Source organism: Streptosporangium sp. NPDC048047, from assembly GCF_040653115.1.
GTDB lineage: Bacteria > Actinomycetota > Actinomycetes > Streptosporangiales > Streptosporangiaceae > Streptosporangium.
In genome coordinates this window covers 1-53,284 of the sequence record NZ_JBEZNH010000008.1, presented here as the reverse complement: position 1 = coordinate 53,284, position 53,284 = coordinate 1, and the positions used below count along the sequence as shown (strand labels likewise).

Below are 53,284 nucleotides of genomic sequence, written 5' to 3'. Positions count from 1 at the left end.
CCAAGGACCTGCGACACCTCCAGGGACGGGGTTTCCGAAAAGCACGGGCACGCGTGGGCCCGCCGTTCGGCGGGCTTCCGCCCTCCTCGTTCATCGACTATCGTCGATTGACGATGAACGAGGAGAAGGGGCCGCTGCCCCGCGCGGAGGCCGAGGAGTACGCGAGCTGGTTCAAGGCCCTGGCCGACGCCACCCGCATCCAGATCGTGTCGCTGCTGGCGCGGCGGCGCGCGCCGATGAGCGTGGGCGAGATCGTGGCCGTGTCCGGGGTGGGTCAGTCCACCGTCTCGCACCACCTGAAGATCCTGGCCGAGGTGCGGTTCGTGCTGGTGGAACGGCAGGGCACCTCCGGCCTGTACCGGATCAACGAGAACTGCGTGAGCTGTTTCCCCACCGCTGCCGACGTGGTCATGGGCAACCCCGCGCCGGCCGCGCCCGTCTGCGAGTGAAGGAGTACCGGTAATGGCGCACGATGAGATCCCCGGCCGGACGGTCGCCGGCCGCGGGCAGGACGCCTTCGGGCGGGGCCGCTCCGGCGCGGCCGGTCACGAGGAACCCGGCGCGCGCCCGGCGACCGCCCAGGCCGCCGGGCCCGACGCTCCGCCGGGGGTGGAGATCCGGCCGATGCGCCGATGCGACGCCGAACAGGTGCTGGCCATCTATCAGGCCGGGCTGGACACCGGCCAGGCCAGCTTCGAGACCCTCGCCCCGAGCTGGGAGGGCTTCACCGCGGCCAGGTTGCCGCACCTGCGCCACGTGGCCTGCGACACCGGCACCGGCCAGGTGCTCGGCTGGGTGGCCGCCTCGGCGGTCTCGGCCCGCCCCGTCTACGCCGGGGTGGTCGAGCACGGCGTCTACGTCCACCCGGGCTGCCAGGCCCAGGGCATCGGCCGGGCTCTGCTGGCGGCGTTCGTCTCCGCCAGCCAGGACGCCGGCGTCTGGACGATCCAGTCCGGCGTCTTCCCCGAGAACGCCGCCAGCCTGGCCCTGCACCGGGCGCTCGGTTTCCGGGTGGTCGGCATCCGCGAGCGGATCGGCCGCCACCACGGCGTCTGGCGAGACGTGGTGATGATCGAGCGCCGCAGCACCTCGACCGGAACCTGAATCGCCGCCCGGGAACATCGGCTGCCGGGCGATGGTCGCACAACCCGCGGCCGGTGTGCCCGGTGTCCCCGGGCCTCACCTTTCGCCTTCGTGGAACACCGTTCGTCTGGAGCCGCGTTGCGCTTTTCGCCGAGAGGTGACACCCGCACCGGTACGCACACGTGATGGCTGAGGGCCCTCGCCGTTGCGAACTCCTCCGGCTGCCCCTGGATTTGATGTATGTCAATATAGATACGTATCGATTTCGATGACTGTCTATATGGAGGGCATGTGGAACCTCTGGAGCTCCTGGAGTGCAGCCCGCCGCTGACGCGCGAGCCGCTGGACGCCGAGCAGGCGGCCGGGGTGGCGCGGGTGTTCAAGGCGCTCGGTGACCCCGTACGGCTGCGCATCCTGTCGATCGTGGCCAGCCGCGCGGGCGGGGAGGTGTGCGTGTGTGACATCACCGGCGCGTTCGAGCTGTCCCAGCCGACCATCAGCCATCACCTGAAGACGCTCAAGGAGGTGGGGCTGCTGACCGCGGAGCGGCGCGCCTCGTGGGTGTACTACCGGCTGGTGCCCGAGACTCTGGGCGAGCTGTCGGCCCTGCTCGACGTGCCCGCCACCATCTGAGGAGCGACGCGATGTCCTCCTCTTCCATGTCGTCGGCGCCGTCGCCTGCTGTGCCCGCGCGGGGCGTCATCGCCGGCCTGTCCACCCTCGACCGGTTCCTGCCGGTGTGGATCATCGCCGCCATGGCCTCCGGGCTACTCCTCGGCCGGCTCGTACCCGGTCTGAACACCGCGCTGGAGGCGGTGAAGATCGGAGAGATCTCGCTGCCGATCGCGCTCGGGCTGCTGCTGATGATGTATCCGGTGCTGGCCAAGGTCCGCTATGACCGGCTGGGCGCCGTCACCGGCGATCGCCGCCTGCTCGTCTCCTCCCTGGTGCTGAACTGGGTGCTCGGTCCGGCCGTCATGTTCGCGCTGGCGTGGATCCTCCTGCCGGACCTGCCCGAGTACCGCACCGGGCTGATCATCGTGGGGCTGGCCCGGTGCATCGCCATGGTGCTCATCTGGAACGACCTGGCCTGCGGCGACCGCGAGGCCGCCGCCGTCCTGGTCGCCCTCAACTCGATCTTCCAGGTGGTCGCGTTCGGCGCGCTCGGCTGGTTCTACCTGCGGGTACTGCCCGGATGGCTCGGCCTGGCCCAGGCCGCGCTGGAGGTCTCGGCCTGGGACATCGCCCAGTACGTGCTCATCTTCCTCGGCATCCCCCTGACCGCCGGATACCTGTCCCGCAAGCTCGGCGAACGCGCTCACGGCCGTGACTGGTACGAGAACGCCTTCCTGCCGCGCATCGGACCGCTGGCGCTGTACGGGCTGCTGTTCACCATCGTCATCCTGTTCGCCCTGCAAGGGCACACCATCACCTCCCGCCCCGGCGATGTCGCGCGCATCGCGCTGCCGCTGCTGGCCTACTTCGCGCTCATGTGGGGCGGCTCGTTCCTGGCCGGCAAGGTGATCGGTCTGGGCTACGAGCGCTCCACCACGCTGGCCTTCACCGCCGCCGGCAACAACTTCGAGCTGGCCATCGCCGTGGCGGTCGGCGTCTTCGGCGTCACCTCCGGCCAGGCCCTGGCGGGCGTGGTCGGCCCGCTGATCGAGGTCCCCGTCCTGGTCGCGCTGGTCTATGTCAGCCTGGCCGGCCGCCACCTGTTCACCGCCAAGGAGTCCACCCGTGCCTGATCACGTCCCAGGCAAGCCCAGCGTCCTGTTCGTGTGCGTGCACAACGCGGGACGTTCCCAGATGGCCGCCGGGTGGTTGACCCACCTGGCCGCCGGCCGGATCGAGGTCCGCTCGGCCGGATCGGCGCCCGCCGAGCAGGTCAACCCGGTCGCCGTGCAGGTCATGGCCGAGGCCGGTGTCGACATCACCGCCGCGCAGCCGAAGGTCCTGACGGGCGAGGCGGTCCAGGCGAGCGATGTGGTCGTCACCATGGGCTGCGGGGATGCCTGCCCGATCTTCCCCGGCAAACGGTACGAGGACTGGAAACTCGACGACCCGGCCGGGCAGGGCATCGATGCCGTCCGCCTCATCCGTGACGAGATCCGCCTCCGAGTGGAGAGGCTGCTCCGGGAGTTGCCGCCCGGCTGACTCGCCTGTACGGAACGACGGCGTCCGGGCACGGCGGCCCCTGCCCGGACGGTGTCATCGTGAGGAGATCAGGCCGGCATCCGGGCGGCCAGCAGCCCGACCGTGGCGACCAGCAGCCGCGCCGCCGCCATGAGCGTGTCCGGCTCGACGCGGTCGGGGGTTTCCGCAGGGGTCTGGTAGCCGGGGATGCCCATGCCGATGCCGACCGCGGCCAATCCGGCGGCGGCGTAGCGGCGGTTGTCGGAGGCCATGGCACCGGCCCGAAGTGGGACGCCGGTGAGGCGGGCGGCTTGGTCCAGAGTGGCCAGCAGGGCGTGGGCGGGCCCGCCGGCCTCGACGGAGGCGGCCTGGTGCAGCTGCGCGGCCCCGTCCAGGTTGATCACCAGCGTGCCGGACGGCAGGGCGGCCACGTGGTGGGCCGAGCCCCACGCGCCGGCCTCCTCCGCGTCCAGGAAGGCCACCGACAGCCCGGCCCGGTGAGCCGGGCCGTCCGACAGGACGCGGGCGGCCTCCAGCACGGCGGCCACACCGGAGGCATTGTCGGCGGCTGCGGGCAGCCGTACGCCGGGGTCGTCGCCCACGCCGTCGTAGTGCGCGGTCAGCAGTATCCGCGGCCCGCCCTGCACGCCCCCGGCGTGGGAGGCGTGTGGGAAGCGGGCACAGACGTTACGGCCGTCCGTGGCGACCTGCCACAGCGGCATCGACCCGGTCACCTGTACCTGACCTGCGGCGAGGGCGCCGGCCAGGTGGGCGTGCCGGTCGGTGCGCAGGGCGATGATCGGGACGGCGCGGACGGCCGGTCCGGCGATCATCTTGGGCATCCACCCCTCGGCGTCGGCGCCTCGGGCGGTCAGCACCCCGGCCGCCCCCTGGGCCTCGGCTCGTTCGCACGCCCGCGCCCAGTCCCCGGCCTCCGCCAGAACCCACCGGTCGCTCAGATCGGTCCCGGACGCCGCGGCCAGCGGCGCGGTGCGCGGGTGCGGCGATTCGGCGGAGGCGAGATGCTCGACGAAGTCCCGGCGGTGTTCCAGGCGCAGCGTCCGGCCGCCCGCGCTCCATTCGAGCACCGGGGCGGCGTAAAGCTCCCGTACGTCAGCGACGGGGAAGGAGCCGAACTCGACCTCGCCGCCGAGTTCGCGCAGCCGCTCGGCGAGCCATGCGGCGGCGGCGCGGCCTCCGGGGGTGCCCACGCGCCGCCCGGCGTAGTGGTCGCGGGCCAGCTCGTGCACCGTGGCCAGCATCCGCGCCGCCGACACCCGCTCCACGACGGCGGCCAGGTCAGGCGCCGTAGTGGTGTCCGGCGTGCCGGAGGTCATCCGCAGCATCCGGTGGAGACGGCCTCCGTGGCCGGGGTGCCGACCGGTGCCGTGGCCTGGCCGCAGCAGCCGGCCTGGGCGGCCTGCGGCGCGGGGGTCGTGCTGCCGGCCTGGGAGCCGGACGCCGCGGCGGGGGCTCCGCAGCAGCCTCCGGCGGCGGCCGGGGTGAACGCCTCAGCCGGGTCGCCGATGAAGCCACCGGTCTGGTTCGTGGTCATGGTGGTTCTCCCTTCCGCAGGTGTGAGACCGAGGCCGCCAACACTTAGACGGACGTCGAATCAGAAGTCACCATCTCATGTTGATTAGACGATCGTCAAGATAGATAGAAATCTAAGCAGAGGAATCCGGCCTGGTGATGCCACTCGGGCGCGGTGCGCTACAACCGGGCGGTGATCTCGGCGACCAGCTGCCGGGCTGTACGGCCCGCGCCGATGAGGGTGGCCGAGGCCGGGCCGGTCCAATCGCCGTATCCGAGCAGGTGCAGGCGGGGTTCGCCGACCGCCCGGGTGCCGCGGGTGGGGATGAGCCCGTCCGGGCCGCGCAGGCGCAGCGGGGCCAGGTGGCCCAGGGCGGGCCGGAACCCGGTGCACCACAGGATCACGTCGCAGGCCAGTGTGCTGCCGTCGGCCCAGGCGACGCCGCGGGAGGTGACGCGGGTGAACATGGGCTCGGCCTTGAGCGCACCGCGGTCGCGGGCCTCGCGCACGGGCGGGACGGCGACGATGTCACCCAGGTCGGCGATGTCCTCGCCCTGCTCGCCCGCCTGGACGGCGCGGTGGCGGCGGGTGGCCAGGTCGAACAGGGCGCGGCCGTCGATGTCGTCCGGCAACAGGCGCGGCGGCCGCCGGGTCACCCAGGTGACCTCGGCGAGCGTGGACAGTTCGGCCAGGAGCTGAGCTGCGGAGTTGCCGCCGCCGACGATGACCACGCGCTTGCCGCGCAACGGTTCCGGGCCGCGGTAGCCGGCGGTGTGCAGGTGCTCTCCGCCGAAGTCGCGCAGGCCGGGACAGTGCGGGATGTAGGGACGCCACCAGGTGCCGGTCGCGCTGATCACACTCTTGGCCTGCCAGGCGCCCTGGCCGGTCTCGACCAGAAGGCGCCCATCACCGCGCCGCACCGCGTGCACGGTCACCGGGCGCAGCACCGGCAGATCGTAGCGGCGTTCGTAGTCGGCCAGGTAGGTGACGACCTCGGCGGCGCTCGGGTAGCCCCCGTCCGGCGGGATGGGCATCATGCGGCCGGGCAGCGAGCTGTACTGAGCCGGTGAGAACAGGCGCAGGCTGTCCCAGGCGTGCCGCCACGCGCCACCGGCGCCGTCCTGGGCATCGAGGATGACGAAGTCGGCTTTCGCGCGGCGCAGGTGGTATCCGGCGGCCAGCCCCGCCTGCCCGCCGCCGATCACCAGGACGTCGATGGGCCGAGGGGCGGCCGTCATGCGGGCAGCAGCTCCAGCTCGGTGCGTCCCGCAGCAGCCGGGGAGGCGGGCCCGGGAGCGGACTCGGCGAGCGGGGCGAACAGCGCGCCCAGCTTGTTCACCGCCTCGGGGATGATGCGGTAGTAGACCCAGGTTCCGCGCCGCTCGCCGTCGATCAGCCCCGCCGTGCGCAGCACCTTGAGGTGGTGGGAGATGGTGGGGGCGGTCAGGTCGAAGACACCGGTCAGGTCGCACACGCACGCCTCACCGCCGGCATGCGAGCCGATCATCGACAGCAGGCGCAGCCGCACCGGGTCGGCGACGGCCTTGAGTAGCGTGGCCAGCTCGACGGCGTCGGCCTCGCCGAGCGGCTCGCGGGCGATCGGCGCGCAGCACTGGGTGGTGGAGGGGGCGGCCATGACGCGACTCCTTGTTTCGATGCCGGTCTAAATCATAGGCGGTGGTAGGCGACCAGCGCGAACGCGGAGACGGCGCACGCCACGGCCACGGCACCCATCACCCAGCCGTATCCGGCGGCTTGTGCGAGCGCGACCGCACCGAGGGGGGCCAGCGCCTTGTCGGCGACGGAGAAGACGGCGATACGGCCGGCCAGCGAGGCGTAGGCGGCCGTGCCGTAACGGCCGACCAGCAGGTGCGGCAAGGTGATCGAGGCGACGCCGAAGCCGAGCCCGAACAGCAGGACCGCACCGGTCGCGCCCGCCACGCTGCGGCCGATCAGCGGCAGCAGCAGGACCGCCACGCCCTGCAGCGCGAAGATGGCGGCGGCGATGAGGGCGGCGGGCAGCCGGGTCTGCAGCCCCGTGGTGAGCAGGCGGCCGGTCACCGACAGCACGCCCAGCAGCCCGGCCAGTGTGGCGGCCAGCACGGGCGGATGGCCGAGGTGGATCAGGTAGGTGATGAGCAGGACCGCCACGGTGGCGGCCGCGCCGCCGTTGGCGGTGAAGGCGATCACCAGCAGCCAGAACGGCCGCCGACGGGTGGCCGCCTTGACGATGGCGGCCCGATCCTGCGCTGCGGCGGACGCCTGCTTCCCCGCTGTACGGGCGCGACGCAGCACGAGGGCATGCAGCGGGATCGCCGCGATCCCGTAGACCAGGGCCAGGATCACCAGCGCCGTACGCCAGCCATGCCGGTCGACGAGCAGGCCGGTGAGCGGCAGGAAGATCGAGGAGGCGAACCCGGCCACGACGGTGAGCGCCAACAGCCCGCCTGCCCGGCCGCGCTCGTTTCCGGCGTAGAGGGAGACGATGACGGCGAAGGCGGCCTCGTACAGCACCATGGAGCAGGCCACGCCGACGAGCGCGAACACGGCGTACAGCTGGGGCAGGCTCTCCACCCGCGACCAGGCGAGCACCGCCGCGGCACCCAGTACCGACCCGGTCGTCATCAGGACGCGGCCGCCGTGGGCGTCCAGCAGGCGGCCGACCAGCGGCGCGCACACCGCGGCGATCAGGACGGACAGGGTGAGGGCGGCGGCGATCTGGGCGTTGGAGGCGCGCAGGTCGCGCGCCATCGGGGCGAGGAAGACGGAGAAGGCGTAGTAGAGAACGCCGTAGCCGATGGTCTGGGTGACGGCCAGCGCGGCCACCACCCGCCGGTCTCGCCGGTCGCGCGACGGAGCGCCGCCCCCGATGACGGGGGCGGCGCTCTCGGTGGCGGCGCTGTCGGATGTCGCGCTCACGCGTCCTCGTCCGAACAGGAGATGAGCCCCTTCTGGGCGGCCGTGAGGTATCCGTCGGGCATCGGGGCGTTCCTCTCAGCCGCAGCAGCCGCCGGACTCCGCCGAGGCGGCGCCGACCGTGGCGAGCGGGAGCGGGGCCGACAGCAGGCCGCCGCTGATGCCGGTGGCCAGGCCGACGCGCTGCTCCTGTGCCTCGGCCAGGCTGGAGGAGCACACCCCGGTCTCAGGCAGGTCGAGTCGAACGTCGCGGGCGGCCTCCCAGTCCCCGGCCAGCGCGGCGACGACCGAGCGGACCTGCTCATACCCGGTGGCCATGAGGAACGTCGGGGCGCGGCCGTAGCTCTTGACGCCGACCGCGTAGTAGCCGGGCTCGGAGTGAGCGAGTTCGTCCACGCCATGGGCGGGGACGGTGCCGCAGGAGTGCTGGTTGGGGTCGATCAGCGGGGCCAGGGCCCGGGTGGAGCCGAGCACCGGGTCCAGGTCGAGCCGGAGTTCGGAGGCGATGGAGTGGTCGGGGCGGTAGCCGGTGGCCGACACGACCCGGTCCACGGTGACGCTCCGCTCGTGCCCGGACGGGTCACGGCTGACCACCTCGACGCCCTGGCCGGCGGCGTCGACGCGGTGGGTGAAGAAGCCGGTCAGCAGCGTGATGCGGCCGGATTCGACGTGGGCGCGCAGCCGGGTGCCGAGTGCGCCGCGGGCCGGCAGCGCGTCGGCCTCGCCGCCGCCGTAGGTGCGGGAGGCGCTGCCACCGCGGATCGCCCAGGTGATCGGCGTGTCCGGCAGCTCGGCCAGCGCGAGCAGGGTGGTGGCGGCCGAGTGCCCAGCCCCGACGACCAGCGTGTGCCTGCCCTGGTAACGCTCGCGGTCGGCGCCGAGCACGTCCGGCAGCGCGTGGTCGGCGAACACCTCGCCCTCGCCGTGGGCGGGCAGGCCGCTGGCGCCGAGCGCATTGGGGGTGGCGTAGGTGCCGGAGGCATCGATGATCGCGCCTGCCCGCAGCTCGCCGCCGTCGGCCAGGCGGATCAGGAAGGGGGCCTGGTCGCGGCCTGCCGTGCGCACCCGGTCGTAGCCGAGGCGGCTGATCGCGGTCACCCGTGCGTTGGTGCGCACCCGGTCTCCGAACAGCTCAGCCAGCGGGGCGAGGTAGCCGGAGATGATGTCGGCGCCGGTCGGCAGCCAGTCGGGGTCGGGGGCGCTCCAGCCGTCGGCCTCCAGCAGGCGGCGGGCGGCGGCGTCGATGTCGTACTTCCACGGGCTGAACAGCCGCACATGTCGCCACCGGGCCACCGACGCGGCGACCCGCTCGCCCGCCTCCAGCACCACGAAGTCGATGCCCCGCTCGGTCAGATGGGCGGCGGCGGCCAGGCCGACCGGGCCGGCCCCGATCACCACGATGGGCAGGTCGTGCCGTGGTCCGGGGAGGTCCCGCTGGGAGTCGAAGGACTTCTCGATCGCGATCGTGGTGGGGCCGCAGCAACTGTCACTCATGACTGCTCTCCAGGTGGTGAGGTGGGCGAGAGGGGTCAGCGGAACAACGGGAACGCGCCATGGCGGCGGGCGCGCTCGATGGCGGCCTCCGCGCGGCAGTCGAGGTCGCATACCCGCGAGGTGGCTTCGTCGAAGGCGGGACCCGCCCACTCGGCGGCGGGGCGGCGTCGTCGGGCGAACAGAACACGCATCGCGTCCCCCTTGAATAGAAGTTCATCTAAACAAGGGCCATCATGTGCCACTGCTTAGATGAAAGTCAAATCAATGGGCGGTGAGGGGGCCTCGGCGGCAATGAAGGGATTTCCAGCGAAGTAACGGTCGGCCAGGATCGATGCGGACCCCTATGGCCAAGGTCTCGATTCACTTGCGGTGTCGACCATGAGTGACGAGAAGCCGGCGCCCGTCGAGTCCGGAGCGGTTGCGGCGAGTGGTGCCGGAGAAGCCGCGGTCGATGTGGATCCGGCCTTCGGGGGCGCCGAGCGTCAAGCCGGGGCGCCGGGTCGAACGCTCGCCTGGAGCCCCTCGGTTATCACGGGGAGTCACATTCCCCCGGTGACGCCGAGCGCCGGACCCTTGCTTGTCAACTCTTAATCGTACGGACTAGTCTGTTTGATTAAGGAGGTGTGGTGATGGCGACGCGAGTCAGGAAGACGAAATCCGAGGAGAAGATCCTCACTGCGGCGGCCGAGCTGTTCTACGCGAACGGGCTGCGCGGTGTGGGCATCGATCAGGTCATCGTGGCGTCAGGCGTCGCGAAATCGACGCTGTACGTGCACTTTCATACCAAGGAGGAGCTCGTCGCGGCGTACCTGCGCAGGACCGACGATTCCTGGATGGCGCAGCTGCAGGATGCCGCCGCACGCGCCGGGGGCAGCCCTCGCGAGCAGCTCGTCGGGTTGTTCGACGCGCTGACGGACGCCTTCGACCGGCATGGCTTCTTCGGATGTCCGTTCATCAGTGCGGCGGTCGAGGCGGACCTCGACTCGCAGGCCCGGGCCATCACCGTGCAGCACACTCAGCGCCGTCAGGCATGGCTGACCGAGCTGAGCGAGAAGGCCGGCGCCGCCGCCCCGCAGGCGCTCGCCCGGCATATCGGGCTCCTGATCGATGGCGCCCTGGCCTCCGGGCGCCTGCTCCAGGACCGCACCGTCGTGGATGAGGCGAAATCCGCAGCCCGCCTGCTTGTCGCCGGTTGCACCTGATCGCGCCCGAACCAGCCAGGCACCGTAACCGACATACGCGGCACCGACCTTCAGCCGTCTCCGACGCGCCCGGCCCCACACCCACCTGACAGGACAAGAAGAAGGCACAGTCATGCGCGCAGTGGTTCTACAAGGGTTCGGCACTCCGCTGATCCTCAGCGAGATCGACAAGCCCGACGCCGGCCCGGGCCAGGTTCTGGTCAAGGTCATGGCCAGTGGCGTCAACCCGCTGGACACCAAGATATGGGCGGGCAAGGCCGCCCACGCCAAGCGCACGCTACCAGCGGTCCTCGGCCTGGATCTGGCCGGCGTGGTCGAGGCGGTCGGCACAGGCGTCAACGACTTCACGCCCGGCGACGAGGTCTACGGCATGACCGGCGGCGTCGGTGATCTGCAGGGCTCGCTCGCCGAGTACGCGGCCGTCGACGCCCGACTGCTCGCCCGCAAGCCGACCGCGCTGAGCATGCGCGAGGCCGCGGCCCTGCCCCTGGTCGTCATCACGGCCTGGGAGGGGCTGATCGACCGGGCGCAGGTCCGCCCGGGGCAGAAGGTCCTCATCCACGGTGGGGCCGGCGGCATCGGTCATGTGGCCGTGCAGATCGCCCGGGCCCGCGGCGCCGAGGTCTTCGCTACCGCCTCGCCTTCGCGGCTGGAGGTCGTTGAGCGCCTGGGGGCCACCCCCATCGACTACACCACCACCGCGGTGGAGGAGTACGTTGCCGAGCACACCGGCGGCCAGGGCTTCGATGTCATCTTCGACACCGTCGGCGGGGCCGTGCTCGACGCATCCTTTGCGGCGGTACGCACCTACACAGGTCACGTTGTGAGCGCCTTGGGCTGGGGGACCCACAGCCTCGCGCCCCTGTCCTTCCGCGGGGCGACCTACTCCGGTGTCTTCACCCTGCTGCCCATGCTGACCGGTCGGAACCGGGAGCACCACGGCGAGATCATGCGCGAGGCGGCCGCGCTCGCCGACGCGGGGGCGCTCAAGCCGCTGCTCGACCCCAGGCGCTTCACGTTCGCCGACGTCGTCGACGCCCATGCGGCCGTGGAGAGCGGCGCCCTCCACGGCAAGATCGTGATCGACGTCGGCTGAGGCGGACGTCCCGAGTTCGGCCACCGTTCCTGATCGGCACCTTCGTTGCGATGTTCTTTCGTCGTACGGATGAGAAACGAGGACTGGAGAGCGTGCTCAGCAGACGATGTCGCTCGCCAGCTCCCAGAGGCGTTCGGCGTTCGCCGGGTCCAGCGCGTAGCGGGCCACGGCGGGAACGCCGAATCGCGTGGGCCGGGCATCGACCACCGGCGCCTCGTTGACATCCTCGAAATAGCGCCCGCCGACTCCTTCGACCAGTGGGGACGCGGCGAGGAACACGCTGGTCGCGGCACCCTGCTCGACCGTCTTGCGGTAGGGCTCCGGCGTCCTCAGGCCGCCGGTATGCCGCTGCAGGTTGGTGGCGATCGCACCGGGGTGCAGGGCGTTGGCCATGATGCCATCGCCGGCCCAGCGGCGCTGTGCCTCGACGGCCAGGAGGACCTCTGCGGTCTTGGACTGGCCATAGGCGGTGAGCGCGTCGTACGGGCGGAAGCGGAAGTCGATGTCGTCGAAGACCACGGGGGAGAACAGGTGGCCGCCGGAGGACACCGAGACCAGGCGCGCACCGTCTGCCTCGGCGAGGGCGCGGTGCAGCCCCAGGCTCAAGGCGAAGTGCCCCAAGTAGTTGGTGGCGAACTGCTGCTCGTGGCCGCCGGTGCCGCGCTCGAGCTCCGGTGGCATCATGATTCCGGCGTTGTTGATCAGTATGTGCAGCGGGCCCTGCCAGGCGGCGGTGAACGCGCGTACCGACTCCAGGTCGGAAACGTCCAGGCGGGCGACGTGGATCGCGTCGTTCCCGGTGGCCTTGCGCAGTTCTGTCGCGGCCTGCTCGCCGGCGTCGGAACGGCGCACGGCGAGCGTGACCTCGGCGCCGCCGGCCGCCAGAGCACGGGCCGTCTCGACACCGATGCCCGAGTTGGCCCCCGTGACGACCACCCGTCTGCCGGACAGGTCGACGCCCTCGATCACATCGGAGGCGGTGCTGGTGCGGTCGAACGGGGTGGTGAAGAGCTGGGACATGTGACGTATTCCTCCCTGGTGCTCGGACTTTGCCGTCATCCTGCGCCGAACGCCGCCAGGCGGACCAGGACGGGCTGAGACTGGGACCGGCAGGGCCTCCCAGAGAACCGAAAATGCCTCCTAACCTGGAAACATGACCGCCGCCGGAGACGCCAACACACTGGGCCGATATCTGCGCGCCCGCAGGGAACTGGTCCAGCCCGACGAAGCCGGGGTTCTGGATCAAGGCAACCGGCGCGTCCCCGGGCTGCGCCGCGAGGAGGTCGCCTTCCTCGCGGGAATCAGCTCCGACTACTACAACCGCTTGGAGCAGGGCCGCGACAAAAACCCCTCCGAGCAGGTCCTGCGCAGCATCGCCCGCGCACTGCAGTTGGACGAGGAGGCCACGGCCTACCTGCTGCAGATCGCCGCACCGGCGAGAGCTCGGCGCAAACGGCCCCGCAGACCCGAGAGGGTCGGCGAGGGCATCCGCGCCCTCATCGACACGTGGCCGCTCACCCCGGCGTACGTCCACGGCAAGTACATGGACGTACTGGCCGCCAACAGCCTCGCCATCGCCCTCTCACCGTTCAACGCCCCGGGCCGCAACGGCATCCTCGCGGCTTTCCTGGAACCAGAGATGCGGGAGCTCCATCAGGACTGGGAGGACATGACCGCCCGGGTCGTCCCTTATCTGCGCTCCGTCGTCGGCGCGGACATCGACGACCCGCGCCTGGTCGAGATCCTCGGTGAGCTCTCCCTGCGCAGCGAGCGGTTCCGCAGGCTCTGGGCCCGGCAGGATGTCAAGCACAAGGCCAGCGGCACCAGCCTGCTCCTGCACCCCCAGGCCGGCCCTCTGGAGCTGCGCTACGAAAAGCTGCTGGTCCCGGGCACCGGCGGGCAGACGCTGATCACGTACCATGCGGAGCCGGGCAGCGCTTCCGAGGAACGCCTGCGCCTGCTCGCCGGCATGTACGCCCCCGAGCACGTCACCGGTACACCGGCTACAACCGCCCGACCCGTCCCCCGGCGCACCAGGCCATGACAACCGCGGACGACACACATCCGGCAGCCGCACCGCTGTTCTGAGTTTCCGTCACTGATCCCGTGGTCGGATATCAGCGACGGAGCAGGAGCGGGCCGAGGAACGGCAGGCCGGTGCGGCCGGGCGTCGCGCTCGGCGGGGGAAGGACGCCGGCTCAGGGCGGCGGCCCGGGGAGGAGGGCCTCGGCCGCCTCGGTGCGCGCGTAGAGCACGAACCTGCCCGACCGGTGCGCGCCGGCCAGCCCCGCCGCGCGCAGCGCGGTCAGGTGCCGTGACACCCCGGCCATGGACATGCCGGTGCGCCGGCTCAGCTCGGTGGTGGAGGCGGGAGCCGACAGCTCGCCCAGCAGCATCGCGCGGGAGCGGCCGAGCACCGCCGCCAGCGCCTCGGGCACCTCGGTCCGGCGGTGTTCCCACAGCGTGGCGATCCCGCGCGGCGAGTAACGCAGCGTGGGCTGCCACGGCGGGACGGTGACCGAGAAGACCCGCGGCCAGATGAAGACCGAGGGCACCAGCAGCAGCCCCCGCCCGCCCAGCCTCCGCTCGTCCGACACGTGCCGGTGCCCGACGAACAGGGCGTCGTCCTCCCACCGGACGGACGGGTCCAGGTCGTCGAGCAGCCGGCCCACGCCGCCCTCGGCCAGCAGCCGGGCCCGGTGCAGGATGTCGCCGTCGAGCAGGGCGCGGATGCCCGGCCAGTACGGCGCCAGCGCCACGTCCCAGTAGGCGCGGATCACCTCCGACAGCTCCGCCAGCCCGCGTACGGGGTCCTCGCACAGCACGGCCAGGCGGGAGCCGTCCATACCGGCGAGGTCGGCGCGGACCCGCTCGGGCGGGGTGGCGCGCATGGTCGCCAGCTCCAGCTCCAGGCCGGGTGAGGTGGTGACCGGCGGCGGGCAGACGAACGCCGGGATCACCCGGGTGGGCACAGGCACCAGCTCGGCGAGCATGCCCCAGTCGACGCCCGCGGCCCGCAGCCTCGGTGCGACGGCCGACGTCCAGGGGCGGTGCAGCGGGTGCTCGCCGGGGCTCCTGAGCACCCGCGTGCTCGCCACCACCTCCCACAGGGGTGAGAACGCGAACCGCGTGCAGGCCAGATCGGCCAGCCCGAACTCCAGTCGCAGCACGCCGCGGCCCTCCTCGTACGCGTTCCGGCAACCCTCCGCCGGAACCGGAACGGTACCGCGCACCGGCCGATTCGCTCCAGCGCGAATCGATGGAGCGGACCGGGAGGCGACGGCAGGGTCGGGCGCATGACGACTTCGACGACGTCCGGCGGCGCGGTGTTCGCCGACGCCGATTTCCGGCGGCTGTTCGCCGCGGCCGCGGCCAGCAGGCTGGGCACCTCGATCGGGCAGCTGGCGCTGCCGCTGGCGGCCGTGACGGCGCTCGGCGCCGGGCCCGCGGAGGTCGGGGCGCTCGCGGCGGCGAGCACCCTGGCGTTCCTGCTGATCGGCCTGCCCGCGGGGGCCTGGGTGGACCGGGTGCGGCGGCGGCCGGTGCTGGTGGCGGCCGACCTGGCGCGGGCCGTACTGCTTGGGTCGGTGCCGCTCGCCTGGTGGGCGGGGGCGCTGACCCTGGCCCAGCTGTACGCGGTGGCGCTGCTGTGCGGGGCGGCCACGGTGTTCTTCGACGTCGCCGACCAGAGCTACCTGCCGCACCTGGTCGGGCCCGGACGGCTGACGGCCGCCAACACCGCGCTGGTCAGCATGGACGCGGCCAACCAGCTCGCCGGCCGGGGCGTCGGCGGGCTGCTGGTGGAGCTGCTGTCGGCCCCGGTGGCGATCGCCGTGGACGCGCTGAGCTTCCTGTGGTCGGCGCTGTGCCTGCGCTCCATCCGCCGCCCCGAGCCGCGGCCCGGTACGGCGGGGGCGAGCCTGGGCCGCGACATCGCCGAGGGGGTCCGGCTGGTGACGCGTCACCCGATCCTGCGGGCCTTCACCGCCGAGGGCGCGCTGACGAACCTGGGCAGCCAGATCGTCCTGACGATGCTGCCCGTGCTGTTCGTCCGGGAACCGGGCCTGTCCCCGCTGTGGCTCGGCGCGTTCCTCACCGCGGGCGGGGCCGGCTCCCTCCTCGGCTCGGCCGCCGCGCGCCGGCTGGGCACGCGGCTGGGGGAGGGGCGGCTGATCCTGCTGACCAGCGTCGGGATCGTGCCCTTCCTGCCGCTGGTGCCGCTGCTGGACGGCGGCGCCGGACTGTGGGCGGCCGGCGCGGCGTGGGCGGTGCTCACCGTCAAGGTCGGCGTCAGCAACGTGATCAAGGTGAGCTACCGGCAGCGGATCACTCCGGATCGGCTGCTGGGCCGGGTCGGGGCGACGATGCGTTTCCTGCTGACCGGGGCGCTGGCGATCGGCGCGGGGGTGTCCGGCCTGGTCGGCGAGCTGGCGGGGGTGCGGGCGGCGCTGTGGGCGGGGGCGGGCGTGCTGGCGGTGAGCTGCCTGCCGATCGTGTGCTCACCGCTGCGGACGCTGCGCGACCTTCCTGCGAGCGAGGATCCGGCGTGACCCGGCTTCGCGGGATACGGCCCGCCGGTGTTCTCGCGTCCGGACGGCCGACGGCGTCTGGGACGCTGTCCGCCCTCGGCCCGGTCGATGCGGCCGACCGCTACGGCGTCGAGTCCGGGTGACACCCCGACGCCGCCCGGCGGAATCGACCGGAGTCGTCGTATCCGGGCCGCGTCGTTCGTAGTCAGGGTGAACGGTCGCCCACGAGGGCGCTGTCACGACCGGCCGTCACGACCAGGGGAGATGCCGACCGATGCAGCAGCACCCACAGGCCAGGATCCGCCGCATGTTCGAGCTCGTCGAGCCGATCGCCACCGTCACCTTCTCCGAGGTGGTGAACGAGGCGTTCCTGGCCCTCGGCATGCGCGACTACTGGGACGGATACTTCGTGGGCCGGGCCGCACCGCTGGGGCCGGCGCCGGCCGCGGTGGTGCACGCGGTCTTCTACAACTTCGCCGACGGCGAGGTGGCACGCCACATCCCCTGGGTGTGGGGAAAGATCACCCCGCAGGAGGCGATCACCGTGCGCGAACGGGGCAGCGCCGCCGCCCTGCGGCAGATGATCGGAGAGCTCGCCGACTCGCCCGGCCTGGTGCGGGCCGCCGACCTCGCCACCCGGGCGGCGGTCAGCGCGCCGGCCGAGGGCCGGCCACTGCGGCGCCGGTTTCGGCGTCTCGACGGCGACCGCGTGGCGGCATGTGCAGGAGACGGTGGCGCTGCCGTCGGCCCGCTCCCCGAAGCTCGGCCGGGCATTGCGGAAGGCCAAGCGGGACGGGCTGCACCACCTGATGGGCGACGGCACATTCCAGAGGTATTTCAGGTGTAGCCGGATCCACCCCTACGCGCGGGCGCGAAGGGGGCCCGGTAGCAATAGAGCAGAATCCAATGAACCTGCTGCTGACCTGCGGGAATTCCTTGGGGAAACACGATCACGGGGCGGCGGGCCAAGCTCCATCCATGCAAGTCAGACTCATATCTGTTAGATTTTCCGGGATTGTACCGGAACCCCGATCAAGTGGACTGAAAGGACTTTTTAACCGGTTCGCGTCACCGTTCTCATAAATCACTGGAGAAGGGAGAATCACGTGCGTTACTTGAGCAAGGCCACGACAGTGCTCGCGACCGTCGGTGCGATCGCGGGGCTGGCCTTGGTGAGCGCCCCGGCCGCCCAGGCCGCGACATCCTTTGACCCGTGCATCTCGATCCCGTCCAGCGGCCCGAACCTGGACGACGGCTGGGGTGTCATGAAGGGGTCGTACAACCTCAAGAACGGGCCGTCCATCCGAAAGTGCAACAGGATGCGAATGCACAGGCGCCAGGTGCTCTACTTCCACTGCTGGGTGAAGAACTCCCAAGGCAATCTCTGGGTCTACGGGCGGGTCAAGGGGACCAAGACATACGGATGGATGTCCGTCGACAACTTCAGCTCCGTCCACCACTCCAGCTACCCGACCTGCAACTGGGACAAGGGCAAGGACCACACGTAGCGGTTGCGATCACTGTCTGGGGCTGGCCCCCCTTTCATAAGCGGTCAGGCTCCTGATCGGATGTTGCCAAGCCCCGGGTTCGATGGAGACCGGGCCAGCTGGTTTTCAGGGGTGCTCGTGGTGCGGTGATCGTCGCGTGGGGAGCTTCGACCTCGACGGGTGGGACGTGGCCGGGTTCGCCGTGGAAACGGCGCCGGCGTCAGCGCAAGACGGCCGCCGAGGCGTGGGCGACGGCCGCGGAGGCGAACGCGGTGATGGCCGGATGCGGTCTGCCCCCGTCCCCGGCCAGCTCCGGCTGGAAGAGGGTGGCGAGGAAGAAGGGGTGACCGGGCAGCTCCAGGACCCGTACGGCCCCCTCCGCGCCGCGGCCGGTGAACCTCAGCCCGCCCTCTTCGAGCACCGGCACGTAGGCGGGGTCGAGACCGAAGCCGCAGGAGTACTTCTCCACGGTACGGTCCGCGCCGACGATCCTCTCGATCAGCGAGCCCGGCTCCAGCCGTACCTCCTCCTCGTGGCCGGCGAGCGAGCAGGCCAGGGGGACCAGCAGGAACTCCCCGGCGCCGGGGTCGTTCTCGGCGTGCGCGACCCGCAGGCCCAGCACGTCGCGGGCGTACTCTAGCAGGGTGTGCTGGAAGCCCCCGCAGGTGCCGAGGAACGGGATGCCGTTCTCGCGGGCCGTGCGGGCGGCGGTCACCGCGCCGGCCTCGCTGCGGTAGGGGCTGCCGGGCAGCATCCAGACGCCGTCGAACCCCTCCAGCCCTTCGGCCTCGTCGGTGGGGATCCAGTAGGCGTCCAGGGTCAGCCCGTCGCGTTCGCGCAACGCGGCGAGGAGGGCGGGGACGCGGGTGTGGGCCTGGACGGCGGGTGATCTGTCGCCCACCAGGGCGATTCTCGCGATGGTCACGCGCCCATCCTGACCGCCGCCCGCCGATGAGGGCCAACGATGATTCCTGCTGCGGCGATAAGCGATACTGATGCGCCGTGGATCCGCATCTGCTGCGCACGTTCGTGACCGTCGTCCGCCGCCGGTCCTTCTCCGCCGCCGCCGAGGAGCTCGGCTACACCCAGTCGGCAATTTCCCAGCAGATCGCCGCGCTGGAGGCCGATCTGGGGCTGCCGCTGCTGCGCCGCCGTCCGGTGGCGCCGACCCGGGCGGGGGAGCGGCTGCTGGAGCACGCCCGGCCACTGCTGCTGCGGCACCGGGCGGCCCGCGCGGACGTGCTGCGCGCCGCCGCCGGACCGGCCGGGCGGCTGACCGTGGCGGCCTCTCCTCTGGCGCTGATCCCGGCGGTCGTCCGCGCCCTGGAGCCGGGCGGTCCGGCGGTGACGCTGCGTACGGCCGGCCGCGATCGCGTGGCCGAGGAGGTCGCCTCCGGCGACGCCGACCTGGGGTTCGCCGACGGGATCGCGGCTCCGAGCGATCCGCTGCGCCTGGCCGGCACGGGGGCGCCGACCGGCGTGGGGATCGCGGAGGAGGAGCTGGTGGTGGTCCTGCCCGCGCGGCATCCGCTGGCGCGAAGGCGGGGGCTCGAGCTGGCCGGCCTGGCCGACGCGCTGTGGCTGCACGCCCCCGCCTTCGTGCCGGTGGAGCGGCTGCGCGAGGTGGCGGGCGGCGGCGCCTTCCGGACCGGATTCCGCTACGACGGTCACGACCTGCGCACCGTCCTGAGCCTGGTGGCCGCCGGGCACGGCCTCGCCCTGCTGCCCGCGTCGGCCCCGGCCGGAGCCGACGCGGGAGCGGGAGCGCTGACGGCGGTGCCGCTGACGGCGCCGCGCCTGGTGCACCGGGTGGAGATGCTGTGCGACCCGCTCGCCTCCGGCGAGGTGCGGGCCGTCGCAGGCCGGCTCGGCGCCTGACCGGGCCCCTGCGGCTTATCACGAAAAACCCGGAGAGAAGCGCTGTTCCCCGGCATAGGGTGCGGGCGTGGACAATCTTGAAAGGCTCATCATCACGCGGCGGCTGCGGGTCCCCCTGGACGCCCCAGCCGGCGCCGTGCCGGACTGGGGGGAGACGGCCGCCCGCCAGCTCGACGCCGCGCTGCTGAGCGTCGGCTTCACCTGCTCGCCGGCCCTGCTCGGCCGCCTGGCGGAGCTGCCCGGCGCCACCGTGGTGGACCTGGGCGTGCGGGTCCTGGCCGCCGTCCGTGAGCTGGTGGGCGACCACGTACGGCACAACGCCTACTTCATCGACTTCCCCGCGAACGTGCCGGACACCCTGGAGTTCTGGGCGGGCCTGATGCGGGAGGCGCTGCTCGACCCGGTCGCCGCCGACGGCGGCCGGCCGCCGTCGCTCGACCTGCTGGCCCTGCCGGGCTACGGCCGGTACCGGCATTCCTACGCCGACCTGCTGGCCGCGCACGCCGAGCTGGTCCCGCTGGCCGCCGACCGGGTGACCGTGCTGGAGCTCGGCGGCAGCCTGGAGACGGAGGCGTCCGCGCTCTACCTCTCGCTGGCGGGCGCGGAGACGCCCCTGGCCGCCGAGGACCTGACGGCGCTGCGCGCCCTGGCCGCGTTCTGCGCCGACCGGCCGGAGCAGCCGGAGCGCATCCCCGTGCGGGAGAACCGCGCCGTCCTCAACGAGGTACGGCTGGCCGCCGGCCGGCCGCTGCTCGCCGACACCGTGACCGACGTGCTCCGGCTCGCCTGCGGCTGCTCCGGCGGCGACGTCACGCTGGCCGTGCCCACCCGGTTCCGCTCGTTCCGCCGCGCCGAGCGGCGGATCCTGCTCGAAGCCCTGGACGCCGTCGCCTCCCCGTCCGCGCTCGGCGACGTGCCGCGGCACCGGGAGCGGTGGAAGCGGCTCGGCGAGCGGTTGCACCCCCACGAGTACCCGCACCTGGCGCGTGCCGCCCGCGTCTTCGAGGTGGCCAGGGGTGAGCGCCGGGCGGTGAGCCTCGACGGGCGCGTCGAGGCCGCCCTGTCGGCCGGCCGTACGGCCGAGGCCGTCGAGCTGCTGGGGAACGCGCCCGGCGCTCTGCTGCGCCGCCTGGACCACCTGCTGCGGACGGGCTCCGCGTCCGCCGTGCTGGACGCCGCGGAGAAGGCCGCCGCGGGCGCCTCCGGCCGCGTGCTGCTGTCCCTGCGCGAGCACCTGCAGAACCGTCTCACCCCCGCCGCGGGCCGCGTCTTCGCCAACCGGCACGGCAGGGCGTGGACGGCGCCCGACACCCGCCCGCCGCTCGCGGAGGAGGTCGTCACACGGGCCCTCGCCGTCCTGGACGAGGAGATCACCCGCCGCCTCCCCGACCTCGGCGAGCTCGTCGTCGACCCCGACGTGCTCGACGTCGCCCTGCCGCTGTCCGGCAAGGCCGTCGCGCCCGGGATCGGCGTGCTGCCCCGCGGCTCGCTGTCGCCGGTGGACGGCGAGCTGTTCCGGTTCTTCGTCCACTGGCGGCAGACCGCGCGGCGCACCGACTACGACCTGTCGGCGCTCATGCTCGACGCCTCCTACGGCGACCCCGAGCACATCTCGTGGACGAACTACGGCAACGGTTTCGCCACCTACTCCGGCGACCTCACCCAGGCTCCCGACGGCGCGTCGGAGTTCATCGACGTCAGGCTGGCGGAGGCGATCCGGCCGATCATCATCCCGCAGGTGAACGTCTACGCGGGGGAGCCGTTCGACCAGGCCGCCGAGGCGTTCTTCGGGTACATGACCAGGGACGCCGCACAGGAGGGCAGGCCGTTCGAGCCGCGGACCGTGCGGATGAAGTCCGACCTGCGCGGGTCGGGCCGCGTCGCCCTGCCGTTCGTGCTGCTGCGCGGTGACGACGGCCGGTGGCGGGTGAAGTGGCTGCACCTCTACCTGAAGGGGTTCCCGCACTTCAACCAGGTGGAGGGCAACCGGGTGACCGCCTCGCTGCTGACCCGTTCGATCGTGGAACGCGACTACCTGCGGGTCCGGTATCTCACCGGCCTGCTGCGCGCCAGGGGTTCGACGGCCGCGCACACCACCTACATCGGGCTGGAGACGCCGGCCGGACTGCCGCCGGGCTCGCGGGTGTACACGCCCGGGACCCTGCACGAACTGATCCCCGCCTGATACGGTTGGGGCGCGAGGCCATGGGAGGGCTTCCTTCCACCTTCTTTGGATCGGCAGGCAGGCTTCGGCCTCCTGCCGGCGGTTCCAGTCTTCCCGCTTTCCTCGCACACCGGTCGTGAGGCCATTCGGGGGCTTCCTTCTTCCTGGTTCGATTCCAGGTAGGCTCCATGGGCCTACTGGTTCTCTCAGCTTCCGAGCCCCCCTCACGACCGGCCGCCCTTTCCATCCGTCCCGGTGTCAGCCGGGGGCACGCGTTCGAGCCTGGTCCAGCCCGTCCAGCCTCGCCGGCTCAGCAGCTCGATCAGCCGGCGTGCCGCCGGCACGGTGTCGAAGGCCAGTCTGTCCATCAGCTCGACGAGGGACGGCTCGATATCGGTGTCGTCCATGTAGTCCTCGCCGTGCTCGCCGGCCAGCCACGTGAAGTAGGCGGCCAGCTTCTCCGCGAGTCCGGCCAGCCGCGGGTCGTCATCGGCCCGGTCGAGAGCCTGGCCGAGGGTGAGGTAGAAGTCGACGAGCCGTGGATCGGCGATCTGCTCCCGCTTGCGGGCCATCCACTCCGGGACCCGCTCGGGTGAGCGCGCGGCCAGCGGGATCCAGCCGTCGCGCTCGGCCCGGACGATCCGCTCGTCGACCCCGAGCCCCCGCAGCAGGCCGAGATACCCGACCACCTCCGGGGGCAGCGCCAGGCCGTCCCCGGAGTTGAGCCGGGCGATCCGTTCGCGGTGCCGTCGCCGCTGCCGGATCTCCGTCCGCAGCCGCTCGTCGATGTCCGCGACCGCCGCGGCGAACTCCTCCTCGCCGGCCCGCAGCAGCTGCCGCACCCGCGCCAGCGGGACCCCGGCCTCGGCGAGCGTCCGGATCCTGATCAGCTCGACCACGGCGCCGGCGTCGTATCTGCGGTAGCCGGAGTGGTCCCGCTCCGGCTCCGGCAGCAGCCCCTTGGCGTGATAGTGCCGCACCGTGCGCACCGTCACCCCGGTGTACGACGCCAGCTCGCCGATGGTCAGCATCGCACCAGTCTCCTACGGGGAGTTCAGGGACGCGCCTGGCGCACACCCCGGATGATCCGGGCGATTTCCAGGGCGTGGGTGAAGACCAGTCCGTGGTCGGCGTCGATCCAGGAGACGGCGATGTCCGGGTGCTCGCGGACGAGCCGTTCGATGCCCGCGCGCCAGTTGCGGTTGAACCGCGGTGCGTGCCCCTCGCCGCCGTCGCCGGCCATCGAGGTCGACATGATCATGCTGATCGGCCGGTCGATCCTCCTGTAGCGGTCGAGGATCCCGGCGCGCACCGCGTCGATCTCGAGGTTCACGCCGAGGATCTCCTGGGCGGTGAGCAGCACCTGACGCGCGGTGCCCCGCTCGGCCTCCCGCAGGGTCGCCATCTCCTCCCACATGGCGCGGAACTCCGGCAGGACGGTATCGGTGACGAACGGCTCGGGCACCGGGTTCGCCCCGTCGATGAGAACGAGTCCGGCGACGGAGCCGGGATGCCCGGAGGCGTGGTGCACGGCCAGGTCGGCGCCCAGCGAGTAGCCCACCAGCACGGGCGCCGCGGACAGGCCCAGGTTTCCCAGCTCCGCCATCACCGCGGCGAGATCGCTGAGAAAGGCGTCGAAGGAGTACCGGCCGGCGGCCGAGGCGAGGCCGTGGCCCCGCAGGTCGAAGGTCACCACGTCGTGGTCGCGCCGCAGCAGCCCGGTCAGCTCGTGCAGGCCGGCCTGCGTCGAGTTCAACCCGGGGCACAGGACCAGCGGTCGTCCCCGGCCGCCGCGGGACACCGGGATGGTGATGCCGTCATGGTGGATCGTGAAGTGCCGTGTCGTTCCGCCGCCTCTTCCCGCCCGCACGCCCTCGTCGCCGTGCTCGCCGTACCGCTCATGAGGTCCGGCGACCTCGATCACCCTGGTCATCTTGTTCATGCCGCCATGCTGGGAGCCTGACGCTGCGTCAGGGTCAAGCGGCGCGGTGACAGGACGTCCGCGTCCCGGCCCTGGCTCACGCGCCGCGGGCTCCCTCCGGCGGAGAACCTAAGGTCGCCGACGCCTACACGACGGTGAAGGCCCAGGTGAAAGCGAAGCTGCGCAAGCCCCTGGCCAAGCCGGTCGCCTTCCGCCCCGACGCGGCGCAGCCGTTCGACGACCGGTGCCTGTCCTGGCAGGTCGAAGAACGCACCGTGAGCATCTGGACCACCGGCGGCCGGATGAAGGGCGTGGCGTTCGGCTGCTCCGACGAACAGGCCCGCGCGCTGGCCGCCTACCGCAAGGGCGAATCCGACCTCATCCACCGCGACGGCATGTGGCTGCTGACGGCCACCTGCGACGTCCCCGACGTCGACGTCACCGAACCCGACGCCTTCCTCGGCGTCGACCTCGGCATCGCCAACATCGCCACCACCAGCGACGGCACCCGGCACTCCGGCAAGCACCTGAACGCAGTCCGCCACCGCAACCGACAGTTGCGCCGCCGCCTGCAGGCCAAACAGACCACGTCCGCCAAGCGGCTGCTCAAGCGGCGCCGCCGCAAGGAGGCCCGCTTCGCCCGCGACGTCAACCACGTCATCTCCAAGACCATCGTGACCGAGGCGCAACGCACCGGGCGCGGCATCGCCCTGGAAGACCTTCAGGGCATCCGCGACCGGGTACGGCTCCGCAAGCCCCAGCGGGTCACGCTGCACTCCTGGAGCTTCCACCAGCTGGGAGGCTTCATCGCCTACAAGGCCGCCCGCGCCGGGGTCGCCGTGATGCACGTCGATGCCGCTCACACCTCCCAAGGGTGTTCGGCCTGCGGGCACATCGACCGGCGCAACCGGCCGGACCAGGAAACCTTCTCCTGCACGTCGTGCGGCTTCGCTGAGCACGCCGACGTCAACGCGGCCCGCAACATCGCCTCGCGCGGTGAGGCGGGCTGGGCCGCCGTCAGCCGGCCGCACGCGGCCTGAGCCGTCGAACCCATCGACGGATAGGAGCTGCAAGCTCGGTCCTTCAGGGCCGAGAAGCTGACCGGCGCACCCTGAACCTCAGGTGCAGCACCCCCTCGCTCTGGATGACCACGTGGGGGTCCTCCAGCAGGTGCCGCCCGTCGATGTCGCCGAAGTAGCGTCTGCCCGATCCGAACACCACCGGCACCACGTCCATCGCCACCTCGTCCACGAGACCGGCCTCCAGGATCCGGCCGCCCGCCTCGCCGGCGTTCACCGCGACGGTCCGATCCCCGGCGAGTTCCCGGGCCCGGTCGATCGCGGCCGTCACATCGCCGGCGAAATGGCACGACGCCTCGGGGTGCCAGCCCTCGGGCTTGGGCCGATGGGACACCACGACGATGTGGTCGCCCGCGGGCGGCCGTCCCTCCCAGCCGTTCACCAGGTCGAACAGGCGCCGGCCCATCACGGTCGTGCCGATCGTCTCCCACGTCGACCGGACGTACTCCGCCGACGCGCGTGGGACCTTGACGCGGCTTCCTGAGCCGGAATGGTCGTATCCCCGGCCGTCGTCTTCGGTGACCGGGGCCTCGCCGTTGAAGTACCAGTCATGGAGCGGCCCGACGTCGTCGTTCTTGTCGGCGATGAAGCCGTCCACCGACATCACGCTGTGCATGATCACTTTTCCCACAGGTTCTCCCGAAGTCCTCTCGCGCGTTCGCCTCCGATCCTTCCGTCCTCGCAGGCCGGCGGACTTGTAAAAAATCAATCGGCGGGCATCGGGCCGCTGTCCGGAGGGAACCCCCGTTCGGCGGGGAACCGGCGGCGCAGGGCCAGGTAGTCCGTCGGGGTGTGGCCGGTGAAGTCCTTGAACTCCCTGATGAAATGGGCCTGGTCGAAGTAGCCCGCCGTCTGGGCGAGCCGGGACCAGTCGACCGGGCCCCGGGCGTCCACGGACACGATCAGCCGTGCGAAACGGTAGATCCGCGCCACCCGCTTGGGGGTGACCCCGACATGGGCCTTGAACTGTGTGGCCAGGTGGGTGCCGCTCACCCCGGCGGCGTCGGTCAGCGCGGCGATCGGGACCGCGCCGTGTGTGGTCTCCAGGCGGCCGCCCGTGTGCCGGACCAGGTTGAGACCGCGCGCCGGCGCCTCGGCGAGTCGCGACAGCAGTTCCTCCTCCACTGCCCGCAACCTCTCGGCGGCCGATGCGAGGTCGCCGACCCGGTTGCGGATCCGGTCCAGGGACCGCCGCCAGACGGCGTCGACCGGCACCCACCGGTTCCGCAGCTCGGCAGCCGGTACGCCGGCGAACGCCGAGAGTCCCCAGGGTTTGAAGTGCACCCCGACGAGCCGCACCGGTGTGGGGTACTCGAAGAGGAAACGTCTGGTCCACACGCCCATGAACCACCCGTCGGTGAGCGTCGCCGGCGGCGTCGAGGGGTCGGAGTCCCACAGGCGGACGGGTCCGCCCAGGTTGACGAACAGGTGCGCCGACGGCATCGGCGGGACGTTCATCCGGCGGTGGCGCGGCGTCCCGGTCAGGCAGTAGATGTCGTCGATGAACCGGTCGAGCGGCGGCGGGGGCACCCGGGCGACGTATTCCATCGCGTCAGTGTGGCCGATGGGCGTCCGGTCTCGGGGGTTCACGAGCCACGGGTGCCCCGCCGGGCGGCGGAGATCACATTTCGTGTGCTCGCCCGGCGTGGGCACGGCGGCGGACGGCGGCGGACGGCGGCGCGGAACGCCCCGTTCCCATGCGAATACGGCGGATCCGCTTGAGAAGTGCATACCGAATATGCATACTCGGTATCTGTGTCCATCAGGCACGGGCTGCTCGCCCTGCTCAGTAGGGGACCCCGGCACGGCTATCAGCTGCGCGCGGAGTTCGAGGCGTCGACCGGGGCGGCCTGGCCGCTCAACATCGGCCAGGTCTACACGACGCTGTCCCGCATGGAACGCGACGGCCTGGTCGCGCCGGGGGAGCCGGACGAGCAGGGCCGGGTCGTCTACACGGTCACCGCGGCCGGCCGGACGGAAATGGCGCGATGGTTCAGCACCCCCGTCGTCCAGTCCGACCGGCCGCGGGACGAGCTGGTCATCAAGCTGGCCATGGCCGTCGCCGCCGGGGAGGTGGACGTCGCCGAGGTCATCCGCAGGCAGCGCACCGCGACCATGACGGCCCTCCAGCGGCTGACCAGGGCCAAGCGGGCCGCCACGGAGGGCGCGGCCCAGCGGCTCGTGCTCGATTCCATGATCTTCCAGGTCGAGGCCGAACAACGGTGGCTGGACCACTGCGAGGCCGTTCTCGAAGAGGAGAGAAGATGACGGTCGTACGGCTGGCCGGGGTGGCCAGGGTCCACGGTGAGGGGGCGACGGCCGTGCACGCCCTGAAGGACGTGAGCCTCCAGGTGGAGCCGGGAGAGCTGGTCGCGGTCATGGGCCCGTCCGGGTCCGGCAAGTCGACCCTGCTCAACGTCGCGGGCGGGCTCGACCGGCCCACCTCGGGGACGGTGCACGTCGACGGGCGGGACCTGGCCGGCGTGCGCGACCTGGCGGCACTGCGGCGCCGCAGCGTCGGCTACGTCTTCCAGGACCTCAACCTGATCGCGTCGCTGACGGCGGCGGAGAACGTCATGCTGCCGCGCGAGCTCGACGGCGTGCGGTCACGCCCCGCCCGCGAGGAGGCCGTGGCCGTGCTGGCGGAGGTCGACGCGGCGGACCTGGCCGACCGTTTCCCCGACGAGCTGTCCGGCGGCCAGCGTCAGCGGGTCGCGATCGCCCGCGCCCTGGTCGGCGAGCGGCGCCTGCTGCTGGCCGACGAGCCGACCGGCGCGCTCGACACGCGCACCGGCGACGAGATCATGCAGGTGCTGCGTGCCCGCTGCGACGCGGGCGCGGCGGTCCTGCTCGTCACCCACGAGCCCCGCTACGCCGCCTGGGCCGACCGCGTGGTGTTCCTCCGCGACGGGATGATCGCCGACTCCACGGACGTGCCGCTGGCGAGCGCCCGGTGAGCGCCGTCGTCGCCGCGCTGCGCATCGCCCGCCGGACCGCGTGGCGCTCCCGGGGGCGCAGCGCGCTCATCATGGTGATGATCGGCCTGCCCGTCCTGGTGATCACGACACTGCTCACCCTCACCGAGACCATGAGCGTCACCCCGCGGGAGGGGCTGACGGCCGAGCTCGGCGCGGCCGACGTCCGCCTCATCCAGACGCCCGCGGGCACGGAGCTCCGGCAGCAGCCCGGCGGGGCGAGCTGGAGGACGGACGGCGAGAAGACCGCGCCCCGGACCGCCGCCGAGGTGACGGCGCTGCTCGGGCCCGGCGCCCGGCTGGTCCCCTTCGACACCGGCGTGCTCCGGCTGGGCGGCGAGCGGGTCGAAGCGCTGGAGACCGACCTGCGCGACCCCCTCACCCGGGGGATGCTGACGCTGAGCGAGGGCAGGCTCCCCGCCGCCGGAGAGGTCGCGGTGACCCCCGCGCTCGGCCTGCGGCCCGGCGACCTCCTGCGGCCGTCCGGCGCGGCGCCGCTGACGGTGACGGGCGTGGTCGAGCACCCGCACCTGCCGTCGCTCAAGCGGGTCGTGGGCCCGGACATCCCGGTGGAGACGCCGGATGGGCTCTGGTCTCCGCGTGAATACGGCACCGGCTGGCTCGCCGACACGCCCAAGCCGGTGACCTGGGCCGACGTGCCCGCGTTGAACAAGGCCGGCCTGTCCGTCACCTCCCGCGTCACGCTCACCGACCCGGCGGGCGCCCCGGTCCGCGCCTCGGCCCTCGGCGCCCGGCAGGCGGTCGGGCTCGGCGCCATGGTGATCATGGTGGTGCTGGAGACCGTGCTGCTGGCCGGGCCCGCCTTCGCGGTCGGGCTCCGGAGACGGCGCCGGGAACTGGCCGGGATCGCGGCGCAGGGCGGCTCGGCCCGGCACCTGCGGACGATCGTGCTGGCCGACGGACTGGTCCTCGGCGGTACGGCCACCCTCGTGGCGACGGCGCTGGGCATCGGGGCCGGAACGCTGGGCGCCCCGATCGTGGCGCGCTGGGGAGGATGGGTCGGCCCGCCGGAGGTGCCGTGGCCGCAGGTCCTCGGCGTCGCCGCGCTGGGCCTGGTCACCGGGCTCGTGGCGGCGTTGGTGCCCGCCGTGCAGGCGGCCCGGCAGGACACCGCGACCGTGCTGGCCGGCCGCGCGCCCGCGACGGCCGACCGGCCGGGATGGCCTCTGGCCGGGGCCGTGCTGGTGCTGGCGGGGCTGGGGGCGACCGTGGTGGCGCGTCGCCAGGCGGACTCGATGTGGGTGTCCGCCTCCGCGGTGCCGATCCTGCTCGGGCTGGTGGCGTTGACGCCGTGGCTGATCGGCCGCACGGGACGGCCGGCCGCGCGGCTCTGGCTCCCGCTGCGGGTGTCCGTCCGCGACGCGGTCCGCCACCGATCCCGTACGGCCAGCGCCGTGGCGGCCGTCATGGCGGTCACGGCCACGGTCGTGGCGGTGGGCATCGGCACCCACAGCGCGTACGCGGACCAGCGCGCCGCCTACACCTCGGCCCGGCCGACCGGCATGCTGGCGATCTGGGGCGGCAGCATGGGCGACGCCACGTGGGACAGGGTGCGCGCCGAGGCGGCCCGCCTGCTGCCGGGCGTGCCGCTGACCTCCGGGCACCAGGTGAGGGACGCCCAGGGCCACCGCTACGCGCTGCGGTACATCGTGCGGTGGAGCGGGATACGGACGCGCCGCTCGGTGGTCGTCGGAGACCGGGATCTGCTCAGGCTCCTGCAGGGCCGCGACGATCCGCGGGCGGCCGCGGCGCTGGCGAGCGGCAAGGCCGTGGTGTTCGACGCGGCCGCGGTGCGCAACGGCAGGCTGGCGCTGCGGGCGGGCTCCACGGGCGGTCCCCCGCGCAAGCTGGAGGTGCCCGCGGTGGTGGCCACGCCCGCCGACGAGTATCAGGGTGGCGCCCTGCTGCCGCGCGCCCTGGTCGAGAAGGCCGGTTTCTCGACGGTGGAGCGCCAGCTCTACGCCATGCACCGGTTGCCGGCCGACTCGACGCTGAGACGCGATCTCGCCAAGGTGACCTACCGGGTGTCGGTCGCCTCTGAGGAGGGTTATCGCAACCTGCCCGAACCCGGGCTGTGGGGCTGGCTCGCGGGCGCCCTCGTCCTCGTCGTCGGTGGCACGCTGGCCGCCACCCGCCTGGCGTCGGCCGACATGGGGCCCGAGCGGGCGGCGATGTCGGCCGTCGGCGCCCCACCCCGGACGTTGCGGGCGGTCGTGGCCGGTCAGGCCCTCTACATCTCCGGGCTCGGCGCGCTGGTGGGGCTGGCCGCCGGAACGGTGACGGGCGTGGCGCTGAGCCGGCCGATGACGACGCACGGCGCCGGGGATCCCGCCACGATCGCCGTGCCGTGGCCGTTCGTGATCGCCGTGGTGGTGGGCCTGCCGGTGCTGGCGACCGCGGCGGCGCTGGTCACCCAGGTCAGGACGCCCGTCGCCCGCCGGCTCGTGTGACGCCGGCCCTGGACCACGACCGCGGACCGGACGGGCGGCGCGTCAGCCCGCGGTCCAGGGCCGGAGCTTCTCCGGATTACGCACCGCCCAGATGCGCGTGATCCGGCCGCCCGCGACCTCGAACGCCACGACCACCACGGTGACGCCGTCGTGCCGGACCACCAGGCCGGGCTGGCCGTTGACCGTACGCTCCAGGAACGTCAGGCCCGGCACCCCGGCGGTGATGCCGGCGAAGGCGCGCGCGATCCGCCCGGCGCCCTCGACCGGGCGCAGCAGGGCGCTGGCGACGCCGCCGCCGTCGGCGACGACCGTGGCGCCGGGGTCCAGAAGGCAGATGAGGGCATCGACGTCGCCGGCCGCCCACGCCCTCCTGAAGGCGCCGACGACGCCGGTCCGATCGGCCGCCGGGGTGACGGGGGCCTGGGAGGCGCGGACGCGGCGGCGGGCCGAGGAGGCCAGCTGACGGCACGCCGCCGGGGTACGGCCGACGATCTCGGCCACCTCGGCGAAGGAGTAGCGGAAGACGTCGTGCAGGACGAACGCGACCCGCTCGGCCGGGGTCATCGCCTCCAGCACGACCATGAAGGCCATGGTGACCGACTCGTCGAGGGTGACCTGGTCCGCCGGATCGGCCGCGATCTCGCCCGGCCGGCCGCCGGGCCACTCGCCGCGGTCGGGCAGCGGCTCGGGGATCCATTGCCCCACGTACCGCTCCCGCCGGGCCCGCGCCGAGCCGAGCACGTCCAGGCAGACGCGGCCGGCGACCCTCATCAGCCAGGCCCCGGGGGACTCGACGGCGTCCCGCCGTTCGAGGGGCATCGCGTACCAGCGGGCGTAGGTCTCCTGCACGGCGTCCTCGGCCTCGGCCAGGGAGCCGAGGAGCCGGTAGGCGAGGTTGATCAGCTGACGCCGCTCGCTCATGATCGCGTTCAGGCCCGGATCGGGCCGGCCGTCTCCCGGCCCGGACGGGATGGTCATGGTGCCCCCGGCTCTCCTCGGTGCGTCGGCGTCTCACGGGACCGACGAGACGGCCCCGCGGAATGTGAGGCCGGATCGTTCGGAAAGCCCGCCGGGCCCCGCGGCCTGCGGGACCCGGCGGTCAGCCCTGCAGATAGCGCAGGACGGCCAGCACCCGGCGGTGGTCGCCGTCGGACGGGGACAGGCCGAGCTTGGTGAAGATCTGCGCCACGTGCTTCTCCACCGAGCCGTACGACAGGAACAGCGCCGTGGCGATGGCGTTGTTGGAGCGCCCCTCGGCCATGAGGGAGAGCACCTCGCGTTCCCGGGGGGTGAGCGCGGCCAGCGCCTCGGCGCGGTGACCGGCGCCCATGATCTGGGTGACCACCTCGGGGTCGAGGACGGTCTGCCCGGCCGCGATCCGGTCGAGGGCGGACAGGAAGTCCCCGACGTCGGCGACCCGCTCCTTCAGCAGGTAACCCACCCCGTGGGCGCCGTCGGCGAGCAGCCGCGCGGCGTAGCGCGTCTCGATGTACTGGGAGAACACCAGCACGCCCAGACCCGGGTGGGCGCGGCGGACCCGGAGCGCGGCCCGCAGTCCCTCGTCGGTGTGGGAGGGCGGCATGCGCACGTCCACCACGGCGACGTCGGGCCGGTGCTCGGCCACGGCCGCCTCCAGCGCCTCGCCGTCGCCCACGGCGGCCGCCACCTCGTGACCCCGGGAGGTGAGCAGCATGCACAGCCCGTCCCTGAGCACCGCCGCGTCCTCGGCCATCACGATGCGCATGGGCGTCTTTTCCGTTCAGATGTGGAGGGGAAGCTCGACCGTGACCACCGTAGGCCCTCCCGGCGGGCTGTGGACATCGATCGTCCCGTCCACCGGCGCCACCCGGCCGGCCAGGCCCCGCAGCCCGGACCCGGCGTCCGTCCCGGTGTCCGCCGCCGCGCCGCCGTCGCCGTCGTCGCGGACGAGCAGGGTCAGCAGGCCGTCCGATGCCCGCACGCCGAGTACGGCGCGCCGGGCTCCGCTGTGCCTGGCCACGTTGGCGAGCAGTTCCGCGGCGCAGAAGTAGGCGACGGCCTCGATCGCCGGGTCGGGCCGTTCCGGCAGGTCGGCGTCGAACCGGACGGGGACCGGGCTGCGCGCGGCGAGCGTGGCCAGGGCGGTCTCCAGCCCCTCGCCGAGCGCGGACGGGTGGATGCCGCGGATCAGGTCGCGCAGCTCGGCCAGGGTCTCCTTGGCGTCGCGGTGCGCGCCCTCGACCAGGGCGCGGGCGCGGGCCGGACGCTCCGGCCGGTCGGCGTGCTCCAGCTCCTCCAGGGCCATGCCCAGCCTCATGGCCAGCGTGACCAGCCGCGCGGCCGTGCCGTCGTGCAGGTCGCGTTCGATCCGGCGCAGCTCGGCGGCCGCGCCGTCCACCGCCATCGCCCGCGCCCGCTCCAGCCTGCGGGTCCTGGCCTCGCCCGGAGCCGGTCCCAGCAGCGTCCGGGCGAGCAGCCGCTCGGGGGCCAGCGCGAGATGGACGCCCCACGGCGCCGCCAGCAGCAGCGCCGCCCCGGCGGCACTCGCCGTCACCGCACCCGGCAGGCCGTCCGGAAGGACCGGCAGGGCGCCGGAGTGCCACAGGGGGTGGCAGAGCAGGGCCGGGCCGCCTCCCCACAGCCCGGCGGCCACGGCGAGGGCCAGCAGGGCCGACGGCAGCCGGACCAGGCCGTGGATGACGGCGCGCCATCCCGTCAGGTCGCCGAGTGCCGCCACGAGCCGGTCCGCCAGGCCCGGACCGGACCGGAACGGGGCCGGATCGGCCACCCGCACCCCGGCCAGCGCGCGGGCAAGCCACCTGTTGGCCGTGCCGAGACGCCTGGCCGCCGGGACGCCCAGCGCCAGCAGCGGCACGCCGACGACACCCGCCGCCGAGGCGACGCCCAACGCCACGACGACGGCGTAGACCAGGCCGATCACGGCCATCAGCGGCGCCACCAGCGCGTAGGCGAGCTCACGCCACGCCCGCGCCCACACCGGAGCCGCGACCATCGCGCGCCGCATGTCCGGGGGCCCGTCTCCTGCCCGGCTCTCCATGCCCCTCGTCACCGTTCCTCCTCACCGCGCGGCGCCGCCGGCGGCTTCTTCGCGGTGGCGACGCCGTACAGCCTGGCGGACGTGTGGGCGCGGGCCCAGCCGGACGGCACCCGGGGGACATCCCGAACCCGGTACGGAGGACATCCCCGTGGCGGGTGCCCGCCCGGCCCGGCCACGGTGGAGCCATGACGACGACGAAGCGACGACATTCCCTCGGCAGGACCGGATGGCTGGTCATCGGCATGGCCGCGGCGGCGTTGGCCGGGATGACCCCGGCGGCGTCGGCCGCCCGGGACGATGGGCCGACGTGGGGCGACTGCGCCGGGAAGGACGCGCCCCAGGACATGCGGTGCGCCGCGATCGAGGTGCCGGTGGACTGGTCCCGGCCGGACGGGGCGAAGATCACGCTGAAGCTGGCCCGGCTGGCGGCCACCGAACCTGGACAGCGGATCGGCAGCGTGCTGGGCATCCCCGGCGGTCCCGGGGCCAACGGGATCGACGACCTGAAGCTCGCCGCCGCCGACCTCACCGACCTGCGGCGCAGGTTCGACGTCGTCGCCTACGCCCCCCGCACCACCGTGTGGCGCGACCGGATGCCGGGGGTATGCAGACAACCCGGGACGACGCTGCGTGAGCCCCGCGACCGCAAGGAGTACGCCGCGCTGACCACGGCGATGACCAAGGCGTTCACCGCCTGCCGGGACGCGGACCGCACCGGATTGTTCGGCCGCATGGACTCCCTGTCGGCGGCCATGGACATGGAGGCGGTCCGCGAGGCACTGGGGGAGGAGCGGCTGAGTTTCATGGCCAACTCCTACGGCGGGGTCCCCGCCGCCGCCTACGCCCGGCTGTTCCCCCAGCGGATCCGGGCCATGTATCTCGACGGCACGATCAACCAGGTGAACGGCTGGAACGACCAGACGCTGCGGATATATCCCGCCGCGGAGAAGGTGTTCGCCCGGTTCACCCGCTGGTGCGCGGAGACGTCCGCCTGCGCGCTGCACGGGGAGGACGCCGGGAAGGTCTGGCGCCGGCTGGTCCGCGACGCCGACCGCAGGCCGATCCCGGTCACCTCCGCGGAGTTCGGGAAGGGCGCGCTGACCGGCTGGCACCTGAGGAGCTTCGGCTTCATCCCCGACCCCGGGCCGGAGAACTCCCGCTGGCTGGTCTTCGCCGAGGCGGTGGACAAGGCCCGGCACGGGGACGGGTCCGGCTTCGCCGACTTCGCCCTGGGCAACGCGCGGGTCTGGGCCATGCCCGGGGCGCTGGCGATGAGCTGCGGGGACGACCGGGGATTCACCGGATACGCCGAGCTCCAGGCGTTCCGCCGGAAGGCGCGGAAGGCCTCGCCGGACTTCGGGACGGCCAGGTTCGACGGGCTGGGCTGCGCCGGGTGGCCGCTGCCGGTGGCCAACCCGTCCCGCCCTCTGCCGGTCCGCGGCCTGCCGCCGTTCCTGGGAGCGGGCAGTACCTGGGGCGACCTGACGGTGACCGAGAGCTTCACCCGGCTGGTGCCGGGGTCGGCCACCGTCGCCTACGACGGGCCCGGTCACTCCCTCTACCTGTCGGGGAAGAAGTGCCCTATCCGGCACGCCACCCGGTACCTGACCGACCTCACGCTGCCCGCGCCGGGCACGGTCTGCCCCGCTGAGTGACTCGTCCCGGTGTCCGCCGGGCCACGGTGGGGGAGCGGGGCGCGGACCGGCACACCCGGCTTTTAATGAAATTTCTGACCATTTCGCCTCTCATCTAATATTTCCTCATTTGGGAAGTGTTAGATGAGAGGGGGATGGAAAAAAATCGAAGAAACGCCGAACCTCGGGAGCCGGAAGGCCATCTAAAAGGCCATGGAGCGGAAGGGCGAGGCCCTTCCCCGGATTTCCCGGAAAGGACGGCGAATGACTCACCGAAGGATTCGCAACAGCGCACTGGCCCTGTCCGCGGCGGCACTGCTGACCGTCGCCGCCGCAGGTCAGGCCGGCGCCAGCACCGCCGCGTCCATGTCCGTCGCGTCCGCGCGCGCCGCGAACTGCGTGCACGTCAGCCACTCGTCCGGCTACGTCACCCAGACCGTGAAGGTCACCAACGACTGCGCCTCCACCATCTCCTTCTCCGTCCGACGGGTCGGGCCGGACAGTCCCTGCTTCATCGTCGGCCCGCACCGCTGGCGGTCGTACAAGTGGGGCAACGGGCTGAACTACCAGGGCATCAGGTGGAACTGCTCCTGAGCTCCGCTTGGCGGGCGTCCGCCGCCGCGGGCGCCCGCCACGCCGGAACGAGGCGGGCGCGAGAGGAGAGCCGTACGCGGACCGGCCGGCCGGAGACCGGGTGCGTCCCCGTCAGGGCCGGGCGGACCCCGTCCGCCGCCGACGGTGTTCGGCGAGCATCCGGCCTCCGAGGTCGACATAGCCGGCGAAAAGGCCGATCACATCATGAAGCCGTTCCTGCGCCGGACCGCTCCGCACCAGTGACTCACCCTCCCGCAAGGCGGCGATCAGGGTCCTGGCCCGCGCCTGGCTGGCCTCCAGCAGCGACTCGATCCCTCCCGTGGCCTCGACCAGGAGCCGTCGGCTGCCCGGCTGCGGGATCACCCTGGCCAGCCCCCAGGAATCCAGCTGCCGTACCGCGGTGCTCACCGCCCCCTTGCTCAGTTCCAGCTCGGCGGCGATCGTGTCGAGGGAGATCGGCTCCTCGCTGAGGAGCAGCAGTCCGTAGGCGCGTCCCGTCGCGTGCGGCAGGTTCCAGGAGGCCAGCAGGTCGCCCACCGAGGTGATGAACGCCCGGCGTCCGTCCGCGCTCATCGCCGTGCTCCCTTCTCCGCCGGGACCGTACGCAGGAACGCGCCGATCGCCGCGTTGACCGCGTGCGGGTCGTCCTGTCCGGCGATGTGACCCGCGCCGGGGATGACGATCTCCTCGATCCCCTCGGCCTCGGCCCACCGGGGCATGGCCGAGGCGATGTTGCCGGTGCGGTCCCGCTCGCCACGGATCAGGCACAGGGGAACCGGCGTGCGATAGCCGGGATCCGGGGCGAGGAACCCGACGGTCGCCCGCCACACCTGGACGAACTCCTTCTTCGACAGCCGGCCGAAGGCCCGCCGGGCATCCGCTCGCGCGGCCGGGGTGACCGCGGAGGCATCGGCCATCACCCGCGGGAAGGCCCTGGCCGGGATCATCGACAACATCGGCGCGGCCGACCGCAGCAGCAGGCGTTCGTTCCAGGACAGCGGCGCCGTGTTCGGCGTCGCGCCGATGACGACCAGGGCTCGGGCGAGACCGGGATGCCGCCGGACGACGGCCTGGCTGAGGTTGCCGCCGAGGGAGTGCCCCACGAGCACCGGCCGGTCCACCCCCAGGTGCCCGATCAGCGCGCACAGGTCCGCGATCGCCTCCTCGGCGGTGAACCGCACTCCGGAGGGGCGGGAGAGGCCATGACCCCGCAGGTCCCAGGTGACGACGCGATACCCCCGCTCCCGCAGGTACTCCCGCTGGGCGTCGAACATCACGTGGTCGGCTCCGGCCCCGTGGGTGAGCACCACCGGCACGCCGTCACCGCCGCTGTCGGCGTAACGCAGGTCGCAGCCACGGAGGGGGAGGACGGACGTCATATTCACCATGGTCTAAATATAGTGAATATGAACCTCGTCATTCGCCGCTCGCGCGAACCGCGCGGGATCGGTCCCGTCCACCGGGATGCGCCCCACGTCCGTCCGGCTGAGCGGCCGCGGCGGCGCGCTCCTGGCGGAGCCCGCGCTCGATCCCCTCGCCGCCCGCTGTGCCGGCGAGGCGTCACGAGGCGTCACAAGGCGTCACAAGGCGTTATGAGACTCCACCGGATATCGGCCGCACCGCCGGGACGCCGCGCCCGCTGTCACCCGGCGGTCCCATGGCGGGTTCGATCTCCGGCGGGGTGGCGGCGCCGCCGGAGACCTCGCGCAGCCGGGTGAGGGTGCGGTCGAGCTGGCTCGCCAGGTGGGGGATGGTCGCCGGCGGCAGGTACGCCTCCGCGCCGGCGTCCAGCATGCGCCGTACCGGGCCGTGGTAGTTGACCCCGAGTTCGTCGTCCTCGATCTCGGTGATGACGACGCGAGCCTTCGGATACATCGACCTGAGGCATGCGATCAGCTGGGGGCTGGACGGCGGCGCCAGCAGCACGTCGGTCGTCTTGGGGGCGGCGTGCATGTCGAGCACGACGTAGTCGGGGCCGAGCCGGTCGGACAGTGCCACCCGGGCCGACGCCGACAGCTTCATCGCCGTGGCGACGACCGTCACGCCGTCGTAGTCGGCCGCGGGCTCTTCACCCGCGTCCTCGACGGCCTCCTCCGCGGCGGGATCGACGACGGCGCCGTCGAGCACGCGCAGGGTGCTGGAGATCACCGCGACCGTCTCGCCGTCCCGTGTGACGGCCAGTTCCTCCCCGGGTTCGAGGGCGTCGACGAGCGCCAGGACGTCCTCGGGAAGGCGGGTGACGTCGATCGACCGGGCGGCCCGCGCGGCGCGCCTGCCCGCCATCAGGGCGATGATGGACGGAAGCGTGGCCATGGCCCGGGATTCTTCCACATCGACCGGACGCTCTCCCGGATCCCGGACGGAAGGCGCGCCGCGCGCCCTCGCCGCGGCGGACCTGAGCACGGAGGTCGCTGCGGTCCCAAGCCCGGAGGTCGCTGCGGTCCTAAGCGCGGAGGCCGCGCAGGACCCTTTCCACCGTGCGGGCGCAGAGCGCTCTGAAGTCCTTCTCGTCCATGCCGACGCGTCCGCCGAGATACAGCTGGACGAGGCCCTGGACGGACGAGGTCAGGGCCAGGGCGGTCTCCAGCGGGTCGTCGGGACGCAGCAGGCCCAGGCGCATGCCCTCCTCGGCCAGTTCGACGACGCGGGCGAACGCCGGTGACCCGTTCCGCCGGAAGTCGTCGGGGAAGCGCCTGACCCTGTCGCGCCGATCGGTCATCAGGAACGTGTACAGATGCGGGCGGCCGAGGGCGAAGTCCAGGAAGTCCTCCAGCAGGCACCTCACGCGGGTCTCCCAGTCGCCGTCCGGGACCCTCGTTCCCCAGCCTTCGCCCAGTTCGTCGAAGGTACGGTCCGCCACCACGGCGAGGAGGGCCTCGCGGCTGGGGTAGTGCTTGTAGATCGCCATGGCGGTGACGCCGACCATCTCCGCCACTCTGCGCATGGTCACCGCGTCGGCTCCTTCGCCGGCGAGGATCGTCCGCGCGGCCTCGGCGACCCGCTCCCTTGTCGCGTTCACGGTGTACAACATAAACGACGTGCGCCTTCGGAAGGTTCTCGAAGAGGCCGTCGCGGAGGATGTCGAGAACGGCCTGGCGGCTCCGTCCCAGGAGCGCACGCGGCCACCGTGGCCGTACCGGACCGGGGAGACCCGCATGACCATTCAGCGGATGGACAACGTCCTCATCGTCGTCGAAGACCTCGACGCCGTCATCGCGTTCTTCGTCGAACTCGGCATGGAACTGGAGGGCAGGGGGCCGATCGAGGGACGCTGGGTGGAGCGCGTCATCGGGATCGACGACGTCCGGCAGGACGTCGCGATGCTGCGGACCCCGGACGGCCACGGCCGGATCGAGCTGGCGATGTTCCACGCGCCGAAGGCGATCCGTCCCGAGCCGAAGGACGCGCCGGCGAACACGCTGGGAATGCGCCGCGTCATGTTCGCCGTCGACGACATCGAGGACGCCGTCGCCCGCCTGCGCGCCCACGGCGCCGAACTCGTCGGCGAGGTGATGCGGTACGAGGACGTCTACCTGCTCTGCTACGTCCGCGGCCCCGAGGGCATCGTCGTCGGACTGGCCGAGCAGATCGGCTGAAGGGGACCGCACGCCCGGACGGGGGACCTTCCGGGCCCCGGGCACGGGGCCGGGCGCCGTGCCCGGAGTGTCCTCCCGAGGAGGGGGCCTCCGGTCGGGCCGGGCTCATCCCTCCGGGGCCGGCGGGGGATCGCGTCTTCGGGCGAGGGCGGCCAGCAGGGCTCGCCGTTGCCGTTCGGTGAGGTCGGCGACCCACTGCCGGCCGTCGAGTCCGGTACTCATCAGCAGGGTGTGGACGGTGACCGGGGTGGCGCCGGGCAGGGCGAGCAGGATCCGGCGGATCGGGGTACGGCGGGTGATCTCATCGTCGCGCCGGAAGACCTCGGCCAGGCCGAGCCGCCCGGCGGTGAGCTCCTCGCGGAGCTGCGCCCTGCTGAGCGGGACGGTCGGCGCCGGGCCGTGCGGCGGCGGAGCCTGTGCGGGCGCGGGCAGGGTGGCGTCCGGCCCGGGGCGGGGGAGGCCGGCCGGGGGAGCAGCCGTCGGGGCGGGGTGGGACGCCTTGGCGGGGCCGTCGCCGCCGCCCAGGACGTTCGCGGTGACCAGCAGGACGCCCGCGCAGGCCGCCGCGGCGGCCGCGACGGCGATCTGCCGCCGGGACAGCCGGCCGCTCCGCTGCTTTCCGGCGGCGAGCTTCATCCCGACGATCGCGGTCCGGCACAGCACGCCCATGACCATGCTGAGCAGGATCGGCACCAGGGCGGCGGGCAGCGGGCTGATGGTGGCGACCACGACTCCCGCGGCGGGGCTGAGGCAGGAGACGATCAGCCAGGGGGTCAGGCGCTGTTTGGCGATGTCCAGCAGCGCGGCCAGGGCGAGGCCCTCGCTGGCCGAGTGCACGACGAGCGCGATGATGACGACGACGGACGCGGTCAGTGCCAGGGCGGCGCCTTCGATGGCGCGGTGCAGGGTGAGCGCGGCGGCGGTGCCCATGCCGCCGAACACCGCCGCGTCCATCCCCTGCTTGATGCGGCGGTGCAGTCCGGGGCCGTGCAGCGCGGTGCGGGCCGCGGCGTCCTCGGGGCAGGCGCAACCGCGGCGGGTGAAGTAGGTGATGACCAGGAACCCGAACAGGGCGGCCAGGGCCAGGCCCCACAGCGGGACGCCGGTTTCCGCCGCTTCGCCCCAGGCGTCGGGCAGCAGGTCGACGAGCGCGGTGACCAGCATCATCGCCGAGGCGACGGCCAGCCACAGCGTCATCCGTTCCGAGTCGCGCCGGGCGAGGTAGGCGCCGACGAGGGTGGAGACGCAGACCAGGAGCACCGCGCCCCAGGCCGCCTGGCGGGGAGGTTGTGCCTGCAGGGCCGGCCCCATTGCCCAGACCAAGGCCGATGGTGGCATCGGTGAGCACCTCCTGATGATCTGAAGGGGTGGGTGAACGCGGAAGAGCACGGGAGGCAGGGGTACGGCGCGGCCGTCGCCGGCGAGGTCGTGAGGGGGCCGCTCCGCGTGAAGGGGACGCGATGTGAAGGCCGTCCCGGCGGATCCGGCCGCCCCGTGTGAAAGGGGCGGGACGGCCGGTGGGTGTCAGTCGGCGGGCCGGTCGGGGGCGGCGTGCCGGGCGGACGGCGGGGCCTGTCCGGGCCGGGTGAGATCCCGCAGTTCGTCGAGCAGGGTGTGCAGCCTGCTGATCTGGCCGTCGATCGCGTCCCTGAGGCCGCTGCCGGACGCGGCGACCGCGGTGTGCAGGCTCTGGATCCGCTCGTCCAGTGCCTCCGGGGAGACGGAGGGGCTCCGGGGGTGCCGGGCGGAGGCGTTGCGCCAGGCGGCGCGTTCCACCTGCTCGGCCGTACGGCGGGCCCGGTCCAGGATCGCCCGGGCCTCCTGGTGGGCCAGGGCGAGGGTGCGGTCGGCCGCCCGCCGGGCGATGTCGGAGACGCGGTCGTCCTCACCGCCGTCCGCCCGTCCGCCGTCCCCGTCCGCCGCGGCGCGGGCCCGCAGGTCCGCGTTGTCGCACAGCACCTTGATCAGGGTGGTCTCGACCTGCCCGAGGAACTGGTCGACCTCGGTCAGGTCGTAGCCCTCGCGCAGCCGGACGACGGTGAACACCTGGTTGCGCACCGCAGCGGGGGTCAGCAGTCCCGCGGCCGCGGGCGGGTCGGTGAGCGTCGGCGCGGCCGGCGGGCCGTCCTGTCCAGCGTGCTCGTCCTGTCCGGCGTGCTCGGCGGCTCCGTGTCCGTGTCCGTGTTCTTCGCCCATGGGCGTCTTCACCGTTCTTTCGCTGTTTCGAAGTTCCGCGATGAGCGGGAAAGGGACAGAAGGGGGGCGGGCACATGGTCCTTCCACCGGCCGCAGGTTCGCGGGTTTCCGCCGGGGGGCCGTCATCGGGCCCTCCTCGCGGAGGACGGTGAGAGCCCAATGGCGGACGGCGCCGGTGATCAATCGTGGCCGCAGGGGAAACCGTCGCCTCGGTGACCGTCGTCTCCGTGATCGTCGCCGTCGTGGTGGTGGGAGTGCCGGTCGTCCCACTGCGGAGGAGCGGCGTGCTGATCGGCTGGAACGTCACAGCCGGCGTCGGCGCACCGTGGGTCCTGGGCCGGGGTGCCGGGTTCGTCTGTCATGGGAACGCCTCCGGTGTGTTCTGTCGCTGAGATCGCGATCGGGTCGATGGGGTCGCCGTGGAAGACCACGGAAGACCATGGCGTGGAACGCGATGCCGGGCGCGATGCCGCCTTCGCGGAGAGGAACGCGGCTCGGCGTCCGCGGCGGGACCGGTGGTGCCCGTCCCGCCGCGGAGGGGCGGGTTCTCGCCTACGGCGCGGGGTCTGCCGTGGACGGGAGGCGGTGCCGGCCGTACCGGGCGGATGCCGTCGGCCGGATCACCTCCAGTCCACCCGGCGCAGGTAGTAGCCGTAGGACCAGCCGGACGTGCCGGTGGGGGTCTTGACGGCGATCCAGCCATGGCGGGCGGTGCAGGAGCCGTGGACGCGGCCGTCGGTCACCCGCAGCCGCCCGATGGGCCGGTAGCGCAGCCCCGGTCCGGAACGGACGCGCAGGAAGCCGCCGCGCCGTACGTGGACGACCCGGTAGCCGCAGGTACGCGCCGAGGAGGTGGTGGTGCCGGCGGCGGGAGCGTTGACGCCGGCGGGCCGGGGGGTGACGGCGACGGGGGTGCTGACGCCGGTGGGCCGGGGGGTGCCGGAGTCGGCCCGCGCGGGTGTGACGCCGATCGCGAGCAATCCGGCCGCGGCGCATGCGGTCAGCGCGGGGAGGATCCGCCGGGTGTTTCGCATGGGACTTTTCCTTCCGGTGAGCATCGCCGTAACCGGTTGAACGCCGGGGGCCGGACGGGTCTAATAGGGATCGACCTGCGATGTTCACTCTTCGTGGTTACCCGATTACTGAAGCATCACACATATGAGCAATCATGCAAGTAAGGTTTTGCTCTCGTTGGGGCAGGGGTGACGGTCCACCTGGCCCGGTTCCCGGCGGACGTGTTGACGAACGGCGGCGAAGTCTCCACACTTGCACAAGTGAACAGTCATTCAGTTGTTTCCCTGCGACCGGACCGCGACTGCTCGGTCACGGTGGTCGACGCCGAACGGGTGGCCGGCGTCCGGGACGCGCTGCCCGCGGACGAGTCCATCGAGGAACTGGCCCAGATCTTCGGGCTGCTGGCCGACCCCCGGCGGCTGCGGCTGATCGCCGCCCTGCTCGAAGGCGGCGAGATGTGCGTGTGCGACCTGACCGCGCTCACCGGGCACAGCATGTCGGCCGCCTCGCACGCGCTGCGGCTGCTGCGCGCCAAACGGGTGGTGAAGGTGCGCCGCAGCGGCCGGATGGCCTACTACCGGCTCGCCGACTCCCACGTGCGGATGCTGCTGGACGTGGCCCTCGCCCACATCAGGCACGAGCGGGGAGAGCGCGATGACTGACCTGCACACCCCCGGCGTGCACGGAGCCGGTGAGCCCGGCCCCTCCGCCCCCCGCGGTCGCGGACACGGCCACGGCCACGGGCACGCCGTCAGCGCCCAGGCCGACCGTCGCTACCTGACCGGCGCGCTCGCCCTGATCGTCGTCTTCATGGCGGCCGAGGTGGTCGTCGGCGTCATCGCCCGTTCCCTCGCGCTGATCTCCGACGCCGGGCACATGCTGACCGACGCCTTCGCCATCGTCTTCGCCCTCGTGGCGATGCGGATCGCCGCCCGCCCGCCGCAGGGCGGCTTCACCTACGGCCTCAAACGCGCCGAGATCGTCTCCGCCCAGCTCAACGGCATCACCCTGCTGCTGCTGGCCGCCTACTTCGTCTACGAGGGCGTCCACCGCCTCATCGACCCTCCGCAGGTCGCCGGCGGCTACATGCTGGCCACCGGACTGGCCGGCATCGCCGTCAACCTCGCCGCGGCCTGGCTGCTGCGCAGGGCCGACCGCTCCAGCCTCAACGTCGAGGGCGCCTTCCAGCACATACTCAACGACCTGTACGCCTTCATCGCCACCACCGCAGCCGGGGCGGTCATCATGGCCACGGGCTGGGCGCGGGCCGACGCCGTCGCCGCACTGGTCGTGGCCGCCCTGATGCTCAAGGCCGGCTGGGGCCTGGTGCGCGACGCCGGCCGCGTCTTCATGGAGGCCGCCCCCGTCGGCATCAGCCCCGCCGAGATCGGCCGGAAGACCGCCGCCCTGCCCCACGTCGTCGAGGTCCACGACCTGCACGTATGGGAGGTCACCTCCGGCTACCCGGCGATGTCGGCCCACATCCTGGTCGTCCCGGGGGCCGACTGCCACGCCGTACGGCAGGCCGTCGAGCGTCTCCTGCACGACGACTACGGCATCGGGCACACGACCCTGCAGGTGGACCACGCCGCCTCCGAGCCGCAGGCCGACGACCCCGGCGCGTTCCACTGCGCGGATCCGCACGGACCCTCCCACCGCTCCGACGCCCCGCCGTCTCCCGAGGCGCCGCCGAGCGCGCCGGGCGGGGTCCCCGCCTCCGGATGAGCGGAACCCGGCGCGGCGTTCCTCCCCCGCGTACGGTCGCCGCCGCCCGCCCCGAGGACGGAACGGCGCAATCCGCCCGTGACCGGCACCGGTGAGCGGTCCGCGACGGTCACCGGCCGGCGCCACACCCCGGCGGCGTCCCGGCCGTGCAGGGCGCAGGTTGTGGCCGAACGGCACCAGGCGGCGAAGCGCTCCATCTGCCGTTCGGCCCGCGCGTACATGCGGGGCTCGCCGGCGACGCCGTACTCGATGAGACCGCCACACGCACGGCAATGCGTCAGGATATCCTGACGCCTATGACATTCAAGAGCCCGGACATCCCCGGCCACGAGGGCTTCGCCGCCCCGGTGCTCCCCAATGGGGATCTGGCCTCATCCGCCGGCGCCTTCACCAGGACCTTCGTCGGCTACCAGGCCGGATGTTCCTGCGGATGGACAGACCAGCGCCGGTTCCCGTCCACGGAGGAGGGGGCCAAGGAGACGGAGTATCGCTGGTGGAGCAGGCACGCCGCTCCGCTGCTCGCCGCCGCGCCCCCCGGCGAGCTGGTGACCACGTCGAATCTCCTGTGCGAGCGGATCGTCAAGCTCGCCGCCGAACGTCCTCTCGCCGCCCTCACACTGCTGTCCCAGGTGGAGAGCTGGCACCGTACCCTGCTCGACCAGGTCGTCGCCGGCGCCCGGGAGGCCGGCGCCTCCTGGGCTCAGGTGGGGGAGGCGATGGGAATCTCCAAGCAGAGCGCCCACGAACGGTTCAGGGCGCACATGAGCACGTGACGCGACCCGCCGGGGGCCTTTCCGCCGCCCGGCACCTCATCGAGCTCGCCGCCGTTCCCGGGCCGCCGTGAGGACGGATCCGGGTCACCGTGCGGCGGCCGGCGACCGGTGGCGATCCCGGCACGGGCCCGGCTCCGGCCACCGGCCGGGGCGGCGTGGCCGGAGCCGCACCGGGATGGCGCGCGCTCTCAAACCCTGAGCGGGCGCAACGCCGTGCTCCAGGAGACGACCTGGTCGAGCAGCCCGCCCAGCGCGTCCTCCTGATGCGCGGCGGGCTTGAAGACGGTGAAGTCCTCGAAGTCGCTGCGCAGCAGCAGCTCCACGGCCATCTGGACGTCGGCCACCTTGACCTGGCCGAGCACCTGCCGGAGGTGCTCGGCCGCCCGCACGCCGCCGCTGACGCCGTAGCCGACCACGCCCGCGGCCTTGTCGTGCCATTCGGCGAACAGGAAGTCGATGGCGGTTTTGAGCACGCCGGTGGTCGAGTGGTTGTACTCGGGGGTGACGAAGACGAAGCCGTCGAAGCCCGCGACGGTGTCGGACCACGCCTTGGTGTGCGGGTGCTCATAGACCCCGCCGGCCGCGGGGAGCGGCTCGTCGAGGTGGGGAAGGTCGTAGTCCTTCAGGTCGACCAGCTCGTAGTGCGCGTCACCGCGCCTGACCGCGCGGTCATGGACCCAGCGGGCGACGGCCTCGCCGTTGCGTCCCGGCCGCGTGCTGCCGATGATGATGCCGATCCTGATCACTTCTCCACCTTCAGTACGATTTTTCCGCGGACGTCGCCGCGTTCCGCGGCTCGGTGCAGGTCCGCCAGGGACTCCAGCGGACGGACGTCCGCCCTGACGTCCACCACGCCCTCATCGATCAGCGCCACCAGCTCGGAGAGCTGTCCCGGATCGTTGCGGGTCACGAACCGGACGGCGCGCGGATGCTCGATCGGCTCGGTCACCGAGACGAACTCCCCGGCCAGCTCCGTCACCGAGTCGGGCACGCCGGCCACCAGGTTGATCAGCACGTCGTTGCCGCCCGGCAAGGGGTCGGCGGTGTAGTCGACGATCTCGTCGGCGCCCAGCGCCCGCACGGCGTCGGCGCTGCGCGCACTGGCGGTCGCCACCACGTGCGCGCCCGCGTGCTTGGCCAGCTGTACGGCGAACAGCCCGATGCCGCCGCCGGCCCCGTTGATCAGCACCCGGGTGCCGGGGCGGACGCGGGCGTGCTCGAAGACCGCCTGCCACGCGGTGAGCCCGGCCACCGGCACGGCGGCCGCGTCCGTCAGCGGGATCCGCTCCGGCACCCTGGCCAGCACGCTCGCCCTCACGACCGCGTACCCGGCCGCCGCCCCCTCGATGAGCCCGATCACCCGGTCGCCGGGGACGAGGCCGTCCGCCCCGGTGACCACGGTGCCCGCGACGTCCGCGCCGAGCGTGTACGGGAGCGTGACGCCGAGCACGTCGTGCAGCAGGCCCCTCCGCAGGCCCACCTCCGAGGGGTTGAACGACGTCGCGCCGACCCTGATGAGCACCTCGCCCGGCCCGGGCCTCGGCACCGGCACCTCGTCCAGGGAGATCACCGAGGCGTCGCCGTACTCGTGGATGCGGGCGGCCCGCATGGTGCCGGGAAGGTCCGCGGCGTGCTCGCCCGCCTGCGTCTCGGACTCGCTCAAAGGTACTCCGACGGCTTTTCGGCTCACCGGGGGACGACCGGTCGCACCGGCTGCCCCATCGACCGGGAATTCTGTCATGCCGTCAACCATAGGAGCCGTGACAGAGGCACCCAATGCGCTGCTGTCTGTGATTAATACGCGATCGTCTTGCTGGTTAGACTCATGTCATGGACGTGCTGAGCGACGTGGTCGCCTCCATGCGCATGGGCGTGCCGCGCTCGGCACGCGTCGAGTGGGCGGCACCGTGGGGGCAGCGGTTCCCGTCGGTGCCCGGTTCGGCGGGTTTCCAGGTGGTGCTGCGCGGCTCGTGCTGGGCGATCCCGCCGGAGGGCGAGCCGATCCCGGTCGCGCCGGGCGACGTGCTGTTCTTCCCCCACGGGCACGGCTACGCGCTGGCGGACTCGCCCACCACCCCCGTCGCGGAGCCCGACTGCGACCCCCACGCTCCCGCCGGACTGTTCGCCTCGGCCTCCATGGAGGGCGCCGGGCCCGTCACCGTGACGCTCTGCGGCGGTTACCGGCTCGACCCGAACCGGGCGCATCCGCTGCTCACGGGGCTGCCCGAGATGATCCACCTGCCCGCCAGGCTGGGGCACGACACCGAGCTGCGCGCCGCCGTCGAGCTGCTCGGCAAGGAGATCGAAGCCCCGCGGCCGGGCGCGGACCTGGTGGTGCCGGCGCTGCTGGACACGCTGCTGCTGTACATCCTGCGCGCCTGGTTCGACGCCTCGGTGGAGCACTGCAGGACCGACGGCTGGGCCGCCGCGCTGGCCGACCCGGCCGTCGGCGCCGCGCTCGACGGCATCCACCGCGACCCCGCCCACCCGTGGACGGTCGAGTCGCTCGGCCGCCGCGCCGGGCTGTCCCGCGCGGCGTTCTCCCAGAGGTTCACCCGGTTCGTCGGGCAGCCGCCACTGACCTATCTGACCTGGTGGCGGCTGGGCACGGCCGCGCGCATGCTGCGCGACTCCGACGCCTCGCTGAGCGAGATCGCCGCCGTCGTCGGCTACGGCTCGGAGTTCGCCTTCGCGAACGCCTTCAAACGCGAGTACGGCATGGCCCCCGGCAGATACCGCCGCCTGGGCTGCCCCTCGCCCACGGGCTGAGCGGCACCCGGCGTCCTTCCGGTCCCCGGGTCCGCGGTGACGGCCGCCGAGGCGTCCGCCGTCAGAGGGCGTAGGGGCCGAAGCGGCCCCACGCGATGACCGCGGCCAGTGCGAGCAGCACCACATTGACGGCGATGGCCGCCGGCTCCCCGCGGCGGGCGTGGGTGGCGGCGGCGGCGAGCATGGTGATGGCCAGGCCGGTGGCGGCCAGCGGGGTCAGGATCGGGGCGATGCCGGTGACGGCGGGCAGGATCAGGCCGAGGGCGCCGAGGAGTTCGGCCGCGCCGATCAGGCGGATCCGGGTGAGGGTGAAGTCCTCCACCCACGGCGCCATGGGGCGCAGTCCCTCTTTGGACCGGGTGGCGTGCATGATCCCGGCCAGGCCGAAGACGGCGGCCAGGAGGGCCTGCAGTACCCACAGGAACACGTTCACGTCGATTGCCCTCTTTCCTTCAGGTTCTTGGCCTGGTGGCAGGTTCGTGGGCTAGTAGCGGCCGAGGGTGCCGCGGCGCCGGGCGAGGTCTTCGAGCCGGTCGAACAGGACCACCCCGCCCACCGTGATGAGCAGCGGCTGGGCCAGCAGCCAGCCGAGACCCCATCCGGTGGGGAGGGCGGCCAGGGAGTGCCCGCCGAGCAGGATGTCGCGCATCGCCTCGATACCGGGCGCGATGGGGACGATGAGCCGGCTGAGGAAGGCGACCGGGTCGGGCATGGCTGCCAGGGGGACCAGGGTGCCGCCCGCGATGGCGTAGACGGCCACGGACAGCTGAGTGATGATCTCGATGCGTTTGAACACCAGGGTCAGGCCGCACAGGATGAGCGCGAGCCCGCAGGTGCCCAGCACGATGGCGGCCAGCGGCACGACCACCTGCGCGTCGAAGGGCGGTCGCCCGCCCTGGAGGATGATCGCGGTGGCGCCGGTGGCCAGGACGGCCAGCGCGGTGGGCACGGCCGCGATCACGGCGGCGACCTGGCGGCCGAGGGCAGCGGGGTCAGATAGGTCTGTTCCAGCACGCCGGACTGGATGTCGCCCAGGTAGCTCCAGAACACCCGGTTGACCTGCTCGTGGATGAAGGTCAGAGCCACCATGCCGAGCAGCACCGGCGGCAGCAGATCCGCACGCAGCTGCCCGCGCCCCATGAACAGCACGATGAGCAGGTAGAACAGCGGAAACGTGATCATTTCCATCAGGGTTTCGCGCCACCCGGCGAGCAGGTTGAGCAGGCCCTTGCGGACTTCGGCGGCGAATCCGCGGACGAACGTCATGACGACTCCAGGGCTCGTCGGTGGTTGCGGGCGAACAGCAGGCCGGCGACGGCGACGAGGGCGAGGGTGTGGGCCAGCAGCCAGGGCAGTGCGCCGCCGGCCCAGACCTCGGCCAAGGTGCGGTCCTCGAACAGCGTCTGGGTGAGCGCCTCGACGCCCAGCGTGGTGGGCAGGAGCCTGGCCGTCGCGGCCAGCCAGTCCGGATACAGGTTCAGCGGCAGGAACGAGCCGTTGAGCAGCAGCACCAGCGAGGTGAACAGCGACTGCAGGGCGCCGATCATCGGGGAGACCAGGGCGAGGGCCGCCAGCAGGAAGGTGAAGGCCAGCGCGTTGATCATCAGAAGTACGGCGGGCAGGAGCGCCGCCCAGCGCAGGGGGACGGCGATCCGGGCCAGGAGCATCGGGACGAGAGCGGCGACGGCGGCCACGGCCAGCCCGAACAACGAGGCGGTGATCAGCCGGCCGAGCATCGGCAGCCACGGGGGCGCCGGGCTCATCCGGGACTGGGCGAAGGTGCCCGCGCGTTTCTCCTCGATGAGGTCGGCCACCATCACCAGGCCGGCGTACTGCACGCCGATCGCGACCAGGGTCGGCGGCAGCAGGTCCTGGCGCAGTTCGCCCTGGCCCAGGACGAACTGCAGGCCGAGGTACATCACGGTGCTGATCAGCAGCGTGACGACGTGCCCGATCGGGTGGGCGAGCTGGACGCGCAGACCCTTGCCGATCTCCGCGCGCAGAACGTCAGCCGGCATGGGAGGGCTCGTTCACCAGGGCGAGGAACACGTCCTCCAGGCCGGGCTGGATCTGGGTCAGCGACTCCAGTACGGCTCCGTGCGCGCGCAGCCGCTCGACCACCTCGTACACCTCGCGCGGATCGCTCACCCGCACGCTGATGACGGTGACGCCGTCACGGGTCACGGTGTCGAGGCCGGGCGGGGCGGTGCCCTCGACGCGGATCTCGTACCGGTCGCGTTCGCGGAAGCGCGCCAGCAGCTCACGGGTGGGCAGGTCGGCCACGAGCCGTCCCTGCCGCATGACGGCCACCCGGTCGCACAGCTCCTGGGCCACGTCGAGCTGGTGGGTGGTGAGCAGGACGGTGGTGCCGAGCTCGCGGGCCTGCTCGGCGATCCAGTTCTTGACGGTACGGGTGGCCTCGACGTCCAGGCCGAGCGTCGGCTCGTCCAGCAGCACGATCGGCGGGTCGGCGATCAAAGCCGCGGCGATCGCGACCTTCTGCTGCATGCCCCGGGAGAAGCCGCCGACCTTGTCGTGCCGGCGTTCCCACAGGCCCAGATCGGTCAGCAGGTCCTGTGCGCGCTCGGCGACCCGGGCCTTGCGCAGGCCCTTCAACCGGCCGAAGTACATCAGGTTCTGCCAGGCGGACAAGCTCCAGTAGACGTTGCGGGAGCCTTCCAGCACGGCGCCGAACTGCGCCATCGCGGACGAACGCTGCCGGGCCACGTCGAAGCCGCCCAGCCGGGCCCGGCCGGAGGTGGGCGTCAGCAGGCCGGCCAGCATCTTGATGGTCGTGGTCTTGCCGGCGCCGTTGGGACCCAGGAAGCCGAAGACCGATCCGGCCGGAACGCTCAGGGACACCTCGTCGACCGCCCGGACCTGCGCCGAGCCGTACACCTTGGTCAACGCGTCGACCTCGATCATGTCATTTCCCGGGGGAGGGAGGGTCGTCGTCACTGGTCCTCATCTCTAGAGTTGACTTCTAGCGAACAAATCTAGAGATAGACTCTAGCCATGAGCGGTGTCAAGCAACCCGGCAAGCGGGCGCAGAAGGCCCAGGAGACCCGGCGGCGCATCCTGTCGGCGGCTCTGGAGCTGTTCGTGCAGGACGGATACGGTGCGACGAACCTTCAGGACGTCGCCGACAAGGCCGGGGTCGCGGTGCAGACGATCTACTTCGTCTTCGGCAACAAACGCGTCCTGCTGAAAGAGCTGGTCGACGTGACGATCGCGGGCGATGACGAGCCGGTGGCCACCATGGACCGGCCCTGGTACGTCGACGCGCTGGCCGCCGGCACCGCCCACGACATGCTGTGCGCCTACGTCGCGGGCACGACCTCGATCCTGGAGCGGGCGGCGCCGATCGGCAGGGTCCTGGACGGAGCGTGCGCGAGCGATCCCGAGGTCGCCGCGCTGTGGCCCCGCGACGTCGATCCGCGGTACGTCGTTCACGAGAGGGCGGCCAGGGCGCTCGTCGGCAAGCCCGGCGCGCGGGCGGAGGTGCCGGCGGAGGAGGCCGCCGACCTGCTCTACGGCCTGCTCAGCCCCGAGCTGTACCTGTTGTTCGTGCACACGCGCGGCTGGCCGCGCGAGCGCTGGGAGCGATGGGCTCTCCGGACCCTGCGCGCCCAGCTCTGCTCGGATCAGGGCCGTTGACGGCGCGGCCGGGGGCCGCGTCCCGGCCGCGCCCGGCCCGTGCGCACCCGATCCGTTCGCGGCCGGGACGGACGGCGCGCGGGCGGGGGAGGCTCCGCGTCAGGCCCTGCGGCGGAGGACGCAGAACTCGTTGCCCTCCGGGTCGGCGAGGACGACCCACGGGACGTCGCCCTGTCCGACGTCGGCGGGCGTCGCGCCGAGGGCCCGCAGCCGGGCCACCTCCGCCGCCTGGTCGTCACCGGGGTACGGCAGCAGGTCGACATGGACGCGGTTCCACACGGTCTTCCCGCCGGGCGTCACGCGGAGGAACTCCAGATACGGCCCGACGCCCCTGGAGGAGCGGAGCCTCGCGTGATCGTCGGTGGCCTCGTGCAGCGTCCAGTCCACCGCCCGGTCCCAGAACCGGGCCATGGCCCGCGGGTCCGCGCAGTCGACCACCACCGCGGCGATCGGGCCGGTGTCCCGGTAGATCTCCCGGGGCTCCAGCACGCAGAACACGTTGCCCTCCGGGTCGGCCAGAACCGTCCACGGGACGTCACCCTGGCCCACGTCCGCGGGCGTCGCGCCGAGTCCCTTCAGCCGCGCCACCAACTCGGCCTGATGGGCCGCGGAGGTGGTGGCGAGATCGAGGTGCACGCGGTACTTCACCGTCTCGGGGTCCGGGACGGTGACGAGGTCGATGTAGAAGGCGGCGGGATCCGGCCGGGTGAAGCCCAGGGGTTCGAGGTTGGTCACGCCGGGACCCTCGCTGGAGACGCCCCAGCCGAGCGCCTCCGCCCAGAACCGGCCGAGCGCCGCGTCGTCCCGGGCCTTGAAGTTCACCTGGATGAGATTCAGCGCCATGCCGCCCACCCTATTCCGGGCGGAAGGCCGGGCCCTCCGCTGAGCCGTACGGTCCCCGCGCGGCGCGCACCCCCGAACCTGTACGGCCCGCAGCCCGGGTGCGCCCCTTACTTCCCTCTCGCCCGCGATGCAACTCCGGCGTTGACAGGATGTTGATATTCAAGGGCAACTTGCTGACCCGGCTTTTTCTGGAATGTCCGCCATGAATGGCGCAAAGTTGTTCTTGTAAGGGCGAGCGATCGCCGGAGAAGAACAGAGAAAAGCCAGAGAAGGCAAGAGAGAAGGAGCAAGGAATGCAGAAGACCGGTCTTTTCGCCAAGCTGGGTGTCGCCGCCGCCGTCACGATGGGCGGCCTGGCCCTGGTGTCGCAGCCGGCGGCCTTCGCCGCCGCCGCCCCGGCTTTCTCGGTGACGCCGGCCACCGGCCTGTCGGACGGCGCCTCGGTCACCGCCTCCGCCACCGGAGCCGCGGCCGGGGAGCAGATCACCATCCTGCAGTGCGCCACCGTGAAGGACCAGCTGGCCTGCAACCCGGCGACGGTGAAGACGGTGGCCGCGGACGCCGCCGGCTCGGCGAGCACCTCGTTCGTGGTCAACAAGGGCTTCCAGGCCGTCACGCCCGACGGGACGGCCGTGGGCTCCGTGGACTGCGCGGTCACGGCCTGCTACGTCAGCGCCGGGAGCCCGAACGGCCTCCTGGGGTCCACGCAGCTGTCCTTCCGCTGACCTCCACCCATCCGGACCGGGGAATCCTCCTCCGGCCGGACGGGAAAAGGGATGCACATTGAAACGGCGCTTGACTGAATAAGTAAATATTTCACGAAATGAGCGAGAAAGGAGTCCGAGTGCGAAAGCGCGGCCGCCGGGAGAGTCCCCGGCGGCCGCCGGCGCGCGGCCGTCCGGACGACCGCGCGGGTGCCGCTCCCAGCCGGGAGCGGCGGCCGTCGGACACGTCGGACACGGTGGGCACGCCGGACACCGAGCCCGTCCGACCGGCCGGCTCGGCGGCCCCCGTCAGGCGGTGAGGCCGGGGGACCCCTCCCGGCCGAAAGCGATCACGATGTCCCTGCCGTTGGCGTAGCTGACCACGGGCCTGCCCAGCGCGTCGCCCACCCTGCGGGCCACGCGCTGGAACAGCTCCACCATGTCCGGGGTCTCGGCGGTCACCCGGAACCGCCCGCTCGCCAGGAGGTGCTCGGTGACGAGCGGGGAGAAGGCCGCCTCGCTCCGGGCCATCTCGTCCGCGTCGAGCGGAGTGTGCCGGGGCGCTGGCCGTGTGGCGGGGGAGTGGGGGGGCATCGGTCTCTCCTCGTGGTCGACGTCACCCCAGGATGCCACCCGGATCACCGCCCCGGGCCGCCGGGGAATCGGCGGCCGTCCAGGACCTCCGGCCACGGGCACGGCGCCGGCCCGGGAGGCGCCGCCGTCTAGTGCTGTGACCGGAAACGATCGCCGGGTTGGCGTGTAGGACGGTCCTGCCGG

At 72.6% G+C, this 53,284-nt stretch carries 59 protein-coding genes and 2 pseudogenes; 27 read left to right on the top strand and 34 right to left on the bottom strand.

The window, feature by feature from the left end; all coding sequences use genetic code 11:
• The first annotated feature begins 113 nt into the window (after nt 1-113).
• The 5 genes from AB0D67_RS09595 (at nt 114) to AB0D67_RS09575 (ending at nt 3,240) form a co-directional block, all read left to right on the top strand.
• A complete protein-coding gene (locus AB0D67_RS09595; RefSeq protein WP_362931817.1) occupies nt 114-449 on the top strand; it encodes a metalloregulator ArsR/SmtB family transcription factor in 336 nt (111 codons plus the stop codon).
• Between the two features lie 13 nt (nt 450-462).
• Nucleotides 463-1,104, top strand: a complete 642-nt coding sequence (locus AB0D67_RS09590) for an N-acetyltransferase family protein (protein ID WP_362931815.1) — start codon at nt 463-465, stop codon at nt 1,102-1,104.
• A 270-nt stretch (nt 1,105-1,374) separates the two neighbouring features.
• The gene (locus AB0D67_RS09585) at nt 1,375-1,716 is read left to right on the top strand and encodes a metalloregulator ArsR/SmtB family transcription factor (protein ID WP_362931813.1); all 342 of its coding nucleotides are present in this window, start codon (nt 1,375-1,377) and stop codon (nt 1,714-1,716) included.
• 11 nt (nt 1,717-1,727) lie between these two features.
• On the top strand, nt 1,728-2,831 hold the full coding sequence (arsB, locus tag AB0D67_RS09580) for an ACR3 family arsenite efflux transporter (RefSeq protein ID WP_362931811.1): 1,104 nt from the start codon (nt 1,728-1,730) through the stop codon (nt 2,829-2,831).
• Nucleotides 2,824-3,240 (top strand): arsenate reductase ArsC, encoded by a 417-nt coding sequence (locus AB0D67_RS09575; RefSeq protein WP_362931809.1) that lies wholly within the window; start codon nt 2,824-2,826, stop codon nt 3,238-3,240. Before arsB ends, AB0D67_RS09575 begins: the two co-directional genes overlap by 8 nt.
• A gap of 68 nt (nt 3,241-3,308) precedes the next feature.
• On the opposite strand, the gene AB0D67_RS09570 is transcribed toward AB0D67_RS09575, so the two are convergent.
• The 7 genes from AB0D67_RS09570 to AB0D67_RS09540 form a co-directional block, all read right to left on the bottom strand.
• A complete protein-coding gene (locus AB0D67_RS09570) occupies nt 3,309-4,565 on the bottom strand; it encodes a M28 family peptidase (RefSeq protein ID WP_362931807.1) in 1,257 nt (418 codons plus the stop codon).
• A complete protein-coding gene (locus AB0D67_RS09565; protein WP_362931805.1) occupies nt 4,553-4,774 on the bottom strand; it encodes a hypothetical protein in 222 nt (73 codons plus the stop codon). Before AB0D67_RS09565 ends, AB0D67_RS09570 begins: the two co-directional genes overlap by 13 nt.
• A 158-nt stretch (nt 4,775-4,932) precedes the next feature.
• Nucleotides 4,933-5,991, bottom strand: a complete 1,059-nt coding sequence (locus AB0D67_RS09560; protein WP_362931803.1) for an ArsO family NAD(P)H-dependent flavin-containing monooxygenase — start codon at nt 5,989-5,991, stop codon at nt 4,933-4,935.
• Nucleotides 5,988-6,389, bottom strand: coding sequence for a metalloregulator ArsR/SmtB family transcription factor (locus AB0D67_RS09555; protein ID WP_362931801.1), 402 nt, complete (start codon nt 6,387-6,389; stop codon nt 5,988-5,990). The genes AB0D67_RS09560 and AB0D67_RS09555 overlap by 4 nt, the downstream gene beginning before the upstream one ends.
• A 32-nt stretch (nt 6,390-6,421) precedes the next feature.
• On the bottom strand, nt 6,422-7,672 hold the full coding sequence (locus AB0D67_RS09550; protein ID WP_362931799.1) for an MFS transporter: 1,251 nt from the start codon (nt 7,670-7,672) through the stop codon (nt 6,422-6,424).
• Nucleotides 7,673-7,747: 75 nt separating this feature from the next.
• Entirely contained in the window at nt 7,748-9,163 is a 1,416-nt protein-coding gene (locus AB0D67_RS09545; RefSeq protein ID WP_362931797.1) for an FAD-dependent oxidoreductase, read from the bottom strand.
• Nucleotides 9,164-9,198: 35 nt separating this feature from the next.
• A complete protein-coding gene (locus AB0D67_RS09540; RefSeq protein ID WP_362931795.1) occupies nt 9,199-9,354 on the bottom strand; it encodes a hypothetical protein in 156 nt (51 codons plus the stop codon).
• A gap of 438 nt (nt 9,355-9,792) precedes the next feature.
• Here AB0D67_RS09540 and AB0D67_RS09535 point away from each other — a divergent pair, with 438 nt between their 5' ends.
• Both AB0D67_RS09535 and AB0D67_RS09530 read left to right on the top strand, forming a co-directional pair.
• Complete coding sequence (locus AB0D67_RS09535; protein WP_362931793.1) at nt 9,793-10,365, top strand: TetR/AcrR family transcriptional regulator; 573 nt, start codon at nt 9,793-9,795, stop codon at nt 10,363-10,365.
• 112 nt (nt 10,366-10,477) lie between these two features.
• Nucleotides 10,478-11,461 (top strand): zinc-dependent alcohol dehydrogenase family protein, encoded by a 984-nt coding sequence (locus AB0D67_RS09530; protein ID WP_362931791.1) that lies wholly within the window; start codon nt 10,478-10,480, stop codon nt 11,459-11,461.
• A gap of 96 nt (nt 11,462-11,557) precedes the next feature.
• On the opposite strand, the gene AB0D67_RS09525 is transcribed toward AB0D67_RS09530, so the two are convergent.
• The gene (locus AB0D67_RS09525) at nt 11,558-12,481 is read right to left on the bottom strand and encodes an SDR family NAD(P)-dependent oxidoreductase (protein ID WP_362931789.1); all 924 of its coding nucleotides are present in this window, start codon (nt 12,479-12,481) and stop codon (nt 11,558-11,560) included.
• Nucleotides 12,482-12,614: 133 nt separating this feature from the next.
• Between AB0D67_RS09525 and AB0D67_RS09520 the strand changes: the two genes are divergently transcribed.
• Entirely contained in the window at nt 12,615-13,505 is an 891-nt protein-coding gene (locus tag AB0D67_RS09520; RefSeq protein WP_362931787.1) for a helix-turn-helix transcriptional regulator, read from the top strand.
• Nucleotides 13,506-13,659: 154 nt separating this feature from the next.
• Here the strand turns inward: AB0D67_RS09520 and AB0D67_RS09515 are convergent, their stop codons facing one another.
• A complete protein-coding gene (locus tag AB0D67_RS09515) occupies nt 13,660-14,631 on the bottom strand; it encodes a DUF5937 family protein (protein WP_362931785.1) in 972 nt (323 codons plus the stop codon).
• 126 nt (nt 14,632-14,757) lie between these two features.
• Here AB0D67_RS09515 and AB0D67_RS09510 point away from each other — a divergent pair, with 126 nt between their 5' ends.
• Entirely contained in the window at nt 14,758-16,011 is a 1,254-nt protein-coding gene (locus AB0D67_RS09510; RefSeq protein ID WP_362931783.1) for an MFS transporter, read from the top strand.
• A 659-nt stretch (nt 16,012-16,670) separates the two neighbouring features.
• A pseudogene (locus tag AB0D67_RS09505) lies at nt 16,671-16,814 on the top strand (IS5/IS1182 family transposase); the annotation flags it as partial.
• 287 nt (nt 16,815-17,101) lie between these two features.
• Here the strand turns inward: AB0D67_RS09505 and AB0D67_RS09500 are convergent.
• Complete coding sequence (locus AB0D67_RS09500) at nt 17,102-17,257, bottom strand: hypothetical protein (protein ID WP_362931781.1); 156 nt, start codon at nt 17,255-17,257, stop codon at nt 17,102-17,104.
• Between the two features lie 52 nt (nt 17,258-17,309).
• On the opposite strand from AB0D67_RS09500, the gene AB0D67_RS09495 reads away from it, so the two are divergent.
• Entirely contained in the window at nt 17,310-17,498 is a 189-nt protein-coding gene (locus tag AB0D67_RS09495; protein WP_362931779.1) for a hypothetical protein, read from the top strand.
• Between the two features lie 199 nt (nt 17,499-17,697).
• On the opposite strand, the gene AB0D67_RS09490 is transcribed toward AB0D67_RS09495, so the two are convergent.
• Nucleotides 17,698-18,402 carry a hypothetical protein gene (locus AB0D67_RS09490; RefSeq protein ID WP_362931777.1) on the bottom strand — a complete coding sequence of 235 codons (705 nt, stop codon included), beginning with the start codon at nt 18,400-18,402 and terminating at the stop codon, nt 17,698-17,700.
• Between the two features lie 77 nt (nt 18,403-18,479).
• Between AB0D67_RS09490 and AB0D67_RS09485 the strand changes: the two genes are divergently transcribed.
• Both AB0D67_RS09485 and AB0D67_RS09480 read left to right on the top strand, forming a co-directional pair.
• Nucleotides 18,480-19,355, top strand: a complete 876-nt coding sequence (locus AB0D67_RS09485; RefSeq protein ID WP_362931775.1) for a LysR family transcriptional regulator — start codon at nt 18,480-18,482, stop codon at nt 19,353-19,355.
• A gap of 67 nt (nt 19,356-19,422) precedes the next feature.
• Entirely contained in the window at nt 19,423-21,540 is a 2,118-nt protein-coding gene (locus AB0D67_RS09480) for a hypothetical protein (protein WP_362931774.1), read from the top strand.
• Between the two features lie 203 nt (nt 21,541-21,743).
• Here the strand turns inward: AB0D67_RS09480 and AB0D67_RS09475 are convergent, their stop codons facing one another.
• Both AB0D67_RS09475 and AB0D67_RS09470 read right to left on the bottom strand, forming a co-directional pair.
• Nucleotides 21,744-22,550: a MerR family transcriptional regulator gene (locus tag AB0D67_RS09475; protein WP_362931772.1), complete on the bottom strand. Its 807-nt coding sequence runs from the start codon at nt 22,548-22,550 to the stop codon at nt 21,744-21,746.
• A 23-nt stretch (nt 22,551-22,573) separates the two neighbouring features.
• The gene (locus AB0D67_RS09470; protein WP_362931770.1) at nt 22,574-23,461 is read right to left on the bottom strand and encodes an alpha/beta hydrolase; all 888 of its coding nucleotides are present in this window, start codon (nt 23,459-23,461) and stop codon (nt 22,574-22,576) included.
• A 110-nt stretch (nt 23,462-23,571) separates the two neighbouring features.
• On the opposite strand from AB0D67_RS09470, the pseudogene AB0D67_RS09465 reads away from it, so the two are divergent.
• A pseudogene (locus AB0D67_RS09465) lies at nt 23,572-24,480 on the top strand (transposase); the annotation flags it as partial.
• 43 nt (nt 24,481-24,523) lie between these two features.
• Here AB0D67_RS09465 and AB0D67_RS09460 read toward each other — a convergent pair.
• Both AB0D67_RS09460 and AB0D67_RS09455 read right to left on the bottom strand, forming a co-directional pair.
• Nucleotides 24,524-25,150 (bottom strand): dihydrofolate reductase, encoded by a 627-nt coding sequence (locus tag AB0D67_RS09460; protein ID WP_362931768.1) that lies wholly within the window; start codon nt 25,148-25,150, stop codon nt 24,524-24,526.
• 74 nt (nt 25,151-25,224) lie between these two features.
• Nucleotides 25,225-26,067: an AraC family transcriptional regulator gene (locus AB0D67_RS09455; RefSeq protein ID WP_362931766.1), complete on the bottom strand. Its 843-nt coding sequence runs from the start codon at nt 26,065-26,067 to the stop codon at nt 25,225-25,227.
• A gap of 207 nt (nt 26,068-26,274) precedes the next feature.
• Here AB0D67_RS09455 and AB0D67_RS09450 point away from each other — a divergent pair, with 207 nt between their 5' ends.
• The 3 genes from AB0D67_RS09450 to AB0D67_RS09440 are packed head-to-tail and all read left to right on the top strand — an operon-like array spanning nt 26,275 to nt 29,965.
• Complete coding sequence (locus AB0D67_RS09450) at nt 26,275-26,787, top strand: PadR family transcriptional regulator (RefSeq protein ID WP_362931764.1); 513 nt, start codon at nt 26,275-26,277, stop codon at nt 26,785-26,787.
• Nucleotides 26,784-27,476, top strand: coding sequence for an ABC transporter ATP-binding protein (locus tag AB0D67_RS09445; RefSeq protein ID WP_362931762.1), 693 nt, complete (start codon nt 26,784-26,786; stop codon nt 27,474-27,476). Before AB0D67_RS09450 ends, AB0D67_RS09445 begins: the two co-directional genes overlap by 4 nt.
• A complete protein-coding gene (locus AB0D67_RS09440) occupies nt 27,473-29,965 on the top strand; it encodes an ABC transporter permease (protein WP_362931760.1) in 2,493 nt (830 codons plus the stop codon). The genes AB0D67_RS09445 and AB0D67_RS09440 overlap by 4 nt, the downstream gene beginning before the upstream one ends.
• 42 nt (nt 29,966-30,007) lie before the next feature.
• Here AB0D67_RS09440 and sigJ read toward each other — a convergent pair whose 3' ends face one another.
• The 3 genes from sigJ to AB0D67_RS09425 form a co-directional block, all read right to left on the bottom strand.
• Complete coding sequence (sigJ, locus tag AB0D67_RS09435; RefSeq protein ID WP_362931758.1) at nt 30,008-30,943, bottom strand: RNA polymerase sigma factor SigJ; 936 nt, start codon at nt 30,941-30,943, stop codon at nt 30,008-30,010.
• 121 nt (nt 30,944-31,064) lie between these two features.
• Complete coding sequence (locus tag AB0D67_RS09430; protein WP_362931756.1) at nt 31,065-31,709, bottom strand: response regulator transcription factor; 645 nt, start codon at nt 31,707-31,709, stop codon at nt 31,065-31,067.
• A 15-nt stretch (nt 31,710-31,724) separates the two neighbouring features.
• Entirely contained in the window at nt 31,725-33,014 is a 1,290-nt protein-coding gene (locus tag AB0D67_RS09425) for a sensor domain-containing protein (RefSeq protein ID WP_362931754.1), read from the bottom strand.
• Nucleotides 33,015-33,187: 173 nt separating this feature from the next.
• Here AB0D67_RS09425 and AB0D67_RS09420 point away from each other — a divergent pair, with 173 nt between their 5' ends.
• Both AB0D67_RS09420 and AB0D67_RS09415 read left to right on the top strand, forming a co-directional pair.
• Complete coding sequence (locus AB0D67_RS09420) at nt 33,188-34,657, top strand: alpha/beta fold hydrolase (protein WP_362931752.1); 1,470 nt, start codon at nt 33,188-33,190, stop codon at nt 34,655-34,657.
• A 243-nt stretch (nt 34,658-34,900) separates the two neighbouring features.
• Nucleotides 34,901-35,230, top strand: a complete 330-nt coding sequence (locus AB0D67_RS09415; protein ID WP_362931750.1) for a hypothetical protein — start codon at nt 34,901-34,903, stop codon at nt 35,228-35,230.
• Nucleotides 35,231-35,341: 111 nt separating this feature from the next.
• Here AB0D67_RS09415 and AB0D67_RS09410 read toward each other — a convergent pair whose 3' ends face one another.
• The 4 genes from AB0D67_RS09410 to AB0D67_RS09395 form a co-directional block, all read right to left on the bottom strand.
• Nucleotides 35,342-35,803 carry an HTH domain-containing protein gene (locus tag AB0D67_RS09410; protein WP_362931748.1) on the bottom strand — a complete coding sequence of 154 codons (462 nt, stop codon included), beginning with the start codon at nt 35,801-35,803 and terminating at the stop codon, nt 35,342-35,344.
• Entirely contained in the window at nt 35,800-36,609 is an 810-nt protein-coding gene (locus AB0D67_RS09405; protein WP_362931746.1) for an alpha/beta hydrolase, read from the bottom strand. Before AB0D67_RS09405 ends, AB0D67_RS09410 begins: the two co-directional genes overlap by 4 nt.
• A gap of 211 nt (nt 36,610-36,820) precedes the next feature.
• Nucleotides 36,821-37,543, bottom strand: coding sequence for a hypothetical protein (locus AB0D67_RS09400; protein WP_362931744.1), 723 nt, complete (start codon nt 37,541-37,543; stop codon nt 36,821-36,823).
• Between the two features lie 130 nt (nt 37,544-37,673).
• Nucleotides 37,674-38,249, bottom strand: coding sequence for a TetR/AcrR family transcriptional regulator (locus tag AB0D67_RS09395; RefSeq protein ID WP_362931742.1), 576 nt, complete (start codon nt 38,247-38,249; stop codon nt 37,674-37,676).
• A gap of 136 nt (nt 38,250-38,385) precedes the next feature.
• On the opposite strand from AB0D67_RS09395, the gene AB0D67_RS09390 reads away from it, so the two are divergent.
• Nucleotides 38,386-38,826 (top strand): VOC family protein, encoded by a 441-nt coding sequence (locus AB0D67_RS09390; RefSeq protein WP_362931740.1) that lies wholly within the window; start codon nt 38,386-38,388, stop codon nt 38,824-38,826.
• A 105-nt stretch (nt 38,827-38,931) separates the two neighbouring features.
• On the opposite strand, the gene AB0D67_RS09385 is transcribed toward AB0D67_RS09390, so the two are convergent.
• Entirely contained in the window at nt 38,932-40,164 is a 1,233-nt protein-coding gene (locus AB0D67_RS09385; protein WP_362931738.1) for a hypothetical protein, read from the bottom strand.
• A 186-nt stretch (nt 40,165-40,350) separates the two neighbouring features.
• Nucleotides 40,351-41,022: a DivIVA domain-containing protein gene (locus AB0D67_RS09380; RefSeq protein WP_362931736.1), complete on the bottom strand. Its 672-nt coding sequence runs from the start codon at nt 41,020-41,022 to the stop codon at nt 40,351-40,353.
• A gap of 185 nt (nt 41,023-41,207) precedes the next feature.
• Between AB0D67_RS09380 and AB0D67_RS09375 the strand changes: the two genes are divergently transcribed.
• Nucleotides 41,208-41,414, top strand: a complete 207-nt coding sequence (locus AB0D67_RS09375; RefSeq protein WP_362931734.1) for a hypothetical protein — start codon at nt 41,208-41,210, stop codon at nt 41,412-41,414.
• A 228-nt stretch (nt 41,415-41,642) separates the two neighbouring features.
• On the opposite strand, the gene AB0D67_RS09370 is transcribed toward AB0D67_RS09375, so the two are convergent.
• Nucleotides 41,643-42,056 (bottom strand): hypothetical protein, encoded by a 414-nt coding sequence (locus AB0D67_RS09370; RefSeq protein WP_362931732.1) that lies wholly within the window; start codon nt 42,054-42,056, stop codon nt 41,643-41,645.
• A gap of 240 nt (nt 42,057-42,296) precedes the next feature.
• On the opposite strand from AB0D67_RS09370, the gene AB0D67_RS09365 reads away from it, so the two are divergent.
• The 3 genes from AB0D67_RS09365 (at nt 42,297) to AB0D67_RS09355 (ending at nt 44,534) form a co-directional block, all read left to right on the top strand.
• Nucleotides 42,297-42,698: a metalloregulator ArsR/SmtB family transcription factor gene (locus AB0D67_RS09365; protein ID WP_362931730.1), complete on the top strand. Its 402-nt coding sequence runs from the start codon at nt 42,297-42,299 to the stop codon at nt 42,696-42,698.
• The gene (locus tag AB0D67_RS09360) at nt 42,691-43,761 is read left to right on the top strand and encodes a cation diffusion facilitator family transporter (protein WP_362931728.1); all 1,071 of its coding nucleotides are present in this window, start codon (nt 42,691-42,693) and stop codon (nt 43,759-43,761) included. Before AB0D67_RS09365 ends, AB0D67_RS09360 begins: the two co-directional genes overlap by 8 nt.
• Before the next feature lie 296 nt (nt 43,762-44,057).
• Nucleotides 44,058-44,534 (top strand): hypothetical protein, encoded by a 477-nt coding sequence (locus AB0D67_RS09355; protein WP_362931726.1) that lies wholly within the window; start codon nt 44,058-44,060, stop codon nt 44,532-44,534.
• Between the two features lie 188 nt (nt 44,535-44,722).
• Here the strand turns inward: AB0D67_RS09355 and AB0D67_RS09350 are convergent, their stop codons facing one another.
• Both AB0D67_RS09350 and AB0D67_RS09345 read right to left on the bottom strand, forming a co-directional pair.
• Entirely contained in the window at nt 44,723-45,280 is a 558-nt protein-coding gene (locus AB0D67_RS09350) for an NAD(P)H-dependent oxidoreductase (RefSeq protein WP_362931724.1), read from the bottom strand.
• Nucleotides 45,277-46,197, bottom strand: a complete 921-nt coding sequence (locus AB0D67_RS09345; RefSeq protein ID WP_362931722.1) for an NADP-dependent oxidoreductase — start codon at nt 46,195-46,197, stop codon at nt 45,277-45,279. Before AB0D67_RS09345 ends, AB0D67_RS09350 begins: the two co-directional genes overlap by 4 nt.
• 167 nt (nt 46,198-46,364) lie before the next feature.
• On the opposite strand from AB0D67_RS09345, the gene AB0D67_RS09340 reads away from it, so the two are divergent.
• Nucleotides 46,365-47,303: an AraC family transcriptional regulator gene (locus AB0D67_RS09340; protein ID WP_362931720.1), complete on the top strand. Its 939-nt coding sequence runs from the start codon at nt 46,365-46,367 to the stop codon at nt 47,301-47,303.
• A gap of 61 nt (nt 47,304-47,364) precedes the next feature.
• Here the strand turns inward: AB0D67_RS09340 and AB0D67_RS09335 are convergent, their stop codons facing one another.
• The 5 genes from AB0D67_RS09335 to AB0D67_RS09315 are packed head-to-tail and all read right to left on the bottom strand — an operon-like array spanning nt 47,365 to nt 50,228.
• Complete coding sequence (locus tag AB0D67_RS09335) at nt 47,365-47,736, bottom strand: DoxX family protein (protein WP_362931718.1); 372 nt, start codon at nt 47,734-47,736, stop codon at nt 47,365-47,367.
• A 51-nt stretch (nt 47,737-47,787) separates the two neighbouring features.
• Entirely contained in the window at nt 47,788-48,264 is a 477-nt protein-coding gene (locus tag AB0D67_RS09330; RefSeq protein WP_362931716.1) for a hypothetical protein, read from the bottom strand.
• Nucleotides 48,261-48,569, bottom strand: coding sequence for a hypothetical protein (locus AB0D67_RS09325; protein ID WP_362931714.1), 309 nt, complete (start codon nt 48,567-48,569; stop codon nt 48,261-48,263). Before AB0D67_RS09325 ends, AB0D67_RS09330 begins: the two co-directional genes overlap by 4 nt.
• Nucleotides 48,566-49,321: an ABC transporter permease gene (locus AB0D67_RS09320; RefSeq protein ID WP_362931712.1), complete on the bottom strand. Its 756-nt coding sequence runs from the start codon at nt 49,319-49,321 to the stop codon at nt 48,566-48,568. Before AB0D67_RS09320 ends, AB0D67_RS09325 begins: the two co-directional genes overlap by 4 nt.
• The gene (locus tag AB0D67_RS09315; RefSeq protein WP_362931710.1) at nt 49,311-50,228 is read right to left on the bottom strand and encodes an ABC transporter ATP-binding protein; all 918 of its coding nucleotides are present in this window, start codon (nt 50,226-50,228) and stop codon (nt 49,311-49,313) included. Before AB0D67_RS09315 ends, AB0D67_RS09320 begins: the two co-directional genes overlap by 11 nt.
• Before the next feature lie 90 nt (nt 50,229-50,318).
• Between AB0D67_RS09315 and AB0D67_RS09310 the strand changes: the two genes are divergently transcribed.
• Nucleotides 50,319-50,960, top strand: a complete 642-nt coding sequence (locus AB0D67_RS09310; RefSeq protein ID WP_362931708.1) for a helix-turn-helix domain-containing protein — start codon at nt 50,319-50,321, stop codon at nt 50,958-50,960.
• A 99-nt stretch (nt 50,961-51,059) separates the two neighbouring features.
• On the opposite strand, the gene AB0D67_RS09305 is transcribed toward AB0D67_RS09310, so the two are convergent.
• A complete protein-coding gene (locus tag AB0D67_RS09305; protein ID WP_362931706.1) occupies nt 51,060-51,803 on the bottom strand; it encodes a VOC family protein in 744 nt (247 codons plus the stop codon).
• A 293-nt stretch (nt 51,804-52,096) separates the two neighbouring features.
• Between AB0D67_RS09305 and AB0D67_RS09300 the strand changes: the two genes are divergently transcribed.
• A complete protein-coding gene (locus AB0D67_RS09300; protein ID WP_362931704.1) occupies nt 52,097-52,528 on the top strand; it encodes an enediyne antibiotic chromoprotein in 432 nt (143 codons plus the stop codon).
• Between the two features lie 288 nt (nt 52,529-52,816).
• Here the strand turns inward: AB0D67_RS09300 and AB0D67_RS09295 are convergent, their stop codons facing one another.
• Nucleotides 52,817-53,101, bottom strand: a complete 285-nt coding sequence (locus tag AB0D67_RS09295) for a hypothetical protein (RefSeq protein ID WP_362931702.1) — start codon at nt 53,099-53,101, stop codon at nt 52,817-52,819.
• Nucleotides 53,102-53,284 lie beyond the last annotated feature (183 nt).

Excerpts from the sequence above, each read along its gene's own strand:
- AB0D67_RS09595 (WP_362931817.1), top strand. The coding sequence starts at position 114 with ATGAACGAGGAGAAGGGGCCGCTGCCCCGCGCGGAGGCCGAGGAGTAC.
- AB0D67_RS09590 (WP_362931815.1), top strand. The coding sequence starts at position 463 with ATGGCGCACGATGAGATCCCCGGCCGGACGGTCGCCGGCCGCGGGCAG.
- arsB (WP_362931811.1), top strand. The coding sequence starts at position 1,728 with ATGTCCTCCTCTTCCATGTCGTCGGCGCCGTCGCCTGCTGTGCCCGCG.
- AB0D67_RS09570 (WP_362931807.1), bottom strand. The coding sequence starts at position 4,565 with ATGCTGCGGATGACCTCCGGCACGCCGGACACCACTACGGCGCCTGAC.
- AB0D67_RS09565 (WP_362931805.1), bottom strand. The coding sequence starts at position 4,774 with ATGACCACGAACCAGACCGGTGGCTTCATCGGCGACCCGGCTGAGGCG.
- AB0D67_RS09560 (WP_362931803.1), bottom strand. The coding sequence starts at position 5,991 with ATGACGGCCGCCCCTCGGCCCATCGACGTCCTGGTGATCGGCGGCGGG.
- AB0D67_RS09555 (WP_362931801.1), bottom strand. The coding sequence starts at position 6,389 with ATGGCCGCCCCCTCCACCACCCAGTGCTGCGCGCCGATCGCCCGCGAG.
- AB0D67_RS09545 (WP_362931797.1), bottom strand. The coding sequence starts at position 9,163 with ATGAGTGACAGTTGCTGCGGCCCCACCACGATCGCGATCGAGAAGTCC.
- AB0D67_RS09540 (WP_362931795.1), bottom strand. The coding sequence starts at position 9,354 with ATGCGTGTTCTGTTCGCCCGACGACGCCGCCCCGCCGCCGAGTGGGCG.
- AB0D67_RS09535 (WP_362931793.1), top strand. The coding sequence starts at position 9,793 with ATGGCGACGCGAGTCAGGAAGACGAAATCCGAGGAGAAGATCCTCACT.
- AB0D67_RS09530 (WP_362931791.1), top strand. The coding sequence starts at position 10,478 with ATGCGCGCAGTGGTTCTACAAGGGTTCGGCACTCCGCTGATCCTCAGC.
- AB0D67_RS09525 (WP_362931789.1), bottom strand. The coding sequence starts at position 12,481 with ATGTCCCAGCTCTTCACCACCCCGTTCGACCGCACCAGCACCGCCTCC.
- AB0D67_RS09520 (WP_362931787.1), top strand. The coding sequence starts at position 12,615 with ATGACCGCCGCCGGAGACGCCAACACACTGGGCCGATATCTGCGCGCC.
- AB0D67_RS09510 (WP_362931783.1), top strand. The coding sequence starts at position 14,758 with ATGACGACTTCGACGACGTCCGGCGGCGCGGTGTTCGCCGACGCCGAT.
- AB0D67_RS09500 (WP_362931781.1), bottom strand. The coding sequence starts at position 17,257 with ATGACACCCCAGCCGTCGTCCAGGTTCGGGCCGCTGGACGGGATCGAG.
- AB0D67_RS09495 (WP_362931779.1), top strand. The coding sequence starts at position 17,310 with ATGCGAATGCACAGGCGCCAGGTGCTCTACTTCCACTGCTGGGTGAAG.
- AB0D67_RS09475 (WP_362931772.1), bottom strand. The coding sequence starts at position 22,550 with ATGCTGACCATCGGCGAGCTGGCGTCGTACACCGGGGTGACGGTGCGC.
- AB0D67_RS09470 (WP_362931770.1), bottom strand. The coding sequence starts at position 23,461 with ATGAACAAGATGACCAGGGTGATCGAGGTCGCCGGACCTCATGAGCGG.
- AB0D67_RS09455 (WP_362931766.1), bottom strand. The coding sequence starts at position 26,067 with ATGGAATACGTCGCCCGGGTGCCCCCGCCGCCGCTCGACCGGTTCATC.
- AB0D67_RS09445 (WP_362931762.1), top strand. The coding sequence starts at position 26,784 with ATGACGGTCGTACGGCTGGCCGGGGTGGCCAGGGTCCACGGTGAGGGG.
- sigJ (WP_362931758.1), bottom strand. The coding sequence starts at position 30,943 with ATGACCATCCCGTCCGGGCCGGGAGACGGCCGGCCCGATCCGGGCCTG.
- AB0D67_RS09430 (WP_362931756.1), bottom strand. The coding sequence starts at position 31,709 with ATGCGCATCGTGATGGCCGAGGACGCGGCGGTGCTCAGGGACGGGCTG.
- AB0D67_RS09420 (WP_362931752.1), top strand. The coding sequence starts at position 33,188 with ATGACGACGACGAAGCGACGACATTCCCTCGGCAGGACCGGATGGCTG.
- AB0D67_RS09415 (WP_362931750.1), top strand. The coding sequence starts at position 34,901 with ATGACTCACCGAAGGATTCGCAACAGCGCACTGGCCCTGTCCGCGGCG.
- AB0D67_RS09410 (WP_362931748.1), bottom strand. The coding sequence starts at position 35,803 with ATGAGCGCGGACGGACGCCGGGCGTTCATCACCTCGGTGGGCGACCTG.
- AB0D67_RS09405 (WP_362931746.1), bottom strand. The coding sequence starts at position 36,609 with ATGACGTCCGTCCTCCCCCTCCGTGGCTGCGACCTGCGTTACGCCGAC.
- AB0D67_RS09400 (WP_362931744.1), bottom strand. The coding sequence starts at position 37,543 with ATGGCCACGCTTCCGTCCATCATCGCCCTGATGGCGGGCAGGCGCGCC.
- AB0D67_RS09390 (WP_362931740.1), top strand. The coding sequence starts at position 38,386 with ATGACCATTCAGCGGATGGACAACGTCCTCATCGTCGTCGAAGACCTC.
- AB0D67_RS09385 (WP_362931738.1), bottom strand. The coding sequence starts at position 40,164 with ATGCCACCATCGGCCTTGGTCTGGGCAATGGGGCCGGCCCTGCAGGCA.
- AB0D67_RS09380 (WP_362931736.1), bottom strand. The coding sequence starts at position 41,022 with ATGGGCGAAGAACACGGACACGGACACGGAGCCGCCGAGCACGCCGGA.
- AB0D67_RS09370 (WP_362931732.1), bottom strand. The coding sequence starts at position 42,056 with ATGCGAAACACCCGGCGGATCCTCCCCGCGCTGACCGCATGCGCCGCG.
- AB0D67_RS09360 (WP_362931728.1), top strand. The coding sequence starts at position 42,691 with ATGACTGACCTGCACACCCCCGGCGTGCACGGAGCCGGTGAGCCCGGC.
- AB0D67_RS09355 (WP_362931726.1), top strand. The coding sequence starts at position 44,058 with ATGACATTCAAGAGCCCGGACATCCCCGGCCACGAGGGCTTCGCCGCC.
- AB0D67_RS09340 (WP_362931720.1), top strand. The coding sequence starts at position 46,365 with ATGGACGTGCTGAGCGACGTGGTCGCCTCCATGCGCATGGGCGTGCCG.
- AB0D67_RS09325 (WP_362931714.1), bottom strand. The coding sequence starts at position 48,569 with ATGACGTTCGTCCGCGGATTCGCCGCCGAAGTCCGCAAGGGCCTGCTC.
- AB0D67_RS09320 (WP_362931712.1), bottom strand. The coding sequence starts at position 49,321 with ATGCCGGCTGACGTTCTGCGCGCGGAGATCGGCAAGGGTCTGCGCGTC.
- AB0D67_RS09315 (WP_362931710.1), bottom strand. The coding sequence starts at position 50,228 with ATGATCGAGGTCGACGCGTTGACCAAGGTGTACGGCTCGGCGCAGGTC.
- AB0D67_RS09310 (WP_362931708.1), top strand. The coding sequence starts at position 50,319 with ATGAGCGGTGTCAAGCAACCCGGCAAGCGGGCGCAGAAGGCCCAGGAG.
- AB0D67_RS09305 (WP_362931706.1), bottom strand. The coding sequence starts at position 51,803 with ATGGCGCTGAATCTCATCCAGGTGAACTTCAAGGCCCGGGACGACGCG.
- AB0D67_RS09300 (WP_362931704.1), top strand. The coding sequence starts at position 52,097 with ATGCAGAAGACCGGTCTTTTCGCCAAGCTGGGTGTCGCCGCCGCCGTC.
- AB0D67_RS09295 (WP_362931702.1), bottom strand. The coding sequence starts at position 53,101 with ATGCCCCCCCACTCCCCCGCCACACGGCCAGCGCCCCGGCACACTCCG.